We start from the raw sequence: 55212 nt of genomic DNA, 5'->3' as shown, positions 1-55212 counted from the left end.
GGGTCAGTGCGTCCATGCCGGTGGCGGCGGTCAGGCCCTTGGGCATGCCGACCATCAGCGCCGGGTCGTTGACCGACAACAGCGGCGTCACATTGCGGTCGACGATGGCCATTTTCACGTGGCGCGCTTCGTCGGTGATGATGCAGAAGCGGGTCATCTCGCTGGCGGTGCCGGCGGTGGTGTTGATGGCGATCAACGGCAGTTGCGGCTTGGCCGAACGGTCGACGCCCTCGTAATCGCGGATGTGCCCGCCGTTGGTGGCGCACAGCGCGATGCCCTTGGCGCAGTCGTGGGGCGAGCCGCCGCCCAGTGACACCACGCAATCACAGCGCTCGCGCTGCAACAGGGCCAGGCCCGCCTCGACGTTGGCGATGCTGGGGTTGGGCTTGGCGCCGTCGAAGATCGCCGAGTCGATGTCACGCTCGGCCAGCAGGCCGGCGATGCGCGAGGCCACGCCGGCCTTGGCCAGCCCCGCGTCGGTGACGATCAATGCCTTGCGCAGGCCGTAGCCGGCGATGGCGGTCATGGCCTCGTCCAGGCAATCCAGGCCCATGATGTTCACCGCAGGAATGAAAAAAGTGCTGCTCACGGGCGAGATCCTCTCAGGTTGTTGTCTGTCTGCTGGCGAGCATCACGCCCTTTGCCAGGGCGGATGTTGATCCAGAGCAACGCGCTGTGACTGCCGGGTCGATACGGGACCCAGCGGCGATGAACGGCCTGGTTCAACCGAGGAACAGGCGGTAGGCCGGGTTGTCCGTTTCATCCCAGTAGTCGTAGCCCATCGCCTGGAGCGCCTCGGGCAGGCCGTCGTGTTCGTCCTGCGGCACTTGCAGCCCTACCAACACGCGGGCCTGAGCGGCGCCATGGTTGCGGTAATGGAACAGGCTGATGTTCCAGCGCCGGCCCAGGCGTTCGAGAAAGCCCAGCAAGGCGCCGGGGCGCTCGGGAAACTCGAAGCGCAGCACGCGCTCGTCGGCCAGGGGCGCGGCGTGACCGCCCACCGTGTGGCGCACGTGCAGCTTGGCCAGCTCGTTGTCGGTGAGGTCGACGACCTCGTAGCCCTGCCCGACCAGGCTGTCGAGCAGCGCCGAGCGCGACGCGTGCTGCGGATGGGTCTGCACGCCGACGAACAGTCGCGCCGGCTTGTCGGGCTGATAGCGGTAGTTGAATTCGGTGACCTGGCGCCGACCCAGCGCCTGACAGAACGCGCGAAAACTCCCGGGACGCTCAGGCACGGTGACGGCGATCACCGCCTCGCGCTGCTCGCCCAGCTCGGCGCGCTCGGCCACATGGCGCAGCCGGTCGAAATTGATGTTGGCGCCGGAATCGATCGCCACCAGGGTCTGCCCCTGCACGCCTTCGCGCCTCACGTACTGCTTGATCCCCGCCACGGCCAGGGCGCCGGCAGGCTCGGTGATCGAACGGGTGTCGTCGTAGATGTCCTTGATCGCGGCGCACAGTTCGTCGCTGCTCACGCTGATCACCTCGTCGACGAAATGCCGGCACAGCTCGAAGCAGTGGGCGCCCACCTGAGCCACCGCGACGCCATCGGCGAAACTGCCGACCTGCGGCAGCACCACGCGCTCGCCGGCCGCCAGGGCCGCTTGCAGGCAGTTGGCATCGTGGGGTTCGACACCGATCACCTTGACCTGCGGTCGCAGGTACTTCACGTAGGCGGCGATGCCGGCGATCAGGCCGCCGCCGCCGACCGGCACGAAGATCGCGTCCAGCGCTCCGGGCTGCTGGCGCAGGATTTCCATGGCCACGGTGCCCTGGCCCGCGATCACGTCCGGATCGTCGAACGGCGGCACGAAGGTCTGACAGTGCTGCTCGGCCAGGTGCAGCGCATGGGCCAGGGCGTGCGGGAAGCTGTCGCCGTGCAGCACCACCTCGCCACCCCGCGCACGGACCCCGGCGATCTTCAGTTCCGGCGTGGTGGTGGGCATGACGATGGTCGCCAGCATGCCCAGGTGCGCGGCGGCCAGGGCGACGCCCTGGGCATGATTGCCGGCCGAGGCGGTGATCACGCCTCGCTCGCGCTGGGCCTGGGACAGGCGCGACAGCCGCGTGTAGGCGCCACGGATCTTGAAGGAGAACGTCGGCTGCAGGTCCTCGCGCTTGAGCAGCACCTGGTTGCCCAGCCGGGCGGACAAGGCTGGGGCCAGTTGCAGCGGGGTTTCGATGGCCAGGTCGTATACCGGGGCCGCGAGGATGCGCCGCACCTGCTCGCCGAGCAACTGCTGGGGCGTGAGTGCACGACGGGGAAAGACGTTCAGTTGGCTCATCGAAGACTCCGTGGGTCATGGGGTGTACCCGGAGTCGAGAAGAAAAAACCCGCCTCCAGGGCGGGTTTGGTGCCAGTGCGCGCTAGCCCGCCAATCCGATGATGGCGGTAATAATGATCAGGCCGAAGGTGCGCGCTGGCAGGGAGGTATTCATGGGTTGGAAACTTAGCTCGGTCGCTGCCACGAAGTCAACAGCGCGCTGCGGGTTGCTGGGCCGAAAGCGGCACATCGAACACTTTGTCGAAAGCCCACTGGAACACGAAGGCGTAGACGAAGAAGAACACGAACAACGCCAGGTTGGTGAGCAACGCGCTCCACAGGCTGATTTCCAGCCAGTAGGCGACCAGCGGCAACAGCAACAGCACCAGCCCGCCTTCGAAACCCAGGGCATGCAGCAAGCGCCGCAGCCAGGTCCGCTCGCGTCGCGCCTGGCGCGATTCCCAACGTTCGAACGCCCAGTTGTAGCCCATGTTCCAGCTAAGCGCGATGCCGGACATCAGTACCGACAGCAGCGTCGAGTGGGCCATGCCGGCATCGAACATCAGGGCCAGCGCAGGCGCCACGCAGGCGACCGCGAAGATTTCGTAGAGAATGGCCTGAACGACCTTGCGAGCCTTGCCTTGCACGGGGCGCTCCTTGGCGAACCTGGGCAAGGACGGTACCCCGCTTCAGGCCTGCGTTCAAGGGGCTGGGCGCCCTACTGCTCGGTGTCCTGCACCGCCGCCGAGCGTTCGGCAGGCTCCGGCGCGCCCAGGGCCTGGCTGAAAAAGGCGGCGGTTTCGTTGTGCAGGCTGCGGTGCACTTCGCGGCGGTCGACGCCCTCGCCGTCCTTGCACAGCGGCCCCAGCCGTTGGCGCTGCTCCTCATCGCACGGCGCCATGAAGACGAAATGACCAGCGCCGGCGAGCAGGCGATAATCGGGAGTGACCGGCAGCTTGCGCGCCAGCGCGCTGGCATTGCGCTCCACCGCCAGCAACTGGTCCTGATCACCGCTGTAGATCAGTGCGGGGACCTGCACCCCGGCCAAGGCATGGCGACCGAACAGCAGGCCCAGCGGCGCCATGAGCATCACCGCACCCACCCGCTCATCAGCCTGGGGCGCCAGTTCGCTGCGGTCGGCGATCAGCACGCCGTGGGTCTTGCAGGCATCGGCGTCCATGGGCCGTTCCACGCAATAATTACGCAACCGGTCCAGATCCGGTCGAGCACCGGAGAGGATCAAGGCGGTCTCCCCACCGGCCGAATAGCCGATCACGCCGACCTTGCCCGGATTGAGATAGGGGCTCAGCAGCCTGTCGGCCCGCGCCGCGCTGATCGCCGCGCTGACCTGCAGGGGACGCCCGTAGAGGTTGCTGAGGGTGCCCAGGCGGCTATGGTCACGCAGGTTGTCGCCCGGATGGGTGACCGCCACCACGACGAACCCCTGGCGCGCCAGCGAGGTGGCCAGGTCGTGCAGCGCCACGGGCGTGCCGGTATTGCCATGGGACATTACCAGCAAGGGGAACTGCCCCATGGCCACCGGCGCCTCGTCGGCGACGCGCAGGGTGTAGCCATCGAGACGGGTCGATCGGGCTGCCGCGCTGCTGGGATAGAACACCAGCGCCTGCATGGGCTGGGCATCGACCGGATCGGTGAGCGCCAGGCGGTGCAAACCGGCCTGCCACGGGGCAGCCTCGGCGCGGGTCAACAGGCCGCCGAGCAGAATGAGGGTCAGCAGGGCTCGCGTTTTCATGACCCGCAACGCTCCCTTCGCATGGACGAGTCACCCAAGCATAGAAGCCGCTGGGCGCGGGCAGATGAAAACTGCATGAAAAAGCCGGCTGTCGTGGGAAACGACAGCCGGCGAGTCACATCGGCCTGGATCAGGCCGCGAACTGCGCCTGAGCGATCTGCGCCTGAGCGGCGGCGATGGCCGAACTGCGTTGCTCGGGGCCATAGGCCAGGCCCTCGGCACGCACGATCTGCAGGTCGGTGATGCCGATGAAGCCAAGGAACACCTTGAGGAATTCTTCATGACCCACGCCGGTCGGCTGACCCTGGTGCACGCCGCCAGCAGTGGACACCAGCACCACTTTCTTGCCGCCGCACAGGCCTTCGGGACCGGCTTCGGTGTAACGGAAGGTCTTGCCGGCGACGCAGACACGGTCGATCCAGGCCTTGAGCTGAGTCGGAACGCTGAAGTTGTACATCGGCGCGCCGATCACCACGGCGTCGGCTGCCAGGAACTCGGCCAGGGTTTCGGCGCTCAGGCGTGCTTCATGGGCCTGGGCGGCATCACGCGCCTGCTCGGCGGTGCCAGCGGCGAGCAAGGTGGCGGCGGAGAAATGGCTGAAGGCATCGGCGGCGAGGTCGCGGTAGGTCACTTCCACGCTCGGGTCAGCGGCCTTCCAGGCTTCGACCACTTCGCGGCTCAACTGACGGGAGGCAGAGTTGTCGCCCAGGATGCTCGAGTCGATGTGCAGCAGTTTCATGCAATTCTCCTGTGAATGACGACCGCGCGTGAGCGATCAATGCAGAGGATGCTACACAACGCGTCAACAGGTGAATAGGCGATGAAAGCGCGCTGGTTCGTCCTACTGGTGAGACAATCCACACCCCCGGACGCCGTCGATCCTGCACCTCCCATCGTTTTGCTCGGTGTCTGCCGCTGCCGAGGGCTTCACGCGGTGTCGGCTGCCGCCCGCGCGGCGATCAGGCTGCCTGGCGGGGGCAGACGACGGAAGTAGTCATCCACCCCGGCGAAGATCGCCTCGGCGATCCGGCGCTGATGGCGCGTGTCGTGCAGGCGCCGACAATCCCCAACATTGGAGATGAACCCGGTTTCCACCAGGATCGACGGTACCGCTGCGGACTTGAGCACCGCAAAACCCGCCTGCTCCACCTTCGCCTGGTGCAGGCTGGCCACGTCACCCAGTTGCGCCAGTACCGAATGGCCGAGGTCCAGGCTGGTGGAAATGGTCGCATTCATCGACATGTCCAGCAGCACACCGGCGACCATCGCGTCGCTCTGCTCGAGCCCGACGGGCAGGCCGCCCCCCAGCGCATCGGCGCCATTCTCCCGGTCGGCCAGCCAGCGTGCCATCGACGAGCTGGCGCCGGCCTGGGACAAGGCGAAGACCGAGGCGCCGGAAGCGGTCAGCCTGGGCGCAGCATCGGCGTGCACCGACACGAACAGGTCGGCGTTCAGGCGTTGCGCCACTTGTGCGCGCTTGCGCAACGGAATGAACACATCGGAGGTGCGTACCAGCTTGGCTTTGTAGCCCTTCTGCGCGTTCACTCGCCGGGCCAGCAAGGTGGCGATCTGCAACGCGACGATTTTCTCCTGCTCGCCCTTGGCACCCACCGCGCCGGGATCCTTGCCGCCATGCCCGGCGTCGATCACCACCAGCAGGTCTCGCCCCGCCCCGCCGCTGGCACGCGCTGGCGGCACACGCACCACGCCGGCAGCCGCGACCGCCGGCAAAGCGTCGGCCAGTTGCACTTCGAGCCGGGTGCCGCCCGGTGGGGTCGGGCGCAGCACGGCGCGAACGCCCGGCCTGTCCAGGTCCATGACGATCCTCAGATCACCCGTGGGGGTGATGCCGCTGCGTATCCCGGTGACCGGCGTGCCGTCCAGCACCACCCCGCTCAACGAGGTCTGCAGCACGGCTCGAGGCAGGTCCAGCACCACCCTGGGCGGGCGCTCCAGGCTGAAGCTGTTGGCCAGCACCGGGCCTGTGAAGTCGAACACCAAGGTGGTGACGCCCCCCGCCCTGTCCACGCTCACCCGCCGCACGGCCTGGGCGGCATGGACCGTCATCGAAGCCGGCAACGCCAGACCGGCCACGATGAATTTCAGCACACTGCGTCTTTGCACGTTGTTCCCTCCAACGCGGGACCGCTGATCAGTGATCGAAGGCCTGGGCCAGCAACCGGGTGTTGTAGTCCATCATTTTCAGGTAGGTCGGCACCGGTCCGTTTTCATCGGAAAGCGATTCGGGGTACAGCGCCCCGCCGGCCACCGCGCCGGTGGCCCGGGCGATCTGCTGCACGAGCCGCGCATCGTTGGAGTTCTCGATGAAATACACCTTGATGTGCTCCTGGCGAATCTGTTCGATGAGCGAGGCTACCTGTGCGGCGCTGGCTTCGGTCTCGGTGGACAGGCCCAGTGGCGACAGGAAGGTCACGCCATACTCCGCGGCGTAGTAGCCGAACGCATCGTGGCTGGTGAGCACCTTGCGTCGTGCCGGCGGCACCTGGGCGAATTGGCGGTGAATACGTTGGTTGAGGGCGTCGAGCTGCGCCAGGTAACGCTGAGCGTTGGCGTGGAAGGTCGGCGCCTGGGCCGGATCCGCCGCGCTCAAGGCCGTTTCGATGCGCATCACCCAGTGCTTGACGTTCGACGCGCTGTTCCACACATGAGGATCGGTGACGGTCTTGCCCGCTTCGCTCAGGGTGTGGGTGTCGAGGCCGTCGGACACCACCACCGCAGCCGTGCCGGCGCCCGCTGCACGCACCAGCTTCTCGAACCAGCTTTCCAGGCCCAGGCCGCTGACGAAGGTCACGTCCGCGTTCTTCAACGCCTGCGCATCCTTGGGCGAAGGTTCGAAATCATGGGGATCGCCATTGGCCGGCACGAGACTGGTGACGTTCACCTGCTCGCCGCCGACGTTCTTCACCACGTCGGCCAGCACGGTGAAGCTGGCGACCACCTGCAAGGGCCGCGCGGACGCAGGCAAGGCGAAACACAGCCAACCGAGGGCACCGATCAGGACGGGCAAGAACCGAGCATGTCGCATACTGTCTCCTTATTGTCGTCGAACGGGCAGAACCGGGCGCACCCCTCGCCACGCCACGCCCTGCGGTCCGAACAGCAGGGCGAGCACGTAGAGCGAACTGTTGACCAGGATGATGGTGGGGCCGGAGGCGACGCTCAGGTGGTAGGACACCAGCAAGCCCACATAACCGGAGAGGGCGGCGCTGGCGGCTGCGATCAGCAGCATCACCGGCAGTCGCCGGGACAGCAATTGAGCCACGGCCGCCGGCAGCATCATCATGCCCACGGCCATGAGCGTGCCCAGGGTCTGGAAGCCGGCCACCAGGTTCAGCACCACCAACAGCAGGAACACCAGGTGATACAGCGTCCCTCGCCCGCCCACGGCGCGCAGGAACCCCGGGTCGATGCACTCCACGATCAGCGGCCGGTAGATGAGCGCGAGCGCCAGCAGGGTGACCGTAGTGATCCCTCCCACCAGCCACAGCGCCGCGTGATCGATCGCCAGAATGGTGCCGAACAGCACGTGCAGCAAGTCGATGTTCGAGCCGCGCAGCGACACGATCATCACCCCCAACGCCAGGGACGTGAGATAGAAACTGGCGAAGCTGGCGTCCTCCTTGAGCGAAGTGACGCGACTGACCACGCCCGACAGCAGCGCCACGCTCAAGCCGGCGACCAGGCCACCCAGCCCCATGGCCGGCAACGACAAGCCCCCCGCGATGACGAAACCGATCGCGGCCCCCGGCAGCACCGCGTGGCTCATGGCATCGCCCACCAGGCTCATGCGCCTGAGCATCAGCAACACCCCGACCGGGCCGGCGCTCGCCCCGACCGCCAGCGTGGCGACCAGCGCGCGGCGCATGAAGCCGAAGTCCACGAACGGCGCGACGAGCACTGCCCAGAGGCTCATGACGCCTGGCACTCGCCGACGGTGCAGGCGCTCCAGTCCTGTGCCAGCGCACGGGCTTCGTTCAGGTTCTGCGCGGTCAGCACCTGCCGGGTCGGCCCCCAGGCCACCACCCGGTGGGCGAGCAACAGGGTCTGGGGAAACAGCGCGTGGATCTGCTCCAGGTCGTGCAGCACCGCGATGACCGTACGACCTGCACGGTGCCACGTCTCGATGACCTGGGTCAGATCGTCCACCGTGCGCGAGTCGAGCGCCGTGAACGGTTCGTCGAGCACGATGACCTGGGCATTCTGGACCAGCAGCCGGGCGAACAGTACCCGCTGGAACTGGCCCACGGACAAGGCCCCGATCGGACGGCCCTGCATCCCGGCCAGGCCGACCTCGTGCAGGGCATGGTGCACGGCCTCGATCATCGCCGCGGACAGCCCGCCCAGCACGCCCATGCGTTTCCAGGCGCCCAGGCACACCACGTCGGCGACGCTGATGGGAAAGCTGCGGTCGATCGCCGAGGCCTGGGGCAGGTAGCCGATGTCGGCCCTGCGCACACTGCCCAGCTCGACCCGACCCGAAGCGCCGACCTCGCCCATCAACGCCTTGAGCAGCGTCGACTTGCCTGCGCCGTTGGGCCCGGCGATCGCGGTCAGGCTGCCAGGCTCGAACCTGCCCGTCACCCCGACCAGCGCGGGTGAGTCGCCATAGTGGACCGACAGATCGTGCAGGGAAATCGCCGCACCCTTCATGGCAGGGATACCGCCCATCCGATCGCCACCCACAGCGGAACGAGCAGCAGCGCCACGCCCACCAGGCGCAGCCACGCCGACGTGGCCAGGAGCGAATTGAACGAGTTTTCAGACATGGACAACATCACTTCGAAAGTCGTAATTGATACAATATAACGTAATGTAAAATTGAAAGCGTGAACATGACCGATTTTTCATCTGCCCCTCGCCTGTCGACGCACAGGCAGCAACACAGCGCCTGAGGCGACCCGGTCCGGCGCGACGAACGTGGGATTCCTACACAAGCTTTTGTACAGTGCAGGTGTAAGCGAGCCGCTGACGCCCCGCTAACAGCCCATTGCGTCAGTCGTATCCAGTATCCAGCCAGGAAAGATCGACCCGCGCAGATGCAAGACCTCAACGACCTGTTCTATTTCGCCCGCGTGGTCGAAGCCGGCGGATTCGCCGCTGCCGGCCGGCAGCTGGGCATTCCCAAATCGCGCCTGTCGCGGCGCATCGCCGAGCTCGAGGCGCGCCTGGGCACACGCCTGTTGCAGCGCACCACCCGGCAACTGAAGCTGACCGCCGTCGGCGAGCGCTACCTGCATCATTGCCAGGCGATGCTGCTCGAAGCCGAGATGGCCGACGAGGCCGTGGCCAGCATGAGCAGCGAGCCGCGCGGGCGCTTGCGGGTGTCCTCGCCGGTGGCGCTGGCCCACGCTTTCCTGCCGCCGGTGATCAACCGCTTCCTCACCCAGTACCCGCAGGTGCAACTGGACATGGTGCTGGTCAATCGCCGCGTCGACCTGATCGCCGAAGGCATCGACGTGGCCTTGCGCGTACGCGATCTGGGCGACGAGGACCCTGCCCTGGCCACCCGCCGCTTGCGTCAGGCACGCATGCACCTGGTGGCCGCCCCCGGTTTCGCCGAGGGCCTGGAGCACCCGTCGCAGTTGCAGGGTCTACCGGTGCTGGGAGCGGCCGAAGCGGACCGGCTGGTGCATTTTCGTCTGCTCGGCCCCGGCGGCCAGGTACAGGAGATCGCCCTGGAGCCGCGCCTGGCGATCGACGACTTCATCGTGCGCAAGGCCTCGGCCTGCGCCGGACTGGGTTTCACCGCGCTGCCGAGCATGTACTGCGAGGACGAACTGGCGCGCAGCGAACTGGTGCCGCTATTACCGCAATGGTCGCTGCCTGGGGGCTATCTGCAGGCGGTCTACCCACATCGACGCGGCGTCCTGCCCGCCGTGCGGGTATGGATCGATCATCTGGCGGCCTCGTTCGAGGCCTGTGGAGAGCGTTATGTCTGAGCGTGCGATGAGCGCCGAACAGGCGGCAGCCTTCTGCCTGAGCCTGCCGGGGGCGCAGGAGGACTACAAATGGGGCGGTATCCGGGTGTTCTCGGTGGCGGGCAGCAAGATGTTCGCCGTGCAGGACCTGGCCGGCGCCGGGCTCTCGTTCAAGGTCGATGACCTACTGTTTCTGGGCTACTGCGACCGTCCCGGCGTGCGGCCGGCACCCTACCTGGCTCGGGCCAGGTGGATCAGCGTGCAGCCGCCCTACGCCCTGGCCGCGGATGAGCTGCGCGAACTGCTGCGGCGCTCGCACCAGCTGGTGGTGCGACGCCTGCCCAAGCGGCTCCAGGTGGGGCTGCTGCTCGACTGACGCGAACACGCCAGGGCGGGCTCAGTGCCAGGCGCCAGCCGAGCCGCTGAACCACAGGGAGTAGATCCAGAATGCCTGGTGCAGCACGACGATGAGCCAGAACACCACCTGGTAGGCGACCTTCCGGGTCTTGTGGCGAAACAGTTGCTGGGCCAGCAGCGCGCCGGGCCAGCCGCCGACCAGCTCGGCGACATGCAGCACCTTTTCCGGCGTGCGCCAGGCCTGTGCGCGAGCCTGGCGCTTGTCCTGCCAGTACAACAGCAGGCACCCCAGGCTGGCCAGCGGATACAACGCCAGCGGCAGCCAGGAACGACCGGTCCAGGCCATGGACGCCGCCCCCATGCCCGGAATCAGGCACAGCCCCAGCAGCACCAGCAACTTCTGGCGCAGGTAGCGCACCCCGCCGCTGGCCTGGCCTGGACTGCCCACGGCCTTGTCCCGCGTCATCCGGCGTGCGCCGTCGCCCAGTCGACCCAGCCGAACTGCCAGGTGGCCAGGATCAACAGGCCGAAGGCGATGCGGTACCAGGCGAACACGGCATAGCTGTGATTGGCGATGAACTTGAGCAGCGCGCGCACCGCGATCATGGCGAAGATGAACGACACCACGAAACCGATGGCGAACACCGGCAGGTCGGCCGGCTGGAACAGGTCGCGGTACTTGTAGCCCGAATACACCGCTGCACCGACCATGGTGGGCATGGCCAGAAAGAACGAGAACTCGGTGGCCGCCTTGCGCGACAGGCCGAACAGCAGGCCGCCGATGATGGTCGAGCCCGACCGCGAGGTGCCTGGAATCATTGCCAGACACTGCACCAGGCCGACCTTCAGGGCGTGGCTCCAGTGCATGTCGTCGACGTGATCGACGCTCACACGGTGATCGCGCTTCTCGGCCCAGAGCATGATGACGCCACCGACCACCAGCGCGACCGCCACGGTGATGGGGTTGAACAGGTATTCGTGAATCAGGTCGGCGAACAGCACCCCCAGCACCACGGCCGGCATGAAGGCGATCAGCAGGTTGGCGGTGAAGCGCCGGGCCCTGGGCTGCGTCGGCAGGCCGTGCACCACCTGGAAGATCTTGCTGCGAAACTCCCACACCACCGCCAGGATCGCACCCAGCTGAATGATGATGTTGAAGGCCATGGCCCGCTCGCCACCGAAATCGATCAGGTCGGCCACGATGATCTGGTGACCGGTGCTGGAGATCGGCAGGAACTCGGTCAGCCCCTCGACGATACCCAGAATGATTGCCTGAAAGGCACTCCAAAAATCCATCAACGCCCCCAAAAATGGACACCGCTCATGGTCGGCATCCTAGTTTTTTTCCATTACAGATCGGCGCCGCCCGCGCGGCGTCGCTGTTTTACAGCGTCCGTTGGTCTCGACGCCAGCGAAAAAGTTCGCGCAGGCTAAAGGTTTCATCTTGCGCGGCCGAGATCCTATCAGAGACCTGCGCGCAGGCGCGCGCGGGATGCAACAAGGATGTCGAAATCGGTCTCTAGTGTGGTGTATCACAAGTAAACGCTATAAATGCCGGCGCTTTTCACGCTCATGCGGCGTTGCCGCTCCTCGCCGTAGCTGGGCTACGACTCGTCGCGGCGCCTTGCCTGAGCATGAAAATCACTCGGCCTTTATCAGCGTTACTTGTGAAACACCACACTAGCCGTTGGTCGACTGGGTTGCTGGGCATCCACCGTGGTTGGATGTCCCTCGTATAAGAAGAACAAGGCAAAGGAGTGAGCAGTTGATGAACGCATTGAGAGCGATGTCGATCGGCCGGCGTCTGTGGCTGATCCTGTGGGTGGCGGTGATCATGCTGGTGCTGCTGGGGCTGCTGATGCTGCGCCAGATCCATGGCGAGCTGTACCAGGCCAAGGCGGAAAAGACCCGGCATGTGGTGCAGACCGCCGTGGGGGTGCTGGCCTATTACCAGGGGCTAGAAACCGCCGGCACCCTGGACCGCAACACGGCCCAGCAGCAGGCGTTGCAGGTGGTCCGCGGGCTGCGCTACGACAAGGACGACTACTTCTGGATCAACGACCTGCAGCCGAAGATGATCATGCACCCGGTCAATGCCAAGCTCGATGGCCAGGACCTTTCGGCAATCCGCGATCCCGACGGCTTCGCCGTATTCAACGAGATGGTGAGCCTGGCCAAGGCCCAGGGCGCCGGGCCGGTCAACTACCGCTGGCCCAAGCCCGGGGCCAGCGAGCCGGTGGCCAAGACCTCGTACATCGAGCTGTTCAAGCCCTGGGGCTGGATCATCGGTTCCGGGGTGTACGTGGACGATGTGCAGGCCGAGTTCACCCGCCGGGTGCGTGATGCCTCGCTGCTGGGGGTGGCGATCGCCCTGCTGATGGGCCTGCTGGTATGGATGATCGCCCGCAGCATCGCCCAGCCCTTGCGCGAGGCGGTGCACGCCATGGGCCAGATCGCCAGTGGCGAGAGCGACCTGACCCGGCGCCTGGACACCCACGGGCATGACGAGATCACCCAGCTGGGTGAATATTTCAACCGTTTCAACGGCAAGTTGCAGGGTGTGGTGGGCCAGCTCCAGGGCACGGCTCATGCCTTGGGCCAGACCGCCGGTCAGGTCGGCGACAATGCCGGCAGCGCCCAGCAGCACAGCGCCAGCCAGTCCCTGCAGATGGACCAGGTGGCCACGGCGGTGAACGAGGTCACCTACGCGGTGCAGGACGTGGCCAAGAATGCCGAGCAGGCGGCCGGCGAAATGCGAGCGGCCCAGGCCCAGGTCGACCAGGGCCAGCAGGCGATCCAGGGCAGTTTGCAGCAGATCGATCGGCTGTCGGCGACCATCGACCAGGCCCAGGGCGTGATCCGCGACCTGGCCGGGCACAGCACGCGGATCGGCGGTGTGCTGGAGGTGATCCGCTCGATCGCCGAGCAGACCAACCTGCTGGCCCTGAATGCCGCCATCGAGGCCGCGCGGGCGGGCGAGCAGGGCCGGGGCTTTGCCGTGGTCGCCGACGAAGTGCGCCTGCTGGCCCAGCGCACTGCCCAGTCGACCGCCGAGATCCAGACCATGATCGAACACCTGCAAGGCCAATCGGACGCGGCAGTGAAGGCCATCGACACCTCCAGCGAGGCGTCGCGCCAGACCGTCACCCAGGCCCGTGAAGCCGGCAGCCGACTGACCGCCATCGAGCAGGCCCTGCACACGCTGGCGACGCTGAACACCTCGATCGCCAGCGCGACCTTGCAGCAGACCCATGTGGTGGAGGAAATCAACCGCAACGTGCTCGATACCGCGGGGCTCTCGCAGCAGACCGCCGAAGCGGCGCGCCAGTCCAGCGACGCCGGCATGGCGCTGGCACGGCTGAGCGAGGAACTGGAGCAGCTGTTGCGTCAGTTCCGCGTGTGAAGGCGCAGGGCGCGGCCAGGGCAGCAGCCACCGCCACCTGACAAGTCTGTCAGTAGACGCTGCCAGCGTGCCTGGCCGAACGTTGACCTTCCAACTGGAACGGGAGGTCGACATGTACACCCACAGCCTGGCGGCAGCCCTGGTGCTGGGCCTGCCCACCGCACTCGGCGCCGCGCCGATCGCCGTGGACACGCCGCAGAACACGGTCCGGCGTATCAACGACAACTACAACCGTCTCGACAATGCCTGCAAGCAGCCTGACGGCGCGCCGCGCGGCCATTACTATTGCAGCGGAGTCACGCTGCGGATGGTCGACGATGGTCCCTTCAACCCCTGGGACTACAGCCCCTACGCGCTGAAGACCGGCGCCACCTCGTTCAGCTGGATCCGCAAGGACCTCAGCACCAGCCGACTGATCCGACCGGCCGGCTTCATCCTGCGCACCCCGCAGGACGCTCGCGCGCTGCAGGCACCGGTGATGGAAACCGGCTTCATGTGCATCTACAGCTTCGACGGCTTCACCGGCCCGGATCGACAGGCCTGGGGCTGTGGCGCCTTCAAGCAGGCCGCTGCCGCCGGACGCTGGTCCGAAACCCGCCCCGAGGGTTATCAGCAACGGTCGGCAACCACGCCGGCCAATGCCAATGCGGCACTGGCCTGGGGCTCGTGCGACCTGCGCAAGATCGACACGCCGACACAATGGCGTGCCCAGTACAGCCACCTCAGGCCCCCTGCTCTGGCCCCCACCAGCCTCAACCGCATCCAGGTCCAGCAATGCTCGTGGAATGCAGAGCAGGCTGCGGACTGGGACGCCATGATCCAGGTGCATGAGGCCCCGGGCACCCGGCACCGGGATGCCTTCGCGCGCAAGGAACTGCTCAACGAGTTCCTGCTGCGCAACGACACCCACGGCGCGTCGGCCGAGGACGGCAGCGCACGCCTGCCGTTCATCGATGCGTTCGTCTGGGACGTGCACAGCACCTATGTCGCCAGTACCCGTGGCGATACCCGCAAGGCCCGCCCCACGGTGGGCCTGAAGCCTGCCCAGGCGTTCCAGCGCAAGCTGTATGCCGAAGGCTATGCCGTGCCCATCCTGCGCCTGGACTTCACCAAACCCGCCAGCCAGCGGTTCAGCTACGAGCCCAAGGATCAGGTGATAGCGCTCGACGACGCAGCACTGGAACCGGCCCCGAAGCCGGACCCGCAAACGCCGCAGCAACAGCAGCAGCCCGGCGACCTGGTCGCATCGGCCGACTGGGTCGAGCGCAAGCCAGGCGAGCTGGGCATGGGCCGTGCCGAGAAATCCCTGCTGCTCAAGCTGGCGCCTGGCGTCAAGCTCAGCCCCGCCAACGTCGACGCCATTTACGAGGCCCTCGAAGCCCGCTATGGCGACAGCCCGCAATGGCTGCATGACGAAATCCATGCAGGCAGCATGCGCGCACAATTGCAATGCCTGGCCGTGCGGCATCCAAACGCCAGCCAGTGGCAACTGGAACCCTGGCGTCCCGTGCTGTCGCCGGCGCAGATGCAGAGCGCCAACTGCAACCCGGTGCGCAGGCTGATCGAATCGACGCGCTGGTCGGTGCTGGAGCGCGATGGCCAGCCGTTGAAGGCCCAGGGCAGCGAAGAACCACTGTTCGGATTGCGGGTCGTCCCCACTTCGCTGGGTCGCCAGGCGAGCACCAAGCAGCTCTACGCTGAATTGTTCCGCCAGGAAGGCCTCGACCCACGCTGGCAGGAGGGGGCCGAAGCGAGTATGGAGTTGCAATTGGGTTGCCTGCTCAAGCTCTACAACCGCAAGGCCGACTGGAATTTGGAGCCTTTCCGGATGGCCACCTCGGTGGCGCAGACCGAAGCGGCCAAGTGCAACCCCTGAATGTGACTCACGCCATTAGCCCAGGGGCGCTGCCAGGCAACGCGCCTGGGCGAAGCGCCCAGGTCTAGACCGGATTGCAGCCGACTTTCTCGGCCTGCTCCTCGGTCACGAACGGCCGTGCAGGCTCGAGGTTGTAGGTGGACTTGTAGCGGATCGGATTGCCGACCTTGTCCTTGCCGAACACGTGGCAGGCCAACTGCGTGTGCATCGAATTGCTGCGCGAGCCTTTGTCGTAGGACTTCCAGCGCTCGTCGTTGCCGTAGCGGCTCTTGAGTTCGGCGTACATCGCGTCGATCCCGGCGCGGTCGACGTTACGCCCGCAGCGGGTCGGTTTCACCGACAGCGTCCAGATATTCTTGCGGTAGCCCGGATCGTAGCGGCGCACCCATTCGGCGCTGTCGACGTAGCGGCTGCAGGTATCGTTGGCCCGCTTGCCATCGGCGCTGAGGTACTGCGCGTTGGATTCGCACGAGAAGCGCGTCTTGCTCGAGGCATTCCTGGGGAAGTCCATGCGCATCACGGGCACCCAGTTGCCGGTCTTGGCGTAGTAGTCCTGCTGGTTGCGCTGGGCAGCGCCCAAGCCTTTGGACTCGCTGTAGAAGAAAGCGGCGATCGGCACCGGCTCGTCCGCTTTCCAGCTCACCAGCCTCAGCTCGGTTTGCACCTCGCGTCCGGTACGGGTGTCGGCGATCGACTGTCGCGCCTTGATGAAGGCCGAAAAGGCATCGCGCCGCTCGCTGGCCTCCAGCCGGCCGTTCATGTCGAAGGCGCACTGGCGCTGGCGGCGGTGGCGACCGCCCTTGTTTTCCTCGAGGGCATCGTAGTACTTGCGCCAGTCGCTGGCATTCATCAGCTTGGCCGACTGGCAGCTGGCCTCGGTGCGCTGGGTGGTGCGGTTGTCGCCGCAGCCGCGGCTGTCACGGTCATCGGTCCAGGCATCGACCGGGAACGCGCAGTACACGTCGAGTTTCTTCTGGCCTTTGGCGACATAGTCCCGCGGGGTGAAGATCATCCCGTCGGTGTAGCCCAGACCTGGGTCCTCGTAGCCGATCTTGTCGGCACGCATCCACGACACGGAAACCCCGCCGGATTTCTCCGAAGCCGGGCTGGGATTCCACACATCGTAGCGTTCGCCCTTCTGAGGGTCGGCACGCTTGGTGCCGCGAATCATCACGCCGGAGCAGTCGACGGCCGGGTTGCGTCCGCAGTCGTTCACCGTCTTCTCATACCAGCCGGTCACCTCTTTGGCGACGGTCTCGCATTGGTCGGCCCACGACACACCGGCGTACAAGTACACCGGCAGGCTCAGGGCCAGGAGGAAAGGCGCAGTGGAGCGTTTCATGAATGACAACCCTCGTTGGATCAGGTGTCAATCGATGGTATGGCCGCCCCTGCCACCCCTCTACTAGCAGAAATGCCAGGACCGACGAGCGCGACCAGGCCGTTACCCGCCGGCCGTTTGCAGGGTACAATCGGCGCCTTTCCCCTTCGAAGGATCGCCGATGTCCGGCCTCGAACTCTTCGCCGCCGCCCTGGGCGTCATCGCCGTCTGGCTCACGGTGCGCCAGAACATCTGGTGCTGGCCGATCGGCCTGGTGATGGTGGTGCTGTACAGCTGGATCTTCTACGACGTGAAGCTGTATTCGGACATGCTCCTGCAACTGGTGTACGCGGTGCTCAACCTGTATGGCTGGTGGCAGTGGACCCGTCCCGACCGGGTCGAGGATGCCCGCCAGGTCACGCGGCTGGACACGCCGACGGTGCTGTGCGGGCTGGGTGCCGGCCTGCTGACCAGCCTCGTGCTGGGCGCGGCCATGGCGCACTGGACCGATGCCGCCCAGCCCTGGCTGGATGCAGGCCTGACCGGCTTCAGTCTGGTGGCCCAGGTATGGATGGCGCAAAAGCGCCTGCAATGCTGGGCGCTGTGGTTCGTGGTCGACGTGATCTTCGTCGGACTGTTCCTCTACAAAGGCCTGTATCTCACCGCCGCGCTGTATGGTCTGTTCACCCTGATCGCCGTGCGCGGCTGGGTGCAATGGCGGCGCGATCCGGCGCTGGTCGGCGCATGAAGGTCCTGGTGCTGTGCGGTCCGGAGTCCAGCGGCAAGAGCTGGCTGAGCGGCGAGATCCAGGCGCGTTTCGGCGGCCTGACGGTGGGCGAATACGTGCGCCACTTCATCGACGTGCAGCAACGTGACACCGTTTACGCCGACATCCCGGCCATCGCCCTGGGGCAACTGGCCTGGGAGGACCAGGCACGGGATCAGGCGCCGTCCCTGCTGGTGCTCGATACCCATCTGCTGAGCAACATCCTCTGGAGCCGCACGCTGTTCGGCGACTGCCCGGCCTGGCTCGAACCCGCCCTGCTGCAACGCCACTACGACCTGCACCTGCTGCTCAGCCCCCAGGGCGTGGACTGGATCGCCGACGGCCAGCGCTGCCAGCCCGACCTGCGCCAGCGCCAGGCCTTCTTCGACGACAGCCAGGCCTGGCTGCAGGCGCACCGCCAGCCCATGCAGGTGATCGGCGGCAACTGGGCCGGGCGCCGCGACCAGGCGCTGGCGGCGGTGGCGCAACTGCTGGCCCACTGAGCGGCGAATCCGTCGCAAAGGGCCATGGGTCGCGGGTGCACTGTCACAGGTAACCCCAGGGATCCATCGATCTCGCTGATGATCACTATCGAACGTCCTGCTTATGGGAGCCGCGACCCCCAACCCTATACTCGCCTTCCAATTTCCCGCCCCCTCGCCTGCTCCAGGCGACTGTCTTTTCGGAATCTGCACCATGCCAAGTCCAAGCCCGGCCCATCGGGGCCATCCTGAACATGCGCAGCAAAGCCTCGTCCAGCAGTGGCTGGCGATCCTCTCGGTGGCCGTGGGTGCCTTCGCCCTGGTGACCAGCGAATTCCTGCCGGTGGGCGTGCTCAACGACGTGGCCGCCGACCTGGGCATCAGCGCCGGCCACGCCGGCCTGATGGTCACCCTGCCCGGCATCATGGCCGCGCTGGCGGCGCCGTTGCTGTCGGTCAGCATCGGCGCGCTCGATCGGCGCTACCTGCTCGTTGGCCTGACGTTGAACATGATCGTCGCCAACGCCGTGGTGGCCTACGCCAGCGACTTCAACCTGCTGCTGCTCGGCCGCGTGTTGCTGGGCATCAGCATCGGTGGTTTCTGGGCCACCGCCATCGCCCTGAGCAGTCGCCTGGCGCCACGCGGCGTCGGGGTGGCGCAGGCGACCTCGATCATCATGGTCGGGGTGACCCTGGCGACCGTGCTCGGGGTGCCGGTCGGCACCTGGCTCAGCGGCCTGATGGGCTGGCGCATGACCTTCCTGGCCACCGCCGTGGTGGGTGTGCCAGTGCTGCTGGCGCAGGTCCTGCTGCTGCCGCGACTCACACCCGACAAGGCCATTCGGGTCAGTGACCTGCCGGCGCTGTTCCTCAACCCTCTGGCGCGCGTGGGACTGATCGCGGTGCTGCTGATCGGCCTGGCCCACTTCGCCGCCTATACCTACGTGGCGCCGTTCTTCAAGGAGCGTGCCGGCTTCGACGGGCCGACCATCGGCACCCTGCTGCTGCTCTATGGCGTGGCCGGAGTCGTCGGCAATCTGTTCGCCGGCTTCGCCGCCAACCGCAGCGTGCGCCATACCCTGCTGCTGGTGGCGCTGCTGATCGGCACCAGCACCGCGCTGTTCCCCACCTTCGCCACCAGCCTGCACGGGGCGCTGATGCTGATCGCGCTGTGGGGCTTCGCCTTCGGCGCCTTCCCGGCCTGCGCCAGCATCTGGATGTTCGTGGTCGCGCCCAAGGACGTGGAGCGAGGCATGCCGCTGTTCGTGGCGATGTTCCAGGTCATCATCGCCTTGGGCTCGTTCTTCGGGGGGCGCATCGTCGACCAGTTGGGCAGTTCGGTGTTGCTGAGCCTGGCCACCGCGCTGGTCGGCTGCGGGTTCGTCGCCGTCCTGGTGCTGGGACGCAACGTCAGCAACAGCGTAGCGAGCCAAACGGCGTGATAACGCGGTTGAAACGCAAGTAATTCCTCTGGAACGTGCCGTGGAGGGCACATTCCGCCAGTTTCCGCCAAAAGTACGCCATTCTTGGCACGCCGCAAGCAGCGTCTCACGGTATTATTGGATCCAATAATAGGAGCGCTGAGCATGCACGCACTGGAGATGGATTGCAGAGCAGGCGAACACATCGCCAGCCACTGCCATACCGAGGATCAACTGCTGTACGCCGCCGATGGCGTGATACGCGTAAGCACCGAGCGCGGCGACTGGGTGGTGCCCGCAGGCCACGCGCTATGGGTACCGTCGGGCGTCAGCCATGCCCTGCACCTGCATGGGGCCGTGTGCCTGCGAACGCTGCTGCTGGCGCGCCAGGCCGAGCGCTGTCAACTGCTGGTGGTGTCCGGCCTGCTGCGCGAACTGATCCTCGCCGCCTCCAGCATGCTGGGCCTGCATGAAGGCGAACACGCCCGTGCCCTGATCCGCCATGAACTGGGTACCGCGCGGCGTATCGACGGCTTCGTGGCGATGCCACGGCATCGCAGGTTGCAGGCCTGGTGCGAGCGTTTTCTCGACGACCCCTCCCAGGACCTCAGCCTGCAGGCCTGCGGCGAACAGCTGAACATGAGCGCGCGCAACGTGGCGCGGTTGTTCCAGCGCGAGCTGGGCATGTCTTACGGCGAATGGCGCGCCAGGGCGCGGGTGATGCTCAGCCAGCCGCACCTGGCCGCCGGCCGCCCAGTGCTTGCCGTGGCCCTTGAGCACGGCTATCAGAGCGCCAGTGCCTTCACTGCCATGTTCAAGCGCATCCTTGGCCACGCCCCCAGCCAATGGCTGCTGGGTCTGGCGAGCCACTCACCGTCCGAGCCCTGCTGAGCCCGGCAGCTGGTCCGCTCCACGCGCGCGGTTGTCCCACCTGCGACAGCCACGCCGGGGCCCGCTGGATAAGCTGGCATCATTCCTTGTCGAGTGACCTGAGTGATGCCCCCGACCTTCGCCCCCGTCCACCCTGCCCGCCTTGGCCTGGCCCCGGCCTTGTTCGCCCTGCTCACGGCCTGCGCCGGGCAACCGGCCCCTACCCCAGCGGCGTTGGCCGCGCTGGCGGACGACCCGCTGGACACCCTGCCGGCCGGCGTGGACCGCGCGCCGTTGCCCGAGCGCTGGTGGGTTCTATTCGACGACCCCGAGCTCGAGCGCCGGGTCGAGCAGGCCCTGGCCCACAACCAGACCCTCGCCGAGGCCGAAGCGAACGTGCAGGCCCTGCTCGCAGGCATCGGCGAGGTCGATGCGCAGCGCTGGCCATCGACCGAATCCAGCGTGGCCGCCACCTATGGCAAGCGTAGCGACGACCAGACCCTGGCCGAAGCCCTTGACCGCCACGCGCCCGCCCAGTGGCAGATCAGCCCGGGGATCGAGCTGGCCTACCAGGTGGACCTGTGGGGGCAACTCAGCGCTGCCATCGAGCGCGCGCGCAGCCAGGCCCAGGCCGGGGAATCGGCCCTGCAGAAGGTTCGCCTCGAGGTGGCCAGCCAGACCACCCGTGCCTATCTCGACCACTGCGTGGCCAGCACCAGCCTGGTCGAGACCCGTCGCTCGCTCGACAGCCTGGCGCACAGCCTGAGCCTGGCGCAACGCCAGCAACAGGCCGGCGTTGCCACCGCCCTGGACACCGAGCGCCTGCTTGGCCTGCGCGAGCAGGTGCGCGCGCGCCTGCCGATGCTCGAAGCCAGGCAGCAAATCGCCGGCCTCGAGCTGCGGTTGCTCAGCGGTGAGGCCGGCGCTGGCCAACCGCTGGACTGCCAGCAGATCCCCAGGCTGAGCGCGCCGTTGCCCGTTGGCGATGGCTGGCATCTGCTGCAGCGGCGCCCTGAGGTGCGACAGGCCGAACGTGAATTGCGCGCCGCCACTTTGCAGATCGACATCGCCCGTGCCGACCTCTACCCCAAAGTCAGCTTCGGCGCCTCGTTCACCGCGGCCGATCAACGACTCGAACGCCTGGGCAGCAGCCGCGCCATGACCTTCGCCATCGGGCCGCTGATCAGTTGGCAGTTCCCTAACTTGAAGGCCAACCGCGCCCGCGTAGGCAAGGCGCAGGCCCTGGCCGACGGCCAGCTCGCGCACTACCGCAGCGTGGCCCTGGCGGCGCTGAAAGACGTGCGCCAGGCACTGGCCCGCTACGATGGCGAGCGGCGCCACCTGCACGCCCTGGACGCAGCCCGCGAGCACAGCCAGCGCGCCTATGCACTGGCCGACGGCAGTTACCGCGCTGGCGCCCTGGACGGCCTGGCCTTGCTCGACAGCGAACGCGAGGTGATTGCCCTGAGCGCAGAGCAAGTGCTGGCGCGCGGCCGCGTGGCCCAGGCCCAGGTCAACCTGTTCCGCGCCCTGGGCGGGCGCTGGCAACCCACCCATACCGACACGGAAAAGCGACCATGAACAGCGCCACCGAACCCGGCGACAACCTCGCCGCCGTCACCCCCGCACGTCCGACCCGGCGGCGCCTGCTGGGGGCCGGCGGCGCTGCTGTCGGCGCCCTCGCCGCCCTGGCGTTCGCCGGCCACTGGTGGAGCACGGGACGCTTCCTGGAGACCACCGATGACGCCTACGTGCGCGCCGACTGGGTGGCCCTGAGCCCACGGGTGGCCGGCTACGTCGCCGAGGTCGCGGTACAGGACGACCAGCCGGTGCGGGCGGGCGAGGTGCTGTTGCGCCTGCGCTCGGAAGACTACCAGGCCCGCCTTGCCCAGGCCCGTGCCGGCGTCGACCAGGCCCAGGCCGCGCTGCACGTGGCCCAGGCGCGGCAACGCATGGCCGCAGAACGTATCGGCCAGCGCCGCGAAGCCATCGTCAGGGCCGAAGCCGCCCGCCAGGGCGCCGCCGCCGAGCAGCGCCGCAGCGAGCTGGACCTGCAGCGCTATCGCGGCCTGGTACGCGACCAGGCCGCCACGGCCCAGCGCCTGGAAAGCGCCAGCGCCGGCGCCGCGCAAGCGACCGCCCAGTTGCGCGGCGCCGAAGCGGCCTGCCGCGAAGCCCGCGCGGCACTGGCGATGGCCCAGGCCCGCGCGGCCGAGGTAGACGCTACCCTCGAACAGCAGCAGGCGGCCCTGGCGCAGGCGCGCGCCCGGCAGGCCCTGGCCGAGCAGGACGAGCAGGATACGGTGATTCGCGCACCCCTGGCGGGCGTGGTCGGTCAGCGCCGCGTGCGCGCCGGTCAGTACGTGGTACCCGGCCAGCCGCTGCTGGCCGTGGTGCCGGTGCAGCAGGCTTACGTAGTGGCCAACTACAAGGAAACCCAGTTGACCCACATGCGTGCCGGCCAGCCGGTGGACATCCGTGTCGACAGTTTCGCCGATGTCCACCTGCACGGCCGCATCGCCAGTTTTTCGCCGGCCTCGGGCAACGTCTTCGCCCTGCTGCCTTCGGACAACGCCACCGGCAATTTCACCAAGATCGTCCAGCGGTTCCCGGTGCGCATACTGCTCGATGAACCGACCGAGCGTGCCAGGCTGCTGCCGGGCATGTCGGTTGTGACCACGGTGGACACCCGGGCGGAGCCTGCCGATGGACGCTGAGCAGCGCGTTTCGCCGCGAGCCTGGGTCGCGGTGCTCGGCGGGCTGCTCGGCTGTTTCATGGCGGGTATGAACGTGCATGTCACCAGCGCCGCCCTGCCGGAAATCCGCGGTTCGCTGGGGGCCAGCTTCGAGGAAGGCTCGTGGATTTCCACGGCCTACCTGGTGGCCGAGATCGTGATGATCCCGCTCACCGCCTGGCTGGTGGAGGTGTTTTCCCTGCGCAGGGTGATGTGGACCGGCTCGTCGATCTTCCTGCTGACCTCGGTGGCCTGCTCCTGGGCACCCAACCTGGAAACCATGATCGTCATCCGGGTGATCCAGGGCGCTGCCGGTGCGGTGCTCATCCCCTTGTCGTTCCAGCTGATCATCACCGAGCTGCCGGCCAGTCGCATGCCCATGGGCATGGCATTGTTCAGCCTGGCCAACAGCGTCGCCCAGGCCGCTGGACCCTCGCTGGGCGGCTGGCTGACGGACCTGTATTCGTGGCGCTGGATCTTCTACCTGCAACTCATACCGGGCATCGCGCTGCTGGCGGCCATCGCCTGGTCGATCCCGGCGCGCCCTCTGCGCCTGGAACTGCTGCGCAAAGGCGACTGGCTGGGTATTTCGGCGATGGTGGTGGGCCTGGGCGGCTTGCAGATCGTGCTGGAGGAAGGCGGACGCCTGGATTGGTTCGGCTCGTCCTACATCACCGGCATGAGCCTGGTCGCCGCTGTCGCGCTGGCGGTGTTCGTGCACACCCAGTTGTTCGGCAGGCGCGCGTTCATCAACCTGCGCCTGCTGGGGCACTACAACTTCGGCGTGGCCAGCGTGGCGATGTTCATCTTTGGCGCTGCCACGTTCGGGCTGGTGTTCCTGGTGCCCAACTACCTGTCGCAGTTGCAGGGCTTCAGCGCCCGCGACGTGGGCGTGGCACTGATCGCCTACGGCATGGTGCAGTTGCTGCTGGCACCACTGATGCCGCGGCTGATGGCCTGGACCAGCGCCAAGTTCATGGTCGCCAGCGGATTTCTGATCATGGCCCTGGGCTGCTGGCTGGGCGCCAGCCTGAGCGCCGACAGCGCCGACAACGTGATCATCCCCTCCACGGTGGTGCGTGGCATCGGCCAGCCCTTCATCATGGTCGCGCTATCGGTGCTGGCGGTGGCCGGCCTGGACAAGCGTGAAGCCGGCTCGGCCTCGGCGGTATTCTCGATGCTGCGCAATCTCGGTGGCGCCATCGGCACCGCAGTGCTGACGCAGATCGTCGCGATCCGCGAGCGGGTGCACAGCGCGCGCATCCATGAGCAGGTGACGCCGTTCAGTGCGGGCGTGCAGGAGCGGATCGGCCAGGCCATACCGACCTGGCTGGAACATTCTCAGCAGATGCTCGATACGCTGGCCGCCACGGTGCGCCGCGAAGCCTACCTGATGGCCTACAGCGACGCCTTCTTCCTCGCCTGCCTGGCGCTGAGCGCCTGCGCCCTCGCCTCCCTGCTGCTGCGCACCCGACGCACCGGCTGAGCGCGGCCGGGCACGCACGCCTTCAACGTTGCATGCAGCGCTGATAGCGGCCGTCGACCCGCTCGGCGAACCAGGCGGTGGTCAGGGTACGGGTGATCTTCGGGCTGTGCAGCACGATGCCGGGCAGCACCGCACGTGGCAGCGGCTTGCCGGCTTTGGCCTCGGCCAGGGCGAATACCCCGCGGTACAGCGCGCTGTCTTCGAAGTCCAGGCTGTTTTCCTCGGCCAACTGGCTGCGAATCTGCGGATTGCGCAGGCCCAGCTTCACCCCAAGGCTGCGCGCCGCCCGCTCGGTGGTGCCGGGCAGCAAGGCACCAGGAGCGATCAGGTCGCCATCGAGCGCCAGGGACGCACCGGTGGCCAGGCTCAATGCGGCTTGGAACGCGGCGTTGCGGCTGGCGTACCAACCGGCGTTGTAGTCGGCGAAGCGGTACAGCGGCTGGTCGTAATGGGTGGGGTAGCCCAGCAGGTGGGCGATGCCGAAGTACAGGCCGCCGCGACGGGTGAACACCTCCTGACGCAGGCTGCCAGCAGGGTTGTAGGGGTACTGCTGCGCATGCCGCTGGGCGAAATCGACGCTGACCTGCATCGGCCCACCGGTGCGCACCGGGTTGAACCCACCGAGCAGCGCCTGGCCCAGCGGCAGGCCGGCCAGAAAATCGTCGAACAGTGCGCTCAGCTGCCCCTCGCTGCGCACCGCTAGCAACCGCTGCTGATAGGTCTTGCCATTGGCCGAGCGGGTTGCGAGTGCGCCATCGACCAGCAAGCGGGGGATGTGCGCACGCGCGGCGCGGCGGTCGATTTCCTCGCGGGCGATACGGCCCAGGCCGGGCACCTGCGGGTCGGCACTGAAGGTCGACTCCTGCTCGGTCACCGCCAGCACCGCGCAGAGGTTGCTGCGCGAAGGCTCCAGGCCCTGGACCGTGAAGGCCACCTGGATGTCTTCGGCCCAGCCCTGGCGATCGGCGAGGCTGGACGGCAGCAGACGCAGCAGCTCGCTGCGCACCTGTGCCGGGTCGGCGGCTGGCGCCTGCTGGCGATGGCCGGCGCAGCCCTGGAGCAGTGCCAGCAGCGCGCCGCCGGCCAGCAGCGCGCGGTTCAGGAGCGCTCCCCTACCAGGAACGTCTTGCTGATGTGACGGAAGGCCGGATGGCTGGCGCTGCCCAGCAGTTCGAACAGCACCATCTCGCCATTGACGATCTGCGCCCCGGCGTCGCGCATGCGTGCCAGGCCAGCCGCCTTGCTGGCCGGCGAGCGGCTGTCGCAGACATCCTCGACCACGAACACTTGCTTGCCGAGCCCGAGCAGCCCCAGCACGGTCTGCAACACACAGACGTGGGTTTCCATGCCGCACACGATCACCTGCTCGCGGGCCAGCAGGCTGGCCGGCAGGCAATCGGCCGCCACGCAGGAGAAATGCAGCTTTTCCACCACCTGGGCTTCGGGAGCCACGGCCCTGAGCTCGGCCAGGGTCGGCCCCAGGCCCTTGGGGTACTGCTCGGAGATCACCGTCGGCAGGGCCAGTTCGGCACTGGCGGCCAGCAGCCAGCGCGCACGCTCACGGGTGCCGCGCGGATCGCTCATGGCGCCGATCAGGCGTTCCTGGATATCGACCACGAGCAGCGTGGCCTGTTGGGGATCGATCAGCATGGGGACGGCCCTTGTCCTTGGGAAAGCGCTCAGCCTCCCGCAGGACAACGGCCACGTCAATCATGCCGTCAGCCGATGCGGCTGCAGCGCAGCCGTGAGCACCGCCAGTACCCGATCCTCATGCTCATGGATGAAGAAATGCCCACCCGGGAAGCGCTCGATGGAGAAGCCGCCCAGGCTTTCGCCCTGCCAGGCCAGCAACTGCTCATCGGTGGCGCGATCCTCCACCCCGCCGAGCACATGCAACGGGCACTGCAAGGGCGCACGCTGCCGATAGACATAGCGGCCGCACAACAGAAAATCGGCGCGTAGTACCGGCAGGGTCAGGCTCATCAGCTCTTCGTTGGCCAGCACGTCCTCGGGCGTGCCCTGCAATTCGCGCAGTTCGTCGATCAACTCGGCGTCGCTGCGCGGTTCGCGCCAGTGCGGTCCATCGTAGGCCTCGCGGCGAGTGGGCGCGGCGGTGCCACAGGCGAACAGCGCGACCGGCGGCGGACAACCCAGCGCCCGCAGCTCATGGGCCAGTTCGAAGGCCAGCAGCGCCCCCATACTGTGACCCAGCAGCGCATAGGGCGCATTGGCGGTCAGCCGCTGCTCGTTGGCCAATTGCCGGGACAGGGCCTGCATGTCGGTGAGCAAGGGCTCGGCCAGGCGTGCGCCGCGCCCGGGCAATTCCACCGGGCGTACCTGCAGCCAGGCCGGAAGCTTGCGCCGCCAGCGGCTGTAGACCATGGCGCTGGCGCCCGAATAAGGCAGGCACAGCAGGTTGAGTGCAGCCACCGCTTACTGCGCCGCGGCTTCGGCCATCTTCTGGCGCAGGCTCAACGGGCGCATGTCGGTCCACACCTCGTCGATGTAGGCCAGGCAGTCCTTCTTCAGGCCGCTCTTGCCGACCGCACGCCAGCCATTGGGAATCGCCTTGTAGTCCGGCCAGATCGAATACTGCTCCTCATGGTTGATCACAACCTGGAACTCGATGTCGTCGCGGTCGAATACGGAAGTCATTGCCTGTCTCCTTGGGATGATGGTGGCCCGGTCCGGTTGGACGCAGGGCAGCTCTCAGGGAAACGAAGGCAGGCGGTGGAAAATTACGCGAGCGTTCACCGGACGGGTTCACGCCAGGGAACGTGTGGCCTCCATGCTCAGCCATCCGACTTCTTCCACGCCGCAGAACAGCACTTCGAACTGCGGTCCGTAGCCGATCTGTCGCGGGTGGGCCCGGTTGGCCGCGACCCAGGCGAAAACCAGCACGCAGGCGCGCGCCGTGTCGTCGTCCATCGACCACAGGTCGCTGAGGGCGAAGCCTCCGTGCAGGTCCGGATCCCACCAGGCCAGCAGGAAATCACTGGCGCGGCGGGCCTGGGCGTCCGTGCCCAGGGCGATGTCGAGCAGGCGTTCCAATGCCATTCGCGTGGTGGTTCCCATTTCCACCGGCGTGGTGCAGGCCCCTCCAGCGGGGGCTCGGCAGCCCAATGGCTGCACGGATGGCGACAGGCCCATCGATAGATCCTCTGACAACCCGGGCCATGTCGAAAAGAGGCCCGGTGCGGCTAGGAGTGTCGAAGGGCGCAAAAAGTGGCATCGTGGCGCGAATTTAATTTGCCGCAGGCCTGGGCGAGCGCACGGGCGTAAAACTTCGCGGCCGATGGTCGGATGTTCGACACTCTGTTGCCCTGCCCTGCCTGCCCTGGAGACTGCCTTGGCCATCCAAGACCATCCCGACGACTACAACGACCTCAAGCGCGCCGTCGCGCTGCTCGAATCGCCCTCGCTCACCGCGAAACTGTCCGCACTGGTCGGCTCTCCCCTGGAGGGCGCCGTGAAAGTCCTGCCAGGGCCGCTGGCCAAGCGCATCAACGGCGCGGTCAAGGCCGCCTTGCACACCTCGGCCGAAGCGGCGCTGTGGAGCCTGGACAACCGGCCGAAAACGGCGGCCTCGACGCGACTGCATACCTTCTACGCCGCCGCCAGCGGTGCCCTGGGCGGCGCTTTCGGCGCGCCTGCGCTGTTCGTCGAGCTGCCTGTATCCACCACCTTGATGATGCGCGCGGTGGCCGACATCGCCCGCAGCGAGGGCTTCGACCTCACCGACATGGCCACCAAGCAGGCCTGCATCGAAGTATTCGCGCTGGGCGGCCCCAACGACAGCGACGATGCTGCCGAAACCGGCTACTACCTGACCCGCACCTTCACCAGCCGCACCTTGCAGCACCTGTCGCGCGAACTGGTGGTACGCCAGGGCGCGTCGGTGGTGAAGAACCTCAACCCGGCCCAGGCTGGCAAATGGTTGGCATTGCTCATCGAGAAAGTCGCGACCCGCTTCGGCGTGACCATTTCCAGCAAGTTCGCGGCCCAGGCCGTGCCGGTGATCGGCGCGCTCAGCGGCGCTACCATCAACACCCTGTTCACCCGCTTCTACCAGGATATGGCGCGAGGGCATTTCATCGTCAAGCGCCTGGAAGCACGCTACGGCTTCGATGAGGTCAAGCAGGCCTACACCGAGCTGTGCCAGATGCCTGTGCGATGACCACGAATGTGCGTTCAGGGTGTCGGCACCTCTGCCGCCAAGGCGGCTACCCGGTCGATGAACGCCCGTTCCAGCCGGGAAAGCGCGGCATCCTCGCGCACGACGGCGGTCAGGCTCAGGGCTAGCCTGGGCTTGAGCGGTCGCGCATGCTCGCCGGGCCTGAGCAAGGCATCGGCGGTGTAGGCATCGATCAAGGCAATCCCCGCGCCTGCCTGCGCCATCGCGCAGGCCACATAGTAGGTCTGCACCTGGACACCGCTGTGTGCGCTACCGAGCCACGGTCGCACCCGTTCGCCGAGCGTGTCCGCCGCCGGCAGCCCGATTATGCGGGACCCATCGAGGTCTTGCAGGGTCACCGGTGACGGGTCGCCGCTGCCATCGACACACACCAGTTCGGTCTCGTGCAGGGTCATCACCTTCAGCCCGGGCCGTGGCACGGCGTCGAACATGAAGGCGATGGCGATCTCCCGCGCCAACAGCGCCTCGGCCAGCTGCCCGCTGTGGGCGGTGATCAGTTCCAGCTTCACATCGTGGTCGTCGCGCTGGCTTTCGGCCAGGGTGCGCGGTAGCACCTTCAGCCCCAAGGTAGGAATGCATCCGACCCGCAACGTACCGGTCATCTGGCCACGCAGGCTTTGGGAAAGGCGGCGCACGTCGTCCAGGTCGCGGTAGAGCTTGTCGACCGCAGGCATCAGCACCTGCGCCTCATGGGTGAGCTGCAGGCGACCCTTGACCCGCTCGAACAGGCTGAAGCCCAGGCTCGCCTCGGCGTGGCCCAGCAACTTGCTGGCCGCCGGCTGGGTGATGTGCAAGGCCTGCGCCGCCCGTGTCAGGCTGCCGGTGCGCACGATAGCCTGGAACAGTTCAATGTGACGCAGGCGCATGGTCATAGCCTCAGGTTATGGACACCGCCGTTATAGGCCTTGGCGGGCATGATCCGCAACTGCCCATACTGCCGGCCACAGCGATCATCGAGGAGCACGGGTCATGCATGTGGTGGTGATAGGTGCAGGCGTCATCGGCCTGTCGAGCGCGTTCTACCTGGCCCGCAGCGGGGTGCAGGTGACCCTGGTCGAGCGACACTGCGACGTGGCTCGGGAAACCAGCTTCGCCAACGGCGGTCAGCTGAGCTACAACAATGTCGCGCCGTTGGCCGACCCTTCGGTGCTGGGCCACTTGCCGCGCTGGCTGCTCAGTGGCGAGGCGCCCTTGCGCGTGCGGCCGCGGCTGGACCCTCGCCAGTGGCGCTGGTGCCTGGCGTTCCTGCGTGCCTGCTCCGGGGCCAGGGTGCAACGCACCTTCGGCGAAATGCTTGGCTTGTCGATGCGCAGCCAGTCCCTGCTGACCGAACTGCTGCAGTGCACCCCTCTGGACTTCGACCTGCGCCGCAGCGGCAAGCTGATCATCCATCGCAGCGCGGCATCCCTGGAGGCTGGCGCCAGGGCGCTGGAACGCCAGCAGCACCTCGGTGCCCGCTTCGAGCGGCTGACCGCGGACCAGTGCGTGGCCAGGGAGCCGGCACTGGTCCACGTGGCCGAACGATTGGCCGGGGGCCTCTTCACGCCTGGGGATGCGGTCGGCAACTGCCGGCTGTTCTGCGAAGGGCTCGCCCGGCACTTGCAGGCCATGGACAACGTGCAGTTCAGACTGGGCGAGACGGTCACCGGCTTCGACCGGCGCGGCCGCCGGCTGACCGCCTTGCGCCTGGGCCAGCAACGCCTGGAGGCTGACGGCTTCGTGGTGGCCTCGGGCATCGCCAGCGTCGAGCTGCTGGCGCCCCTGGGCATCGACCTGCCGCTCTATCCCCTGCGCGGGTACACCCTGAGCGTTTCCCCAGGCGCCGACGTGACCCTGCCACGCATCAGCATCACCGACGCCAGCCGGAAGATCCTCTATGCGCGGCTGGGCGACAGCCTGCGCATCGCCGCGATGGTCGACCTGGGCGCACGCACCGCGCAGGCACCGCAGGGCCGCATCGCGCTGCTCAAGCGTCAGGTCGGCGAGGTCTTTCCCGCGCTGGACCTGGCGCCGGTGCAGGCCTGGGCGGGCCTGCGCCCGGCCACGGCGCAGGGCAAGCCGATCATCGACCGAGCACCGGGGCTGGACAACCTGTGGCTGAATGTCGGCCACGGCCCCCTGGGTTTCACCCTGGCCTGTGCCAGCGGCGAAGGCCTGGCTCGGCTAGTGACCGAGGATCGAGTGCCCGAGCACCTGGCGCCCTTCTCCCTCGCTGCGCATCGCAACGTGTAGCGCCGAAAGGCCTGGCAGCGCAAGATATGCCAGCGCAGCGTGCAACGTCGCTCAGGCATGCACCCAGCGCCGATGCAGCGCGCGGGCCAGGGCGTCGAGGAGAAAACCCAGCACGCCGATCAACAGCACCATGGCCATCAGTTCCGAATACGCCAGGCGGTCGCGGGTGTCGAGAATGAAGTAGCCAAGGCCCGCGCTGACCCCAAGCATCTCGCACGGCACCAGCACGATCCACAGGATCCCGATCGCCAGGCGCACCCCGGTCAGCACGTGGCCGATGACCCCAGGCACGATCACCTTGCACAGGGTTTCCCAGCGCGTGGCGCTGAGGCTGCGCGAAAGCTGCAGCCAGCGCGGGTCGAGCTGACGAACCCCGGCGGCGGTGTTGAGCAGAATCGGCCACAGCGCGGCGAAGGCCAGCAGGAAGTAGATCGGCTGATCCCCTACCCCCATGAGCATCACCACCACGGGCATCCACGACAACGGCGAAATCATGCGCAGGAACTGGAACGCCGGTGTGGTCGCCGCCTCCAGGTGCCGGTAGCTGCCCACCAGCAGGCCCAGCGGCACGCCGATCAGCAGCGCCAGCAGCAGGCCGACGAGAATGCGCTTGAGGCTCACCGCAATGTGCCCATAGACCTCGCCGTGAGCCAGCAGCTCGACCAGGCTGGCCAGCGTGGCCTGAGGCGAGAAACGCGCCGACAGCCCGTCTGTCTCGCCGAACAGCTGCACCCCGGCCCACCACAGCAACAGCAACACCGCCAACCCGGCAAGGCCCAGGGCGGCATGGATGACATGCCCGCGCATCAGACCGCGAACTCCTCGCTGCGCTCGAAGCTGTCGGCGATACCGAACACCGAGGGGCCACCGACCGCCGCGATGGCCTGGCGCACGAAGCGGTCATCGACCAGGTCGCGTGCGGTGTGCGCAGGATCCAGCCCGGCGAGGAACCCGCTGTCACCTTCGATCAAGGTGTTCTTCAGGCGCCTGACCAGTTCCTCGGTATAGCTGGGGAATGGATACGGCTGAAAATCGATGCGCTTCTCGTCCCACTGCCGATGGGTGATCGCGCCGCTGGCGAGGTAGGCCGCACGCTCCTCCTCTGGAGGCGCCAGCACCTTGGTCAGCACCGCCGGCTCGTGCGGGGTGTACTTGTTGGGGCCGGCCTTGGACAGCAGCGCAGCCGCCTCGGCGCGGTGCTCGCGGGTCCACTGCTGGGCCTTGACGATGGCGTTGACCACTTTCTGCGACCACTCGGGGCGGTTCTCCAGGTCGTGCTCGTGCATGAACACCACGCAGCACGCGTGGTTGCGCCAGACATCGCCGGTGAAGCGCTGCACGCGTCCCACCTTGAGGTTCTCGGCCAGGGCATTGAAGGGTTCGGCGACGATGTAGCCGGCGATGCGCTTGCTCGCCAGGGCCGGCGGCATGTCCGAGGGCGGCAGTACCAGCAGGTTGACTTCGTTGGCCGCCAAGGGCGCGGAGGCCGGCTTGGACACCGCGCTCAGGCCACTGCCGGCGAGCATCTGCTGCAGCACCACGTTGTGGATCGAATACCAGAACGGAATGGCCACGGTCTTGCCAGCGAGCTGCTTGAGGTCGGTGATGTCCGGCGCCACGGTCAGCCCGGAGCCGCCGACATGGTTCCAGGCCACCACCTTGGCCGGCACCTTGCTGCCATAGCGCGCCCACACCGTCATCGGCGACAGCAGGTGGATCACGTTGACCTGGCCGGAGATGAACGCCTCGATCACCTGCGCCCAGCTGCGCAGCAGCACCGGCCGTTCGGCCTTGATGCCCTCGGCCTCGAACAGGCCATTGTTGTGCGCCACCAGCAGCGGCGTGGCGTCGGTGATCGGCAGGTAGCCGATACGCACCGGGGCGTCCGGCTCGGCGGCGGCGCGCGCCTTGAGGCTCGCCAGCATCGGCAAGGCGCCGGCGGCGGTGAGCATGGCGCTGAGTTTGATGAAATCGCGACGCGAAGTGGAAGAGCAGCAGTCATCCATGCACATGAACGGACTCCGACGACAGGGGGAATGGGGAGGATGCAGCGGGGCGGCTCGCCTGCCGTAGGGTTTTCAGGATGTCGATGCGCAACGCGCCAAGCGCCTCGACCCGCTGCGCCCGTGGCTGGGGCAGATCGATCGACCACTGGCCCAGCACCCGTGCTGGACGATCGCCCAGCAGCAGCACGCGGTCGGACAGCAGCAGCGCCTCGTCGATATCGTGGGTGATGAGCACCGCCGCCGTGTTGTGGGTGGCGATCAGTTGCAGCAGCAGCTGCTGCATGTCGGCACGGGTCACTTCATCGAGCGCGCCAAACGGCTCGTCGAGCAGCAACACCTGCGGCTGCCGCGCCAGGCAACGGGCCAGCGCCGTGCGCTGCGCCATGCCGCCGGACAGCTGCGCGGGATACTGCTGACGCGCATGGCCCAGGCCTACCGCGTCGATGGCATGGTCGATGCGGGCGCGGCGTTCGGCGGCGCCGAGCGTGGGCTGACGGGTGAAATCCAGGCCGAAGGCGACGTTCTTCTCCAGGCTCAGCCAGGGCAGCAGGCTGGGGTCCTGGAAAGCCACTGCCAGGCGCGGGTGGGGCCCCTGCAGCGCCTGGCCATGCAGCGACACGCTGCCGCTGGCGGGTGCCTGCAACCCGGCCAGGACCCGCAGCAGGCTGGACTTGCCCACGCCACTGGGGCCGAGCACGGTCACCACCTCGCCGGGTTGCAGGTCCAGGTCGAACTGCGCCAGCACTGCCTGCCAACCGCCCTCGCGTGGGTAGCCCAGGCTGATGGCACGCGCCTGAAGCAGGGCCTGGGTCATACGTTGGCCGCCTGGCGCTGCAATTCGGCGCGCAGTTGCACCAGGCTCGGGGTGACGATGGGCACGAAGGCCGATTCGCGCCAGCGCCGCGCGAAGCCTTCACCGTAAGCGGTCAGGTAGGCCTTGCCGCCGCTGGCCTGCAATTCCATCTGCACCGCGTCGGCCGCACTCTCGGCCAAGGTGATGCGCAGCTTGAACAGTGCGGCCGGTTGTTGCAGGAAACGCCCGTCGAGCAAGCCTTGCTTGAGCTCGCCGACGGTATTTTCCAAGCGCTGGCGCAGCACCTGCTCGGCTTCGTCCAGGAACGAACCACGTCCCAGCAGGTGCTCGCGCACCTCGTCCAAGGCGCGGCGGGCCAAACCGATGGACATGCCGCATTGCAGCGCCAGGAAGGCCGGGCGTACCTGTGGCAGGAACTGGCGGGCGTTGTCGTGCAGCAGCCAGCCACGGTCCAGCGCCACCTGGTGGAAGGCCAAGGCCGCCGTGCTGCTCGATTGCAGGCCCATCAAGCGCAGGTCCTCGGAGCGCTCCAGCCCTTCACTGGTAGAAGGAATGGCCATGACGAACGGCGTCTGGCCCGCCTCGGCCTCGATCGCCGCCGCCACCACGAAACCACTCTGGCGCAGGTTGGTGACCCAGTGCAGGCGGCCCTCGAGGACCCAGCCGTCAGCCTGGGCGCGCGCCTGAACCTGAAGGGCCTCGATACCGGAGAGAAACTTCATGGCATTGGAAAGCCCGGTGGCCCCGGCCAGCTCGCCGCTCAGCAGCTCGGCCAGCAGCCGCTCGCGTAGCGCCTGGTTAGGACTGTGCAACAGGTATTCGATGAACGCGCGCTGGCCCCAGCAGACGAAAGCCGAAGCCAGTGAACGGCTGGCGATCGCCGCGATGGCCTCGACCGCGTCGGTGAGATCGCCGCCCGAGCCACCGAGCCCTGGCTCGATGCCGATGCGCAGCAAACGCGATTCGGCGATCTGGGCCAGGACCCGGTGAGGATCGCACTGACCCTGGTCGATGGCTTCGGCATTGGCATCCAGCCAGTGACGAAATGCACTCTCAAGCATGTTCCTACTCCTTAGATGACGCCGGCCCAGCGGCGCCGGTGCTGATCACGCCGATGGCTGCCAGCGGTACTGGCTCAGCTCGTCGTTGAGCGGCGTCTGGGCGAACACATTAGCAAAGTTGCACAGCGTCGCCAGGCTGATGCCGAGAATCACCTCCAGCGCATTGCCTTCGCTGAAGCCTGCGTCGCGCAGCGCCTGGTAGGTCGCGTCGCTGACGTTGCCGCGCGTGGCGATGACCTCGCGGGCGAACGCGGCCAAGGCCTCGTAACGCGCGTCGGGCAGCTCGCCACGGGCGCGCAGCGCATCGACCACTTCCTGCGGCAAGCGGGCCTTGTTCAAGGCCACCGCGGTATGGCCGGCGACGCAGAAGTCGCAGCCGTGCTGGGTGGCCGCGATCAACTGCACCACTTCCCGCTCGGCCAGGGTCAGCTCGGACTTGCCATTGAGCGCCGAGACGGTCACATAGGTTTCCAGCGCAGCGGGCGCATTGGCCAGGATCCCCAGCAGGTTGGGAATGAAGCCGGAATTCTTCTGGGCGTTTTCCAGGAACGGCCTGGCGGCTTCCGGAGCGCTCTGCAGAGTGTGTAGAGTGATGCGCGATGACATGAAGGTCTCTCCGTTGACGGTGTGCCTACAGTCTCTTGGTTATAAGAAGCATCATCCATATTCATCAGTCGCTTTTCCTTGCTCCAGAGTCCTTGCATTAGATGATTTCTTCCTGCCATCTCGTCGATCGGTTATTAGAAGGGCTGGAATTCGACGCCAGCCTGTTCCATGTGGGCCGCTATTGCGGTGGCTGGCATGCCAGCACCCAGGGCATGGGTCGCGCCAGCTTCCACCTGGTGGTCCAGGGCCACTGTTGGCTGCACCTGGACTCACAGCCCGAGCCTGTGCGCCTGGACAGCGGCGATGCCGTGTTCCTGCTGCGCGATGTCCCCTATCGCCTGTCCGGCGCTGCAGATGCGGCTGAAGCCTGTGTACAGCCTCGACGCGAGATGCAGGCTCTGGACCCCGATGCGCACGATGGCGTGGGCCTGGTGTGCGGCTTCTTCCAGTTCCAGTCAGGGTTGTCGTCGTTGATCGTCGAAGGGCTGGCCGACTGCATGCTGCTGCGTGCCGAGGATCCGGCCGGCAGCGCTGCACGGGCATTGTTCGAGCTGATCCTGCAGGAATGCCGGCGCTTGCCCGCGCCCTCCCAGACCCTGCTAGAGCGGTTGTCGCACCTGCTGTTCCTGTACGCGCTGCGCCAGCATGGCCAGGACGACGCATCGCTGGGCGGCCTCATCGCCCTGGCCCGTCAGGCCAACTTCGCCGAGCTGCTGGAACGCCTGATCGAAGACCCTGGCCAGGCCTGGACCCTGGAGCGAATGGCCGCCTGCACCGGGCTTTCCCGCTCGGCGTTCTTCAAACGCTTCAACGAGCTGGCGGGCCAGTCACCGGGCCACGTGCTGCTGGCGCTGCGAATGCGCCATGCCTGCCGCTTATTGCGCGGCGGCGAAACCGTGGAGCAGGTGGGCGCGCAGGCGGGTTATCAGTCGGTGGCGGCCTTCACCAGAGCTTTCGCCAAGACGGTGGGGGTGCAGCCGGGCGCCTACCGCAAGCAACATGAGATAAAGGGCGCTGATCGCCCGGCCCACCTGTGACGCTCGACTTTGGTCGTAGGCAGTGAATAAAACAGATATCGACAGCTTAGCCATGTTTTCGCCGCTGTTACCCTTGTTAATGCTGAAAAACGACTGAAGACAACCTGCGACAATCTGTCTCGAAGTAAAATGTACTAACTTGTTAATTAGCTTGCTAAGGGCTTAAACTTCGCCTATTCCCTCTGCGAGATCCCTGGCATGACTGACACACCCCGCGCCCGTGGCGCCTCAACCTTCATCGTGATCGGACTGGGCGTGGTCATCGCCCTGCTCGGCCTGCTCCTGGCCGCCGGCGGCATCAAGCTGGTCGGTCTGGGCGGTTCCTGGTACTTCCTGGTCGGTGGTGCCCTCATGGCACTCGCCGGCCTGCTGATCGCGCGGCGCAAACCCAGTGGCGCCTGGCTGTACGCCGCGTTCCTGATCGGCACCGCCGTCTGGGCACTGGCCGACGTCGGCCTGGTGTTCTGGCCACTGTTCTCGCGGCTGTTCATGTTCGCGGTGATCGGTCTGGTGGTGGCGCTCATCTACCCCTGGCTGGTCAGCGCCAGCGGCGCTCGCCCAGGGCGCGGAGCCTTCGGCGTGGCGGCCGTGCTGGGCGTGGCGGTGGTGATCGCCGCGGGCAACATGTTCGTCGCCCACCCCAGCGTCGCCCCGACCGGCACGGGACCGGGACTCACGGCGGTCAAGCCGGGCACCGAGCAGAAGGACTGGGCCCACTACGGCAACACCGAAGGCGGCAGCCGTTTCGCAGCCCTCGATCAGATCAACCGCAACAACGTCGACCAGCTCAAGGTGGCCTGGACCTACCACACTGGTGACGTGGCCTACAGCGACGGTAACGGCGCCGAAGACCAGCTCACCCCCCTGCAGGTCGGCGACAAGGTGTTCATCTGCACCCCGCACAACAACCTGATCGCACTGGATGCCGACACCGGCAAGCAGCTGTGGAAGAACGAGATCAACGCCCAGTCCAAGGTCTGGCAGCGTTGCCGCGGTATGGCTTACTTCGATGCCAGCGCACCGGTCGCTCAGCCGACCCAGCCTGACAGCACGCCGGTCACCGTCGCCAGCGTGCCGGCCGGCGCCAACTGCCAGCGTCGCCTGCTGACCAACACCATCGACGCCCGCCTGATCGCGGTGGACGCCGACACCGGTGCGTTCTGCGAGGGCTTCGGCGATCACGGCCAGGTCGACCTCAAGGCCGGCCTGGGCGATGTGCCGGACTCCTACTACCAACTGTCCTCGGCCCCGTTGATGGCCGGCACCACCGTGGTGGTGGGTGGTCGCGTGGCCGACAACGTCCAGACCGACATGCCCGGCGGCGTACTGCGCGGCTTCGACGTGATCACCGGCCAGATGCGCTGGGCGTTCGACCCCGGCAATCCACAGGACCGCGTGGCCCCGGCAGACGGCAGCACCTACGTGCGCAGCACCCCGAACAGCTGGGCGCCGATGTCCTACGATCCGGCGATGAACACGGTGTTCCTGCCCATGGGCTCGTCCTCCACCGACATCTACGGCGTGGAGCGCAGCAAGCTCGACCACACCTACGGCGCCTCGGTGCTGGCCCTGGACGCCACCACCGGCAACCAGAAATGGGTCTACCAGACCGTGCACAACGACCTCTGGGACTTCGATCTGCCCATGCAGCCAAGCCTGATCGACTTCACCAAGGACGACGGCAGCACCGTGCCCGCCGTGGTGATCGGCACCAAGGCCGGGCAGATCTACGTGCTGGACCGCGCCACCGGCAAGCCGCTGACCCAGGTCGACGACGTCCCGGTCAAGCCGAGCAACATCCCCAACGAGCCTTACTCCCCGACCCAGCCCAGGTCGGTCGGCATGCCGCAGATCGGCGCCCAGACCTTGACCGAAGCGGACATGTGGGGCGCCACCCCCTATGACCAGCTGCTGTGCCGCATCGACTTCAAGAAGATGCGCTACGACGGCCTCTACACGGCGCCGGGCACCGACCTGTCGCTGAGCTTCCCCGGCTCGCTGGGCGGCATGAACTGGGGCAGCCTGTCCACCGATCCGGTGCATGGCTTCATCTTCGTCAACGACATGCGACTGGGCCTGTGGATCCAGATGATTCCCTCGCAGAACAAAGGCCAGGCGGCCTCCGGCGGTGAATCGCTGAACACTGGCATGGGCGCGGTACCGCTCAAGGGCACACCCTATGCCGTGAACAAGAACCGCTTCCTGTCGGTGGCCGGCATTCCGTGCCAGGCCCCGCCCTATGGCACGCTGACCGCCATCGACATGAAAACTCGCCAGATCGCCTGGCAGGTGCCGGTCGGCACGGTGGAAGACACTGGCCCTCTGGGCATCCGCATGCACCTGCCGATCAAGATCGGTCTGCCGACCCTCGGCGGCACGCTGTCGACCCAGGGCGGGCTGGTGTTCATCGCAGGTACGCAGGATTTCTACCTGCGCGCCTACGACAGCAGCAATGGCAACGAAATCTGGAAAGCACGGCTGCCGGTGGGTAGCCAGGGTGGGCCAATGACCTACGTGTCGCCCAAGACCGGCAAACAGTACGTGGTGATCACCGCCGGCGGCGCTCGCCAATCCACTGACCGTGGTGACTACGTCATCTCCTACGCGTTGCCGTAGGTCGCGTCGCCCCTTGGCGGAGGCATCGCAGCCCCGAACCGTTGCTGCGATGCCTCCGCCAAAGGCCCCTCCAGACTACCCGAGAAACCGCAATGCAACCCGCACTTCGCCTCACCCCCAGCCTGCTGCTGGCCCTGGCCAGCACCTCGGCGCTGGCTGCCGACGACCTGCTCACCCGCCCCACCCTCACTGGCGACTGGGGTGGCCTGCGCAGCCAGCTCGAAGCCCAGGGCATCCGCTTCACCGGCGACTACAGCGGCGAGACCGCCTACAACGCCCATGGCGGCCTGCATCGCTCGGCACGCTATTCGCAGAACCTCAAGTTCGGCGCGCAGTTCGACCTGTCCAGGCTCTACGGCCTGGACAACGGCGGCAAGGTTCAGCTGACCATCAACGACCGGCGCGGCAACAGCGCCTCGGCGGACCTGGTGGGCAACCGCCTGCCGATCCAGGAAAACTACGGCGGCCTGTACACTCGCCTGACCGAACTGAGCTACGAGCGCAGCCTGTTCACACCGGCCCTGAACCTGAAGCTCGGCTACATGGCCATGGGCAACGACCTGGGCGGGCTGGACAGCGGCATCCTGTGCAATTTCATGAACGCCGGCTTCTGCGGTCACCCGCTGAACATGTCAGGCGGCAGCGGCTGGACCAACTACCCGAACGCGCACCTGGGCGCGCGGATCAAGTACGACTTCTCGCCGGCCTGGCAACTGCGCGTGGCGGCGTTCAACGTCGATCCGCAGAGCAACGGCAACCCCAGTCGCGCCTGGCACCTGGGCCCCAAGCACACCACCGGTACGGTGCTGCCGGTCGAGCTGGTGTACAGGCTGCATGCCGAGCTGCCGGGTGAATACAAGGTGGGCTATTACTACGACAGCTCCAACGTCAAGCGCATCGGCAGCGACCGTGAAGTGGCCGGACGCGGCGGCCACTACCTGTTGATCGACCAGGCCCTGTGGAACGATCCCAGCTCGGCGGGGCGCAGCCTGCACGCCTTCGGCCAGTACTCGGCCTCGAGCAAGGCCGCCTCGCCGTTCACCCGCTGGTACGGTGCCGGGGTGGTGCTGTACAAGCCGTTCGAAGGCCGCCCGCGAGACACCCTGGCGCTGGGCTACGGCCGCGCCGTGCCCAACCCGCGCAGCCGCGACGTGCTGCAAGCCTCGGCCCTCGAGGCGGGCGCCGACTTCCCCGACCTGGACAGCGCCGAGCAGTTGATCGAGCTGAGCTATGGCTACCAGGCCACGCCCTGGCTGAGCTTGCGCCCGGATGTGCAGTACATCGTCGAGCCCGGCGCATTTTCCGGCAAGGCGATCGACGATGCGCTGATCGTCGGTCTGCAGGTCAGGGCCAGCTTCTGAGGCCTCACCCAGGTCGCGGTCAGCCGTCACCGAGCAGGTCGTGGGCGTCGAGCAGGCGGAACGCGACCTGCGGGTTGCGCTCCAGACCTCGGCGAATGGCGGCCGGAATCGCCTGCCGGGTCCTGCGGCAAAGGCCCGGCTGAACCTCCAGCTCGATGACGAAGCCGCGCATGGTGCGCACCTCGTTGGCGCCTGGCGCCACACTCACGCGGATGCCCAACTGATCGTACAGCCGCGCTTGCAGGCGCTGCAGGTCCTCCAGGCTTTCCAGATTCTCCAAGCGCTCGATCAGACGCTTCTCCTCATGCCGAGTCAGCAGCAAAATGCGCTGGGCCTGAGGTGGATGCGCGTGCAAGTGCTCGCGCCCGCAATCGCAGGCGCCGGGCGGACAGGGTTGACGCAAGGGTGGGAGGCTGGACATGGCCACAAGCATAGCGCGTCCAGCGCCAGCGTCATCCCCTGCCGGTCCGTTCAGAGGCTGACGCCCAATGCCTGGCGCACACCCTCGCCGCGTGTGTCGTCGGCATCGCTGACCAGCGCGAAGTTGTACGCCCCCCGGGACCAATAGCGCGCCTCGAGTGCACCGTCTACCCGCTGACCGCTGGGCATCGTACGGTAGTGAGCCCCCGGCGAGCGCATGAATAGGCTGATGCGCTCACCCCGCTCATCCTGGAACACCAGCAGCGCCGCCGGACCGTCCTCGTTGGCCAGTAGGCGCGCGCCCACCGGTTCGAAGCCGTAGCGGCTCAGGTCCGGTAGTTGGCCCACGCGCGCGAAGTGGCTGCCCAGCCAGCGCTGCAGTTGCGTGGCATCACTGGCCTGGATATCCAGGCCGTTGGCCTCGGCGAACAGCTTGTGCGCCTGCACGGCATCGGCCATCGGCAGCGTCCCGGCGTACAGCGTCGACTCGCGCGCCTGCCAGCCGCCCACCCCGCCCATGCCCAGGGCAAGCAGGAGCACCGCAGCCGAGGCGAGTCGGCGCCGGCGCCGCTGAGCGAGGCGACGGCGCAGCGGTAGCAGGTCCAGCTGCGGGTCATGGGGCCGCTCCCCTAGCCCCGCCAGCGCCGCGCGCAACCGTCGAGCGTCCAGGCGCCAGGCTTCGAGCCGCATGGCCTGTTCTGGATTGGCCGCCAGCCAGGCCTGCACCTCGGTCCGCCGCTGCGCCGGCAGGCGCTCGTCGACGTAGGCGTGCAGCTCATGCTCGGTCGGAATCAGGCGCGTCATTTGAGTCTCCGCAAGGTTGGGGCAGCGGGCTTGCCCTCGGTCAGTTCGCGCAAGGCGGTGCGCGCGCGCGACAAGCGCGACATCACCGTGCCGATGGGAATGTTCAGCGTCTGGGCGACGTCCTTGTAGCTCAGGCCCTCCACGCTGACCAGCAACAGCAGCGCACGCTGCTCGCTCGGCAACCGGGCGAAGGCCTGCAGGTCGGCCTGGGCCATCACGATGTGCGCGGTGTCGCAGCCCAGCGGTTCTTCCGCTTCGCCACTGCGACCGAACCAGCCGAGCCAACGCGCGTGCAGGCGCTCGCGGCGCTTGCCGTCGAGGAACAGCCGATACAGGATGGTGAACAGCCAGGCCCGTCGATCCTCACTTTCGCGCCGCTGGCCGCCGCGGGCCAAGGCACGCTCGGCGGTGGCCTGGACCAGGTCGTCGGCAGCCGCGCTGTCGCGGGTCAGCGACAAGGCGAAGCGGCGCAGCCGTTGCAGCAGCTCGCGCCATTGTCGTTCATCCAGGTCGTGCATGTCGGGTCCGCCGCAGGGGCCATGTGTACTCATCAGACGGCCCATGCAGCGATCTATTCCCGGTGCGGGAATAAAAATACGCCCGCTACGTCATACCGGCTCATTCAACGACCCGGAACGTCACCATGAACACTCCCCTGCAAGGCCCGGCCAAGGCCATGCGTCTGGCCGCCATCGGTGTGGCGGTGGTCGCGCTGGGCGCAGGTTTTGCCTACGCCGCCGGCTGGATCGGCCGTCCTGGCCTGACGCCGCAGCGCATCATCGACACCTTCGAAGCCCAGGCGGGCCATCATCCGGGCTACCGCAAGAACCACGCCAAGGGCCTGTGCGTGAGCGGCTGGTTCGAAAGCAGTGGTCAGGCGCAAGCGCTGTCCACCGCGCGTGCATTCAGCCAGGCTCGCGTGCCGGTGATCGGCCGCTTCGCCATCGGTGGCGCCAACCCCCACAGCCCCGACGCCGGCGTGCCCACCCGCAGCCTCGCGGTGCAATTGGCGACCGACGATGGTCAACTGTGGCGTACCGGCATGAACAACCCTCCAGTACTGGCAGTGAGCGATCCGCAGGGTTTCTACGACATGGTGGTGGCCAGCACGCCGGTGCCGGGCACCGGCAAACCCGACCCCGCCAGGCTTCAGGCCTTCTTCGCCGCCCACCCCGAGAGCGCCGCCTTCCGCCAGTGGTCGGCCAGCGCCAAGCCCAGCGACAGCTTCGCCAACACCGACTACAACAGCATCAACGCCTTCTATCTGGTGGACAGCCAAGGCAAGCGCCAGCCGGTGCGCTGGCGGATGGTCGCGCAGACGCCCTTCGCCGCCCTGCCCGCCCAGGTCGAGGACAACCTCTACCTGCAACACGACCTGCAACGCCGCCTGAGCCAGGGACCGCTGCGCTGGACGCTGCGCCTGACCCTGGCCGAAGCCGGCGATGCCGTGGACGACCCCGCCAGCCAGTGGCCAGACACACGTCGCAGCGTGGACGCCGGCACTCTGGTCATCGACAGGGTCGAAGCGCCTGAACAGGGCGCCTGCCGCGATCTGAACTTCGACCCGCTGATCCTGCCTGCTGGCATCGAAGCCTCCGCCGATCCGATCCTGGCCGCGCGCTCGGCCGCTTATTCGGAATCCTTCAACCGCCGCAGCCGGGAAAGCCTCGGCGCAGGAGCGCAACCATGAAACCCAGCGCCTTCCACCCCCTGGCCCGCACCCTGCACTGGCTGATGGCCCTGCTGATCCTGGCCATGCTGTTCATCGGCGTAACGATGGTCACCGACCTCTCGCCCCGCCACCCGCTGTTGATCGAGCTGCACAAGGCCACGGGCCTGGCCCTGCTGGTCCTGGTGGTGCTGCGCATCATCCTGCGCCTGAGCCTGCCGCACCCGCCATTGCCGCGGGACTTGCCGCCCTTGCAGCGCTTCGCGGCGGCAGCGTCGCACCTGGCGCTGTACGGCCTGATGCTGGCCATGCCATTGCTGGGCTGGGCCATGCTGTCGGCCGGCGGCTACCCGCGCCCGCTGCAACTGCCGGCCATCGCACCCCACGACCTGCAACTGTACGCGGTACTGCGTCAGGCCCACGGCTGGGCCGGCTACCTGCTGTTCGCCACGATCCTGGTGCACATCGGTGCGGCGCTGATGCATACACTGGTAAGACGGGACGGCGTGATGCGCAGCATGTGGCCAGGGCCCCTGCGACGTCACCCGTGAAGACCCCAGGGTCGACAGATGTTAGTAATTATTACTAACATCGCCGTCCCCTCTTCACCCATGGATCCTCGGGATGACCGTCATCACGGACGCTGCCGCCACACCACCAGACCCCACACACCCCACACTGGACCTGCGCCCGCTGCTGCTGGCGAACATGGGCTGCACCATGGCGATGATGGCCTTCGTCGTCCTCATCGGCCCCATCGCACGCCTGCTGGGCATGGCCACCTGGCAGGCAGGTGCTGCCGTCACCGTCTCCGGGGTGGTCTGGGTGCTGCTGGCCCGGCCCTGGGGGTTGGCGGGCGGGGCCCGCCCCGCGGGCGGCGGGGGGGCGGGGGGGGGGGCCGGGGGCGGCCGGGGGGGGGGGGGCCCCGGCCCGGGGGGGGGGGCCGCCGACCGGCTGGGTCGGCGGCGAGTGCTGCTGCTGGGCAGCGCAGGCTTCACCGTCGCGTACTGGGTACTGTGCCTGTTCGTCGAGGGCGCGCTGCGCCTGCTGCCCAGCGCCACCCTGGCGTTCGTCGGCCTGATGTTCGCGCGCGGCCTCATAGGCGCTTTCTATGCCGCGCTGCCGGTGGCCGGCAATGCCCTGATCGCCGACCATGTCGCGCCCGAACGGCGTGCGCAATCCATGGCCTTGCTGGGGGCTGCCAACGCGGTGGGCCTGGTGCTCGGGCCGGCGCTGGCAGCACTGCTGGCGCGCCACAGCCTCAGCCTGCCGTTCTTCGTGCTGTCAGTGCTGCCAGCCAGTGCCTTCGTGGTGCTGCTGCTCAAGCTCAAGCCCGCAGCGCTGCCTCAGCATCACGCCCCCAGCGCGGTGCGCCTGGGCGACCGGCGCCTGCGTCGCCCGCTGCTGGTGGCATTCAGTGCCATGCTCAGCGTAACCGTGTCGCAGATAACCGTAGGGTTCTTCGCCCTGGATCGCCTGAACTTGAACAGCACCGATGCCGCCCAGGCCGCCGGCATCGCACTGACGGCCGTGGGCGTGGCACTGATCGGCTCTCAACTGGCACTGCGCCGCTTGCAGTGGCCACCCCTGAGGATGATTCGCGTGGGTGCCAGCCTCAGCGCGCTGGGCTTCGCCTGTGCAGCACTGGCCACTACCGCTCCCGTGCTATGGCTGTGTTTCTTCATTGCCGCCGCCGGCATGGGCTTGGTCTTCCCCGCCTTCTCGGCACTGGCCGCCAACGCCATGCAGGCCAGCGAACAGGGCGCCACCGCCGGCTCGATCAGCGCAGCGCAGGGCATGGGCGCGGTGGTCGGGCCACTGGCCGGCACCCTGGTCTATGCAGTCGATCCACGCCTGCCGTTCCTGGCGGTGGCGGTGCTACTGCTGGCGGTCGGCCTGTGGCCGGCGCCCCCGGCTACAGCGGACTGACGAGCACAGCGCGCTGCCGATCAGAGTGTGTTCTAATGCGCTGCCCATTATTTCTGACACCTCCGATCACTCACTTCACAAGGCGGCTATGGACACGGGGACACGACTCAAACTGGTGCGTGAACGCAACAACCTCTCCCAGCGCGAGCTGGCCCGGCGCAGCGGCCTGACCAACTCGACCATCTCGCAGATCGAGCAGAATCGCGTCAGTCCTTCGGTCAGTTCCTTGAAGAAGCTTCTCGAAGGCATCCCCATGAGCCTGGCGGAGTTCTTCAGCTTCGATGAGCCGGCACGCGAGGAGCGCTACGTGTTCCGCGGCAGCGAGCAGCCGGACCTGGGTCGAAACGGCCTGCGCATGCTACTGGTGGGCGCCAGCGTCGAAGGTCGGCAAATGCGCATGTTGCGTGAGCTGTACGCGCCAGGCGCAGACTCGGGCGAGCCGATCGTCCACGCCGAAGGCGAGGAATGCGGGCTGGTGACACGCGGCACCGTGGAGCTGTGGGTCGATGGTCAGGTCAGCGTACTCAGCGCCGGCGACGGCTACTACATTCCCACCACCCTTCCCCACAGTTTCAAGAATGTCGGCCCCGACGAAGCCGAGATCATCAGCGCCAACACGCCGGCCAATTTCTGACCGACGTCGGTTCGAACAACGCTCGCCGGGCCTCGATACCCTTGATACAAGGCCCGGCGGCGACGGTCACAGGTGGGTGAAGACGGTCTCGGCGGGCAAGCGCGACTTGGTCAGGCCTGCGTTGAAGTCCTCTTCACTACGATAACCCAGGGCCAGCAGCACCACGCTGGTGAAACCTCGTTCGCGCAGGCCCAGTTCGGCGTCCAGCGCCTTGCTGTCGAAGCCTTCGATGGGCGTGGCATCCAGGCCATGGGCGGCCGCACCCAGCAGCGCGGTGCCCAGGGCCAAGTAGGTCTGCTTCTCCATCCAGTGCTGCACATCCTTGAGATCGTAACGGTGCAGGTCCACGTAGCCACGGCGGGTCTGGTCCTGGCCGACACGAGCCTGGTCGTCGCGGAAGCGCCCGTCAGCCGCTTCCTGGTCGAGCACCGCATGCAGGTGAGCTTCGGTCATCTCGGTACGGGTGGCGAACACGATCACGTGGGACGCGTTGAGGATCTTGCCGGTGTTGTAGCTGAAGGCCTCGGTCGCCTTGGCCAGGCGCGCCTTGCCCTCGGCAGTGCCGGCGACCACGAAGTGCCAGGGCTGGGAATTGACCGAGGACGGGCTGTGGCGCAGTTGCTCGAGCAAGGCATCGATCGTGGCCTGGGGGATGACGCGGCTGGCGTCGTAGGCCTTGGTGGTGTAGCGGCGCTTGGCCAGGGTGACGGTATCCATCGGTACTGCTCCAGTCTGGGAAAGGGATGGCAGCTATCTTATCTTTTCTGACAGATAGGAAAACCGGCAGAATGCAGCAACACTTTGCTCACTGGAGTGAAAATGCTGCGCCTCGATGATCTTCACCTGTTCATCCGCTCCAGTGCGCTGGGCAGCTTCACGGCCGCCGCCCTGGAATCCGGTGTCCTGCCCGGCCAGGTCGCCGCGGCGATCAAACGCCTGGAGCGTGAGCTGGACGTGCGCCTGTTCGCTCGCACCACCCGCAGCCTGCGCCTCACCGCCGAAGGCGAGCGCTACCTGCCCACGGCCCACAGCGTGCTGGAAACCCTGCGCCAGGGCCGCGAAAGCCTGCATGGCGATTCCCACGACTTGCGCGGCGTACTCCAGGTTTCTGCGCCCTCGGACGTCGGACGCAACCTGCTGCTGCCATGGCTGGGGGATTTCCGTCGCGAACACCCGGACCTCACCCTGCGCTTTTTCCTTTCCGACGCACTGGCCGACCTCAACCGCGACCCGGTGGACGTCGGCATCCGCTACGGCATCGAAGAGGACGCCAATTACATCGCCCTGCCCCTGGTGCCCTGGAATCGCCGAGTGCTGGTGGCCGCGCCTGCCTATCTGGCACGGCGCGGGCGCCCCCATACCCCCGAGGACCTCAAGCAGCACGACTGCCTGTTGTACCTGCAACAGTCGCGCGTGTTCGATCGCTGGCAACTGGGCGAGCAGACGGTGCAGGTCAAGGGACCGCTGTTCTGCGACGATGCCGACGTGGTGCGGCGTTGGGCCGTGGCCGGCGAAGGCATAGCCTTCAAGTCCTGGCTGGATGTCAGCGCCAATGTCGCGGCCGGGGAGCTGGAAGTATTGATGCCGGACTACCCAGGCGACGTGCGGCCGCTGGTGATGGTCTGTCCGCACCGCAAGCAACTGTCGGCTGCGGTGGCCCGACTGCATCGGTGGTTGCAGGCCCGCTTCGCCGAGCAGTGGCCCTGCGAGGCGGATCACTGCAAGGGCGGATAGACCCACACGTCGTCCACATCGAACGCCGTTTGCGCGACGGACGGGTCGCCTCGGTCCAGACCCGAGGCAAGGGTAATTCAGGTGCAGGCGCACCGGCTGGAGACTGAAGTATTCGACAGGCGACAACGCCTTCACGAATTGCCTGGATCGCCTTCGTCGGTCCGATCGGCCACAAGAGTGCACAGACGTTCTAAGCACGCCCCGTGCGACTGCGCTACGCTTGAGCTCTTTTTCCCAGGCCGGCCCCATGAGCAACTGGATCGATCTCAGACAGGACGCCGATACCGGTATCGAATCGGTCCGGGCCCACTTCGTCGGCCACGCCTACGACCCGCACTGGCACGACAGCTTCCTGGTGGGTGTCACCGAACAAGGCGTGCAACAGTTCAACTGCAGACGGGTCCGCCATAGCAGCACCCCTGGGCAGGTCTTCCTGCTCGAACCGGGCGACCTGCACGACGGCCACGCACCGACACAGGACGGATTCACCTACTGCACCCTGTACCTGGACAGCCAATGGCTGGAGAATCAGCTGCACGCACTGTTCGAGCGCGCCCCGTCCGGCTGCCTGCCAGCCTTCGCCGACACCCTGTGCAGCGACCCGCGACTGGCCACTGCCACGGCCCACGCATTCCAGGCCATGCATGGCGGCGAACTGCGCATCGTCCGGCAGACGGCCATGGACGACCTGCTGGCTTGCCTCACCGGTCACCTGCACTGGCGCAGGAGGCTGAACCCCGACCCCCGGCTGCCGATCACCGCCCAGCGGGCGCGGGACTACCTGCACGCGCACCTGGACCAGGACATCGGCCTGAGCGACCTCGCCCAGGCGTGTGCCGTCGATCGCTACCGCCTGACCCGCGCCTTCAAGGCCGCTTTCGGCCTGGCACCCCATGCCTACCTGATCCAGTTGCGCCTGACCCGCGCGCGGCACCTGCTGGCTCGCGGCCGCACGCCCAGCGAAGTGGCCATGGCCCTGGGTTTCGCCGACCAGAGCCATCTGGGTCGCTGGTTCCGTCGGGCCTATCGGCTGACGCCCGCCGATTACCGGCGACGCTGCTCAAACCTTCCAGACTGAAGTCGGCCGGGCAGCACAGCATGGGGCCTGTCAATCAAGGAACCCTCCCATGTCGTCGTCATTGTTGCCCTTCGCCCTCTTCGCCCTGGTGGCCAGTATCAGTCCCGGACCGACCAACCTGCTGATTCTCGCCCACGGTGCGCACAACGGCTTGCGCGCCAGCGTGCTGCAGATCCTGGCGGCCTGTTCGGCGGCTGCCGGAATCGTCTGGCTGGTAGGGCTGGGGCTGGGCGACCTGCTGTTGCGCCACCCCCTGGCGCAGCAAGCGATGGGCTGGGCCGGGGCGTTGTGGCTGAGCCTGCTGGCCTGGCGACTGTTCAAGGCCGCCGGCGAGCCGGTGAGCGCTTCGGCGCAGCGACACCTGAGCGCCGCGAGTGCCGCAGCGCTGCAACTGGTCAACCCCAAGGTGTGGTTGATGGCGGTGGCCGTGATCGGGGTGTTCGCCACGCCACGAACACCGGTCTGGCAACTGGCGCTGGTGTTCCTGCTCATCGCCCTGCCCTGCCTTGGCGCCTGGGCCCTGCTGGGCGTGGGCAGTACACGCTGGCTCGGCACTGGCTCGGCCTCGCGGCGCTTCAATCAGCTGCTGGCTGCGCTGCTGATGGTCTCGACCTGGTGGGCAGTGCTCGGCTGAGGCTCACGGCACAGTGGAGGTCGCTGCCTGACGGAAACGCCCGGTGCTGGCCAGGGCGATCACCAGGCCGCCCACCGCCACCGCACCGCCCACCAGGCCGATGTACGCCACACCCAGCTGGCTGCTGACGATACTGCCGAGCAAGGCACCGCCGCCGATGCCGATGTTGTAGATACCGGAAAACAGCGCCATGGCCACATCGGTGGCGTCGGACGCCAGCTTCAAGGTCTTGGACTGCAGCGCCAGGCTGAAACTCAGGATCGCCACCCCCCAGAACAGGCTGAGCACGGCGAACGCGGTGAAGCTGCCCGACACGGGCAGGAGCAGCAACAGGCACAGGGCCAGGCAGCCGATGGAGCCGAGCAGGAAGCCCTGGGGGAAGCGCTCGCTGTAGCGACTGAACAGCACGGAGCCGAACAGCCCGGCGCCGCCGAACAGCAACAGCACCAGGGTCGTGCGCTCACCGCTGATCTGCGCCACGTGCAGCGCGAATGGCTCGATGTAGCTGTAGGCGGTGAACTGCGCGGTGATCACCAGGGTGACCAGCAGGTAGGTGATGACCAATGCCGGACGGCGGAACAGGATCGGCAGGCTGCGCAGCGAGCCCGAGTTCTGGCTGGGCAGCAAGGGCAGCGACTTCATCAGGCACAGCATGGTCGCCAGGGCGACGGCCGCGATGCTCAGGAAGGTCACCCGCCAGCCCAACGCCTCGCCGACCACACGCCCCAGCGGAATGCCCAGCACCATCGCCAGGGTCGTGCCGGTGGCCAACAACCCCAGCGCCTTGGCCTGCTTGCCCGCCGGCGCCACCCGTACCGCCAGCGAGGCGGTGATGGCCCAGAACACGGCATGTGACAGCGCGATACCGATGCGACTGACCAGCAACATGGCGAAGCTCTGCGCCAGCCAGGACATCAGGTGGCTGACGATGAACACCGCGAACACCAGCAACAGCAGGCGTCGTCGCTCGACGTTACGGGTGACCAGCATCAACGGCAGCGATGCCAGGGCTACCACCCAGGCATAGATGGTCAGCATCAGGCCGACCTGCGCAGTGGTCATGTCGAAACTGCGACCGATGTCGCTGAGCAATGCCACCGGCACGAACTCGGTGGTATTGAAGATGAAGGCCGCCAAGGCCAGCGCGATCACGCTCAGCCAGCTGCCGCCGCCCGCCGGAGGTGGCAGGGATTCAGGTAGGGGTGCATTCATCGAGGCCACTGCATTCTCCGCAGGCAAAGCGATAGGACGCGCGCAGGCGGCCTGGGTTCAGGCCGCCTGTGCACGGTTTTTCTTGTTAGGGGAATGAGGCACATGGTACGCGCGGTCGGCGAGTGTCACAACCGCGCGGCACGGCAAGTGGCCATCGGCCGCCCTTGGCGTCAGGGACCAGCCAGCGATGGCGGCTGGATCAGGCCTTCAGCGTGGCCATGTCGATGACGAAGCGGTACTTCACGTCACCCTTGTGCATGCGCTCGAACGCTTCGTTGATGTGACGGATGTCGAGCATCTCGATGTCGCAGGTGATGCCGTGCTCGGCGCAGAAATCCAGCACTTCCTGGGTTTCGGCGATGCCACCGATCAACGAACCGGCCACTACCCGACGCTTGAGCACCAGGTTGGCCGCATGCACGGGAGGCTCGATCGGCTCGATCAGGCCGACCAGGATGTGCACGCCGTCGAACTTGAGGGTTTCCAGGTAGGGGTTCAGGTCGTGCTGCACCGGAATGGTGTCGAGCAGGAAATCGAACCGCCCGGCCGCCTCGCGCATCTGCGCAGGGTCGGTGGACACGATCACCTGGTCGGCGCCCTGGCGGCGCGCTTCGTCGGCCTTGGCCTGGGAGCGGGTGAACACCGTGACCTCGGCGCCCAGCGCCTTGGCGAACTTGATGCCCATGTGGCCCAGGCCACCCATGCCCAGCACGCCGACCTTGTGGCCAGGCCCGACGCCGTGGTGCTTGAGCGGCGAGTAGGTGGTGATGCCGGCGCAGAGAATCGGCGCAGCGCTGGGCAGATCGAGCCCTTCAGGCATGCGCAGGACGAAGGCCTCGCTGACCACGATGCTGCTGGAGTAGCCGCCCATGGTGTTGCTGCCATCGACGCGGTCAGGCGTGGCGTAGGTCATGGTCGGACCTTCCAGGCAGTACTGCTCCAGGTCCTTGTGGCAGGCTTCGCACTGGCGGCACGAGTCGACCATGCAGCCCACCCCGACCAGGTCGCCGACTGTGTACTTGCCAGCCTTTTCGCCCACTGCGGTGACGCGACCGACGATCTCATGCCCTGGCATCAGCGGGTAGACGGCGATGCCCCATTCATTGCGGGCCTGGTGCAGGTCCGAGTGGCACACGCCGCAGTAGAGAATCTCGATGGCGACGTCGTCGGGGCGCAGCGCGCGACGCTGGAAGGTCATGGGCGCCAGCGGCGCGGTGGAAGACTGGGCGGCATAGCCGATGGCCGTATACATGCTCTGGACCTCGCGAATTGAAACGATTCAGGCGAACCATTGTGCGCACCTCGGCGCGCCAGGACCATCGTGAATTCTCCGGCATCGATGCCCGATTCTCCGAACGTTGCCCCAGCCACCTGGCGCCAGCCTGTCAATCTGCGATCATTGCACTGTCTGATTCTCTGCCTGCGAACCGCCATGCACCTCACCCAACATGTTGATGCCAATGCCCGCCTGTGCACCCTGATCCGTGCGCTGGCCTCGCGCCCCGGCTTCGTCGCCACGCACCTGCCCCAGGTGCGCGTGCTGTCGTGGGACCACTACGTGGCCAGCAGCCCGCAGATCTACGAGCCCAGCCTGATCGTCCTGGCCCAGGGCAGCAAACTGGCGCGCCTGGGTCCGCGCACCCTGGAATATGGCGCCGGACACTACCTGATCCAGGCCCTCTCGGTGCCGTTCATGTGCGAAACCTTCGCCACCTCCCAGGCGCCGATGCTCGGGGTGGCGGTGGACATCGACCGGACCGTGCTGGGCGAGCTGGTGCAGCAGATGGCCCTGCCACCCGATCCGGGCGTGCAGGTGCAGACGCCCCAGTCGATGAGTTCCGCCGCCCTGGATGCGGCCATGCGTGCCAGCGTCGAGCAACTGCTCGAATGCCTGCAGGACCCGCTCGATGCCAAGGTCCTGGGCCCCAGCCGGGTTCGCGAAGTGCTCTACACCGCCCTGCGCGGGCCGCAGGCCGGAGTATTGCGGGCGCTGGTCGAGCAGCAGGGACACTTCGCCCGCATCGGCGCCGCCCTGGCCTACCTGCGCGAGCATTATGCCGAGCCGCTGAGCGTGGAAGCCTTGGCGGGCCTGGCCAACATGAGCGTGTCGACCTTTCACGAGCATTTCAAGCGCAGTACCGACCTGGCGCCGATGCAGTACCTCAAGCGCCTGCGCCTGCTCAAGGCCCAGCAGATGCTCGTTGGCGAGCGCCTGGGTGTCGCCCAGGTGGCTCACCGGGTGGGTTATCAAAGCACCTCGCAGTTCAGCCGCGAGTACAAGCGCCAGTTCGCGCGCAGCCCAGGCGAGGAACTGCCTTACGTCAGCCTGCCCGTCTAGCGAGGGCGAGCAGCTTCAGCGCTGATCCCACGACCACTGCGCCACCGGCGAGTATTGCCCCTTGCGCGACTCGTACAGGCCGAAGCCGCGGGCGATCAGCTGCAAGTGCGGCGGCTCGCTCGCCTCCGGCACCTGGCCGGAGAAATCCCGCGACAGCGTCAGGTGGGCGCGGTAGTCACGGGCAGGCTCGGCGATGCCCAGCGGCAGCAACGCCTGATGCAGGGCGTAGACCAGTCGGCGCAGGTCGGCAGGCGTGTCGGTCGGCTCCAGCACCAGCGCACCGGCACGGCGCCAGACCTGCAAGCGGTCGAGCAGCAGGCGTATGGGCGCCTGGGGATGCACGAGGCCGTCCACTGCGGCGCACAGAGACGGCACTCGAGTGGCATCCACGTCACCGAGGAACAGCAAGGTCACATGGAAGTTGTCCGCGGGCACTGGCTTGCCCGCGCGCAGCTCGAGGTGGCGACGCCACTGGACGAGTGCGCGACGCTGCTGCGGCGCAAGGGCGAGCGCGAAGAACAGTCGTTTGAACGGAGCACCGGTGAGGCGGGCGTCCTGAGCCATGGGAGTCTCCTGGAAACGGGCATGGGGCGGGTATGACGGGGATTCACGGGCATCGAAAGAGCGCCGGAGGCGTTCAGGCAGCGCGTCAGCCATCAGTGAAGTCTGAACAATGCGTGCACATCCCGCTTACGATTGTTTATGCTGGCGGGCTTAGCCATGGCGCATGGCCATTTTATTCGACAAGTAATCGTCCATGAAAATTGCACTCGTACTGATCTTCGTTCTCTCGATCGCCTACGTCCACCTGCGTGGTCGCGTGCGGCACAAGCTCACCCGTCAGCTGGGCGACCACTCCAGCTTCCTGGCCCCGGTCAACAGCTTCCTCTATCTGTTTTCCAAGCACCCGGCCAAGCCTTACCTGCCGGTGGAGGCCTTCCCCGAGCTCGAGCCGTTGAAGGTCCACTGGCGGGAGATCCGTGAGGAAGCCGTGCAGCTGTTGCAAGCCGGCGAGATCAAGAAGTCCGACAACTACGACGACGTCGGCTTCAATTCGTTCTTCAAGACCGGCTGGAAGCGCTTCTATCTCAAGTGGTACGGCGAGAGCCACCCGTCGGCGATGAGCCTCTGCCCGCGCACCACCGCGCTGCTGCAAGGCATCGGCACGGTCAAGGCAGCCATGTTCGCCACCCTGCCCCCAGGCGCCAAGCTGGTGCGCCACCGCGACCCCTATGCCGGATCCTATCGTTACCACCTCGGGCTCGAGACCCCCAACGACGACGGCTGCTACATCGATGTCGATGGCGAAAAGTACTCCTGGCGCGACGGCGAAGCCGTGGTGTTCGATGAAACCTTCATCCACTACGCCGCCAACACCACCGAGCACAACCGGATCATCCTGTTCTGCGACGTCGAACGGCCTTTGAAGTATCGCTGGGCCAGCGCCTTCAATCGCTGGTTCAGCCGCAACGTCATGGCCGCTGCCGCGGCCCCCAACGATGCCAACGACAAGACCGGTGGGATCAATCGCCTGTTCACGCGGATCTACAAGATCCGCGAACGCGGCAAGGCGATGAAGAAGCGCAACCGCACGCGCTACTACCTGGAGAAATGGGCGGTGGTGGCGGCCCTGGTGCTGGTGTTCATCTACATCTGAGCCTCTCAGAGGCTGAAGGGGCGGCGGTGCCCGTTCACCCCGTGCGCTCGCGAGGCGCCCGCACCCTGAAGCGTCGCACCACCAGGTTCCGGTCCTGCAAGGGAAACGCCGGCACAGGGCCGACACGATCAAACCAGGAGCCGAGATTGGCCACCAATATCATCACCCGCGCAGGCCACATCGCCCTCAAGGCCGAGCTCGACCATCTCTGGCACACCTACCGTCCGGAGATCACGCAGAAGGTCACCTGGGCCGCATCCCTTGGCGATCGTAGCGAGAACGCGGATTACCAGTACAACAAGAAGCTGCTGCGCGAAATCGATCGGCGCATTCGCTACCTGCGCAAACGGCTGGAAGACATTCGAGTCGTCGACTATTCCCCCCAGCAGGAAGGTCGCGTGTTCTTCGGCGCATGGGTGGAGATCGTCAACGACGACGATGAGCGCAAGCGATTTCGAATCGTGGGTCACGACGAGATCTACGGCCGCAACGACTACATATCC

At 66.9% G+C, this 55212-nt stretch carries 56 protein-coding genes and 1 pseudogene (2 of these 57 only partly in view); 27 read left to right on the top strand and 30 right to left on the bottom strand.

Annotation, left to right across the window (positions count from 1 at the left end; all coding sequences use genetic code 11):
• The 9 genes from yiaY to IAE34_RS13520 form a co-directional block, all read right to left on the bottom strand.
• Positions 1-589 carry the 5' portion of an L-threonine dehydrogenase gene (yiaY, locus tag IAE34_RS13560; RefSeq protein WP_200139467.1) on the bottom strand. 560 nt of this gene lie to the left of the window's left edge, so the window shows 589 of its 1149 coding nt (coding positions 1-589); the start codon lies at positions 587-589; the stop codon falls past the left edge of the window.
• Between the two features lie 133 nt (positions 590-722).
• Positions 723-2285 (bottom strand): threonine ammonia-lyase, biosynthetic, encoded by a 1563-nt coding sequence (gene ilvA / locus IAE34_RS13555; protein WP_200139466.1) that lies wholly within the window; start codon positions 2283-2285, stop codon positions 723-725.
• 188 nt (positions 2286-2473) lie between these two features.
• Positions 2474-2911, bottom strand: a complete 438-nt coding sequence (locus tag IAE34_RS13550; protein ID WP_200139465.1) for a PACE efflux transporter — start codon at positions 2909-2911, stop codon at positions 2474-2476.
• A 71-nt stretch (positions 2912-2982) separates the two neighbouring features.
• The gene (locus tag IAE34_RS13545; RefSeq protein ID WP_200139464.1) at positions 2983-4017 is read right to left on the bottom strand and encodes an alpha/beta hydrolase family protein; all 1035 of its coding nucleotides are present in this window, start codon (positions 4015-4017) and stop codon (positions 2983-2985) included.
• Between the two features lie 130 nt (positions 4018-4147).
• Complete coding sequence (locus IAE34_RS13540) at positions 4148-4756, bottom strand: FMN-dependent NADH-azoreductase (RefSeq protein ID WP_200139463.1); 609 nt, start codon at positions 4754-4756, stop codon at positions 4148-4150.
• Positions 4757-4944: 188 nt separating this feature from the next.
• Positions 4945-6141 (bottom strand): N-acetylmuramoyl-L-alanine amidase, encoded by a 1197-nt coding sequence (locus IAE34_RS13535; RefSeq protein ID WP_325100994.1) that lies wholly within the window; start codon positions 6139-6141, stop codon positions 4945-4947.
• 28 nt (positions 6142-6169) lie between these two features.
• Complete coding sequence (locus tag IAE34_RS13530) at positions 6170-7063, bottom strand: metal ABC transporter substrate-binding protein (RefSeq protein WP_200139462.1); 894 nt, start codon at positions 7061-7063, stop codon at positions 6170-6172.
• Between the two features lie 9 nt (positions 7064-7072).
• The gene (locus IAE34_RS13525; protein ID WP_200139461.1) at positions 7073-7951 is read right to left on the bottom strand and encodes a metal ABC transporter permease; all 879 of its coding nucleotides are present in this window, start codon (positions 7949-7951) and stop codon (positions 7073-7075) included.
• Positions 7948-8706: a metal ABC transporter ATP-binding protein gene (locus tag IAE34_RS13520; protein WP_200139460.1), complete on the bottom strand. Its 759-nt coding sequence runs from the start codon at positions 8704-8706 to the stop codon at positions 7948-7950. Before IAE34_RS13520 ends, IAE34_RS13525 begins: the two co-directional genes overlap by 4 nt.
• A 368-nt stretch (positions 8707-9074) precedes the next feature.
• On the opposite strand from IAE34_RS13520, the gene IAE34_RS13515 reads away from it, so the two are divergent.
• Positions 9075-9977, top strand: a complete 903-nt coding sequence (locus tag IAE34_RS13515) for a LysR substrate-binding domain-containing protein (RefSeq protein ID WP_200139459.1) — start codon at positions 9075-9077, stop codon at positions 9975-9977.
• Positions 9970-10332, top strand: coding sequence for an MmcQ/YjbR family DNA-binding protein (locus IAE34_RS13510; protein WP_200139458.1), 363 nt, complete (start codon positions 9970-9972; stop codon positions 10330-10332). The genes IAE34_RS13515 and IAE34_RS13510 overlap by 8 nt, the downstream gene beginning before the upstream one ends.
• A 21-nt stretch (positions 10333-10353) precedes the next feature.
• On the opposite strand, the gene IAE34_RS13505 is transcribed toward IAE34_RS13510, so the two are convergent.
• Positions 10354-10779, bottom strand: a complete 426-nt coding sequence (locus IAE34_RS13505; RefSeq protein WP_200139457.1) for a DUF1294 domain-containing protein — start codon at positions 10777-10779, stop codon at positions 10354-10356.
• Positions 10776-11609 carry an undecaprenyl-diphosphate phosphatase gene (locus tag IAE34_RS13500; protein ID WP_200139456.1) on the bottom strand — a complete coding sequence of 278 codons (834 nt, stop codon included), beginning with the start codon at positions 11607-11609 and terminating at the stop codon, positions 10776-10778. Before IAE34_RS13500 ends, IAE34_RS13505 begins: the two co-directional genes overlap by 4 nt.
• Before the next feature lie 472 nt (positions 11610-12081).
• Between IAE34_RS13500 and IAE34_RS24760 the strand changes: the two are divergent.
• From IAE34_RS24760 to IAE34_RS13490, 3 genes and pseudogenes are all read left to right on the top strand, one after another.
• Positions 12082-12843: pseudogene (locus IAE34_RS24760) on the top strand (cache domain-containing protein); the annotation flags it as partial.
• A gap of 138 nt (positions 12844-12981) precedes the next feature.
• On the top strand, positions 12982-13716 hold the full coding sequence (locus tag IAE34_RS24755) for a methyl-accepting chemotaxis protein (RefSeq protein WP_442793235.1): 735 nt from the start codon (positions 12982-12984) through the stop codon (positions 13714-13716).
• Positions 13717-13828: 112 nt separating this feature from the next.
• Entirely contained in the window at positions 13829-15592 is a 1764-nt protein-coding gene (locus tag IAE34_RS13490; protein WP_200139454.1) for a DUF2599 domain-containing protein, read from the top strand.
• Between the two features lie 64 nt (positions 15593-15656).
• On the opposite strand, the gene IAE34_RS13485 is transcribed toward IAE34_RS13490, so the two are convergent.
• Complete coding sequence (locus IAE34_RS13485; RefSeq protein ID WP_200139453.1) at positions 15657-16934, bottom strand: DUF2599 domain-containing protein; 1278 nt, start codon at positions 16932-16934, stop codon at positions 15657-15659.
• A gap of 160 nt (positions 16935-17094) precedes the next feature.
• Here IAE34_RS13485 and pnuC point away from each other — a divergent pair, with 160 nt between their 5' ends.
• The 7 genes from pnuC (at position 17095) to IAE34_RS13450 (ending at position 24672) form a co-directional block, all read left to right on the top strand.
• Complete coding sequence (pnuC, locus tag IAE34_RS13480; protein WP_200139452.1) at positions 17095-17661, top strand: nicotinamide riboside transporter PnuC; 567 nt, start codon at positions 17095-17097, stop codon at positions 17659-17661.
• Positions 17658-18182 carry an AAA family ATPase gene (locus IAE34_RS13475; protein ID WP_200139451.1) on the top strand — a complete coding sequence of 175 codons (525 nt, stop codon included), beginning with the start codon at positions 17658-17660 and terminating at the stop codon, positions 18180-18182. The genes pnuC and IAE34_RS13475 overlap by 4 nt, the downstream gene beginning before the upstream one ends.
• 193 nt (positions 18183-18375) lie before the next feature.
• Positions 18376-19602 (top strand): MFS transporter, encoded by a 1227-nt coding sequence (locus IAE34_RS13470; RefSeq protein WP_200139450.1) that lies wholly within the window; start codon positions 18376-18378, stop codon positions 19600-19602.
• Positions 19603-19746: 144 nt separating this feature from the next.
• A complete protein-coding gene (locus tag IAE34_RS13465) occupies positions 19747-20472 on the top strand; it encodes an AraC family transcriptional regulator (protein WP_200139449.1) in 726 nt (241 codons plus the stop codon).
• 105 nt (positions 20473-20577) lie between these two features.
• On the top strand, positions 20578-22032 hold the full coding sequence (locus IAE34_RS13460; protein ID WP_200139448.1) for a TolC family protein: 1455 nt from the start codon (positions 20578-20580) through the stop codon (positions 22030-22032).
• Positions 22029-23168, top strand: coding sequence for an HlyD family secretion protein (locus IAE34_RS13455; RefSeq protein ID WP_200139447.1), 1140 nt, complete (start codon positions 22029-22031; stop codon positions 23166-23168). Before IAE34_RS13460 ends, IAE34_RS13455 begins: the two co-directional genes overlap by 4 nt.
• Positions 23158-24672, top strand: a complete 1515-nt coding sequence (locus IAE34_RS13450) for an MDR family MFS transporter (RefSeq protein WP_200139446.1) — start codon at positions 23158-23160, stop codon at positions 24670-24672. Before IAE34_RS13455 ends, IAE34_RS13450 begins: the two co-directional genes overlap by 11 nt.
• A 22-nt stretch (positions 24673-24694) precedes the next feature.
• Here the strand turns inward: IAE34_RS13450 and IAE34_RS13445 are convergent, their stop codons facing one another.
• From IAE34_RS13445 to IAE34_RS13425, 5 genes are all read right to left on the bottom strand, one after another.
• Positions 24695-25774 (bottom strand): DUF1615 domain-containing protein, encoded by a 1080-nt coding sequence (locus IAE34_RS13445; RefSeq protein ID WP_200139498.1) that lies wholly within the window; start codon positions 25772-25774, stop codon positions 24695-24697.
• Entirely contained in the window at positions 25771-26322 is a 552-nt protein-coding gene (locus IAE34_RS13440; protein WP_200139445.1) for a hydrolase, read from the bottom strand. The genes IAE34_RS13445 and IAE34_RS13440 overlap by 4 nt, the downstream gene beginning before the upstream one ends.
• 60 nt (positions 26323-26382) lie before the next feature.
• Positions 26383-27102, bottom strand: coding sequence for a thioesterase II family protein (locus IAE34_RS13435; protein ID WP_200139444.1), 720 nt, complete (start codon positions 27100-27102; stop codon positions 26383-26385).
• Positions 27103-27105: 3 nt separating this feature from the next.
• A complete protein-coding gene (locus IAE34_RS13430; RefSeq protein ID WP_200139443.1) occupies positions 27106-27327 on the bottom strand; it encodes an MbtH family protein in 222 nt (73 codons plus the stop codon).
• A 108-nt stretch (positions 27328-27435) separates the two neighbouring features.
• Entirely contained in the window at positions 27436-27822 is a 387-nt protein-coding gene (locus tag IAE34_RS13425; protein WP_200139442.1) for a DUF7673 family protein, read from the bottom strand.
• Positions 27823-28009: 187 nt separating this feature from the next.
• Between IAE34_RS13425 and IAE34_RS13420 the strand changes: the two genes are divergently transcribed.
• Complete coding sequence (locus tag IAE34_RS13420; RefSeq protein ID WP_200139497.1) at positions 28010-28849, top strand: EcsC family protein; 840 nt, start codon at positions 28010-28012, stop codon at positions 28847-28849.
• A 14-nt stretch (positions 28850-28863) separates the two neighbouring features.
• On the opposite strand, the gene IAE34_RS13415 is transcribed toward IAE34_RS13420, so the two are convergent.
• Positions 28864-29733, bottom strand: a complete 870-nt coding sequence (locus IAE34_RS13415; protein ID WP_200139441.1) for a LysR family transcriptional regulator — start codon at positions 29731-29733, stop codon at positions 28864-28866.
• A 103-nt stretch (positions 29734-29836) separates the two neighbouring features.
• On the opposite strand from IAE34_RS13415, the gene IAE34_RS13410 reads away from it, so the two are divergent.
• A complete protein-coding gene (locus IAE34_RS13410; RefSeq protein WP_200139440.1) occupies positions 29837-31099 on the top strand; it encodes a D-amino acid dehydrogenase in 1263 nt (420 codons plus the stop codon).
• A gap of 51 nt (positions 31100-31150) precedes the next feature.
• Here IAE34_RS13410 and IAE34_RS13405 read toward each other — a convergent pair whose 3' ends face one another.
• The 5 genes from IAE34_RS13405 to IAE34_RS13385 are packed head-to-tail and all read right to left on the bottom strand — an operon-like array spanning position 31151 to position 35586.
• Entirely contained in the window at positions 31151-31906 is a 756-nt protein-coding gene (locus tag IAE34_RS13405; protein WP_200139439.1) for an ABC transporter permease, read from the bottom strand.
• A complete protein-coding gene (locus IAE34_RS13400) occupies positions 31906-33111 on the bottom strand; it encodes an ABC transporter substrate-binding protein (protein WP_200139438.1) in 1206 nt (401 codons plus the stop codon). The genes IAE34_RS13405 and IAE34_RS13400 overlap by 1 nt, the downstream gene beginning before the upstream one ends.
• Positions 33098-33919: an ABC transporter ATP-binding protein gene (locus tag IAE34_RS13395; protein WP_200139437.1), complete on the bottom strand. Its 822-nt coding sequence runs from the start codon at positions 33917-33919 to the stop codon at positions 33098-33100. The genes IAE34_RS13400 and IAE34_RS13395 overlap by 14 nt, the downstream gene beginning before the upstream one ends.
• The gene (locus tag IAE34_RS13390; protein WP_200139436.1) at positions 33916-34980 is read right to left on the bottom strand and encodes an acyl-CoA dehydrogenase family protein; all 1065 of its coding nucleotides are present in this window, start codon (positions 34978-34980) and stop codon (positions 33916-33918) included. Before IAE34_RS13390 ends, IAE34_RS13395 begins: the two co-directional genes overlap by 4 nt.
• Before the next feature lie 45 nt (positions 34981-35025).
• Positions 35026-35586 (bottom strand): carboxymuconolactone decarboxylase family protein, encoded by a 561-nt coding sequence (locus IAE34_RS13385; RefSeq protein ID WP_200139435.1) that lies wholly within the window; start codon positions 35584-35586, stop codon positions 35026-35028.
• A gap of 101 nt (positions 35587-35687) precedes the next feature.
• Here IAE34_RS13385 and IAE34_RS13380 point away from each other — a divergent pair, with 101 nt between their 5' ends.
• The 3 genes from IAE34_RS13380 to IAE34_RS13370 all read left to right on the top strand — a co-directional run bounded on the left by IAE34_RS13380 (position 35688) and on the right by IAE34_RS13370 (position 40600).
• Entirely contained in the window at positions 35688-36623 is a 936-nt protein-coding gene (locus IAE34_RS13380) for an AraC family transcriptional regulator (RefSeq protein ID WP_200139434.1), read from the top strand.
• Between the two features lie 198 nt (positions 36624-36821).
• A complete protein-coding gene (locus tag IAE34_RS13375; RefSeq protein ID WP_200139433.1) occupies positions 36822-39239 on the top strand; it encodes a glucose/quinate/shikimate family membrane-bound PQQ-dependent dehydrogenase in 2418 nt (805 codons plus the stop codon).
• Between the two features lie 92 nt (positions 39240-39331).
• Entirely contained in the window at positions 39332-40600 is a 1269-nt protein-coding gene (locus IAE34_RS13370) for a carbohydrate porin (RefSeq protein WP_200139432.1), read from the top strand.
• Positions 40601-40619: 19 nt separating this feature from the next.
• Here IAE34_RS13370 and IAE34_RS13365 read toward each other — a convergent pair whose 3' ends face one another.
• From IAE34_RS13365 to IAE34_RS13355, 3 genes are read right to left on the bottom strand one after another with little or no spacing between them, the layout of a single operon-like run.
• Positions 40620-41021, bottom strand: a complete 402-nt coding sequence (locus tag IAE34_RS13365; RefSeq protein ID WP_200139431.1) for a hypothetical protein — start codon at positions 41019-41021, stop codon at positions 40620-40622.
• A 50-nt stretch (positions 41022-41071) separates the two neighbouring features.
• A complete protein-coding gene (locus tag IAE34_RS13360) occupies positions 41072-41824 on the bottom strand; it encodes an anti-sigma factor family protein (RefSeq protein WP_200139430.1) in 753 nt (250 codons plus the stop codon).
• Positions 41821-42342 carry a sigma-70 family RNA polymerase sigma factor gene (locus tag IAE34_RS13355; RefSeq protein ID WP_200139429.1) on the bottom strand — a complete coding sequence of 174 codons (522 nt, stop codon included), beginning with the start codon at positions 42340-42342 and terminating at the stop codon, positions 41821-41823. The genes IAE34_RS13360 and IAE34_RS13355 overlap by 4 nt, the downstream gene beginning before the upstream one ends.
• Positions 42343-42467: 125 nt before the next feature.
• Between IAE34_RS13355 and IAE34_RS13350 the strand changes: the two genes are divergently transcribed.
• The 4 genes from IAE34_RS13350 to IAE34_RS13335 all read left to right on the top strand — a co-directional run bounded on the left by IAE34_RS13350 (position 42468) and on the right by IAE34_RS13335 (position 46056).
• Complete coding sequence (locus tag IAE34_RS13350) at positions 42468-43514, top strand: catalase family peroxidase (protein ID WP_200139428.1); 1047 nt, start codon at positions 42468-42470, stop codon at positions 43512-43514.
• Entirely contained in the window at positions 43511-44044 is a 534-nt protein-coding gene (locus IAE34_RS13345; protein ID WP_200139427.1) for a cytochrome b, read from the top strand. Before IAE34_RS13350 ends, IAE34_RS13345 begins: the two co-directional genes overlap by 4 nt.
• Positions 44045-44117: 73 nt before the next feature.
• Entirely contained in the window at positions 44118-45422 is a 1305-nt protein-coding gene (locus tag IAE34_RS13340; protein ID WP_200139426.1) for an MFS transporter, read from the top strand.
• Between the two features lie 88 nt (positions 45423-45510).
• Positions 45511-46056: a cupin domain-containing protein gene (locus IAE34_RS13335; RefSeq protein ID WP_200139425.1), complete on the top strand. Its 546-nt coding sequence runs from the start codon at positions 45511-45513 to the stop codon at positions 46054-46056.
• A gap of 66 nt (positions 46057-46122) precedes the next feature.
• Here the strand turns inward: IAE34_RS13335 and nfsB are convergent, their stop codons facing one another.
• A complete protein-coding gene (gene nfsB, locus IAE34_RS13330; protein WP_200139424.1) occupies positions 46123-46773 on the bottom strand; it encodes an oxygen-insensitive NAD(P)H nitroreductase in 651 nt (216 codons plus the stop codon).
• 102 nt (positions 46774-46875) lie between these two features.
• Between nfsB and IAE34_RS13325 the strand changes: the two genes are divergently transcribed.
• The 3 genes from IAE34_RS13325 to IAE34_RS13315 all read left to right on the top strand — a co-directional run bounded on the left by IAE34_RS13325 (position 46876) and on the right by IAE34_RS13315 (position 49502).
• Positions 46876-47790: a LysR family transcriptional regulator gene (locus IAE34_RS13325; protein ID WP_200139423.1), complete on the top strand. Its 915-nt coding sequence runs from the start codon at positions 46876-46878 to the stop codon at positions 47788-47790.
• A 247-nt stretch (positions 47791-48037) separates the two neighbouring features.
• Positions 48038-48868 (top strand): AraC family transcriptional regulator, encoded by an 831-nt coding sequence (locus IAE34_RS13320; RefSeq protein ID WP_200139422.1) that lies wholly within the window; start codon positions 48038-48040, stop codon positions 48866-48868.
• 49 nt (positions 48869-48917) lie between these two features.
• Positions 48918-49502, top strand: coding sequence for a LysE family translocator (locus tag IAE34_RS13315; RefSeq protein WP_200139421.1), 585 nt, complete (start codon positions 48918-48920; stop codon positions 49500-49502).
• Positions 49503-49505: 3 nt separating this feature from the next.
• On the opposite strand, the gene IAE34_RS13310 is transcribed toward IAE34_RS13315, so the two are convergent.
• Both IAE34_RS13310 and IAE34_RS13305 read right to left on the bottom strand, forming a co-directional pair.
• On the bottom strand, positions 49506-50714 hold the full coding sequence (locus IAE34_RS13310; RefSeq protein WP_200139420.1) for a sugar transporter: 1209 nt from the start codon (positions 50712-50714) through the stop codon (positions 49506-49508).
• Between the two features lie 199 nt (positions 50715-50913).
• Positions 50914-51966: an NAD(P)-dependent alcohol dehydrogenase gene (locus tag IAE34_RS13305; RefSeq protein ID WP_200139419.1), complete on the bottom strand. Its 1053-nt coding sequence runs from the start codon at positions 51964-51966 to the stop codon at positions 50914-50916.
• Positions 51967-52146: 180 nt separating this feature from the next.
• Between IAE34_RS13305 and IAE34_RS13300 the strand changes: the two genes are divergently transcribed.
• Entirely contained in the window at positions 52147-53052 is a 906-nt protein-coding gene (locus IAE34_RS13300; protein ID WP_200139418.1) for an AraC family transcriptional regulator, read from the top strand.
• A 15-nt stretch (positions 53053-53067) separates the two neighbouring features.
• Here the strand turns inward: IAE34_RS13300 and thpR are convergent, their stop codons facing one another.
• Positions 53068-53616 (bottom strand): RNA 2',3'-cyclic phosphodiesterase, encoded by a 549-nt coding sequence (gene thpR / locus IAE34_RS13295; RefSeq protein WP_200139417.1) that lies wholly within the window; start codon positions 53614-53616, stop codon positions 53068-53070.
• Positions 53617-53809: 193 nt separating this feature from the next.
• Between thpR and lpxO the strand changes: the two genes are divergently transcribed.
• Together lpxO and greB are read left to right on the top strand one after the other, a co-directional pair.
• A complete protein-coding gene (gene lpxO, locus IAE34_RS13290) occupies positions 53810-54709 on the top strand; it encodes a lipid A hydroxylase LpxO (protein WP_200139416.1) in 900 nt (299 codons plus the stop codon).
• Positions 54710-54855: 146 nt separating this feature from the next.
• A protein-coding gene (greB, locus tag IAE34_RS13285; protein ID WP_200139415.1) for a transcription elongation factor GreB crosses the window boundary here: on the top strand, positions 54856-55212 show its 5' portion. 129 nt of this gene lie beyond the right edge of the window; the window shows 357 of its 486 coding nt (coding positions 1-357); it begins with the start codon at positions 54856-54858; its stop codon lies beyond the right edge, outside the window.

Source organism: Pseudomonas sp. S30 (genome assembly GCF_016518545.1).
Taxonomy (GTDB): domain Bacteria; phylum Pseudomonadota; class Gammaproteobacteria; order Pseudomonadales; family Pseudomonadaceae; genus Aquipseudomonas.
This window is presented reverse-complemented; position numbering and strand designations above follow the sequence as displayed.

Coding starts and splice junctions, on each gene's coding strand:
- ilvA (WP_200139466.1), bottom strand. CDS start 2,285: ATGAGCCAACTGAACGTCTTTCCCCGTCGTGCACTCACGCCCCAGCAG.
- IAE34_RS13545 (WP_200139464.1), bottom strand. CDS start 4,017: ATGAAAACGCGAGCCCTGCTGACCCTCATTCTGCTCGGCGGCCTGTTG.
- IAE34_RS13540 (WP_200139463.1), bottom strand. CDS start 4,756: ATGAAACTGCTGCACATCGACTCGAGCATCCTGGGCGACAACTCTGCC.
- IAE34_RS13530 (WP_200139462.1), bottom strand. CDS start 7,063: ATGCGACATGCTCGGTTCTTGCCCGTCCTGATCGGTGCCCTCGGTTGG.
- IAE34_RS13525 (WP_200139461.1), bottom strand. CDS start 7,951: ATGAGCCTCTGGGCAGTGCTCGTCGCGCCGTTCGTGGACTTCGGCTTC.
- IAE34_RS13520 (WP_200139460.1), bottom strand. CDS start 8,706: ATGGGCGGTATCCCTGCCATGAAGGGTGCGGCGATTTCCCTGCACGAT.
- IAE34_RS13515 (WP_200139459.1), top strand. CDS start 9,075: ATGCAAGACCTCAACGACCTGTTCTATTTCGCCCGCGTGGTCGAAGCC.
- IAE34_RS13510 (WP_200139458.1), top strand. CDS start 9,970: ATGTCTGAGCGTGCGATGAGCGCCGAACAGGCGGCAGCCTTCTGCCTG.
- IAE34_RS13505 (WP_200139457.1), bottom strand. CDS start 10,779: ATGACGCGGGACAAGGCCGTGGGCAGTCCAGGCCAGGCCAGCGGCGGG.
- IAE34_RS13500 (WP_200139456.1), bottom strand. CDS start 11,609: ATGGATTTTTGGAGTGCCTTTCAGGCAATCATTCTGGGTATCGTCGAG.
- IAE34_RS24755 (WP_442793235.1), top strand. CDS start 12,982: ATGGACCAGGTGGCCACGGCGGTGAACGAGGTCACCTACGCGGTGCAG.
- IAE34_RS13490 (WP_200139454.1), top strand. CDS start 13,829: ATGTACACCCACAGCCTGGCGGCAGCCCTGGTGCTGGGCCTGCCCACC.
- IAE34_RS13485 (WP_200139453.1), bottom strand. CDS start 16,934: ATGAAACGCTCCACTGCGCCTTTCCTCCTGGCCCTGAGCCTGCCGGTG.
- pnuC (WP_200139452.1), top strand. CDS start 17,095: ATGTCCGGCCTCGAACTCTTCGCCGCCGCCCTGGGCGTCATCGCCGTC.
- IAE34_RS13475 (WP_200139451.1), top strand. CDS start 17,658: ATGAAGGTCCTGGTGCTGTGCGGTCCGGAGTCCAGCGGCAAGAGCTGG.
- IAE34_RS13470 (WP_200139450.1), top strand. CDS start 18,376: ATGCCAAGTCCAAGCCCGGCCCATCGGGGCCATCCTGAACATGCGCAG.
- IAE34_RS13465 (WP_200139449.1), top strand. CDS start 19,747: ATGCACGCACTGGAGATGGATTGCAGAGCAGGCGAACACATCGCCAGC.
- IAE34_RS13460 (WP_200139448.1), top strand. CDS start 20,578: ATGCCCCCGACCTTCGCCCCCGTCCACCCTGCCCGCCTTGGCCTGGCC.
- IAE34_RS13455 (WP_200139447.1), top strand. CDS start 22,029: ATGAACAGCGCCACCGAACCCGGCGACAACCTCGCCGCCGTCACCCCC.
- IAE34_RS13450 (WP_200139446.1), top strand. CDS start 23,158: ATGGACGCTGAGCAGCGCGTTTCGCCGCGAGCCTGGGTCGCGGTGCTC.
- IAE34_RS13440 (WP_200139445.1), bottom strand. CDS start 26,322: ATGCTGATCGATCCCCAACAGGCCACGCTGCTCGTGGTCGATATCCAG.
- IAE34_RS13430 (WP_200139443.1), bottom strand. CDS start 27,327: ATGACTTCCGTATTCGACCGCGACGACATCGAGTTCCAGGTTGTGATC.
- IAE34_RS13425 (WP_200139442.1), bottom strand. CDS start 27,822: ATGGGCCTGTCGCCATCCGTGCAGCCATTGGGCTGCCGAGCCCCCGCT.
- IAE34_RS13415 (WP_200139441.1), bottom strand. CDS start 29,733: ATGCGCCTGCGTCACATTGAACTGTTCCAGGCTATCGTGCGCACCGGC.
- IAE34_RS13410 (WP_200139440.1), top strand. CDS start 29,837: ATGCATGTGGTGGTGATAGGTGCAGGCGTCATCGGCCTGTCGAGCGCG.
- IAE34_RS13405 (WP_200139439.1), bottom strand. CDS start 31,906: ATGCGCGGGCATGTCATCCATGCCGCCCTGGGCCTTGCCGGGTTGGCG.
- IAE34_RS13400 (WP_200139438.1), bottom strand. CDS start 33,111: ATGTGCATGGATGACTGCTGCTCTTCCACTTCGCGTCGCGATTTCATC.
- IAE34_RS13395 (WP_200139437.1), bottom strand. CDS start 33,919: ATGACCCAGGCCCTGCTTCAGGCGCGTGCCATCAGCCTGGGCTACCCA.
- IAE34_RS13390 (WP_200139436.1), bottom strand. CDS start 34,980: ATGCTTGAGAGTGCATTTCGTCACTGGCTGGATGCCAATGCCGAAGCC.
- IAE34_RS13385 (WP_200139435.1), bottom strand. CDS start 35,586: ATGTCATCGCGCATCACTCTACACACTCTGCAGAGCGCTCCGGAAGCC.
- IAE34_RS13380 (WP_200139434.1), top strand. CDS start 35,688: ATGATTTCTTCCTGCCATCTCGTCGATCGGTTATTAGAAGGGCTGGAA.
- IAE34_RS13375 (WP_200139433.1), top strand. CDS start 36,822: ATGACTGACACACCCCGCGCCCGTGGCGCCTCAACCTTCATCGTGATC.
- IAE34_RS13370 (WP_200139432.1), top strand. CDS start 39,332: ATGCAACCCGCACTTCGCCTCACCCCCAGCCTGCTGCTGGCCCTGGCC.
- IAE34_RS13365 (WP_200139431.1), bottom strand. CDS start 41,021: ATGTCCAGCCTCCCACCCTTGCGTCAACCCTGTCCGCCCGGCGCCTGC.
- IAE34_RS13360 (WP_200139430.1), bottom strand. CDS start 41,824: ATGACGCGCCTGATTCCGACCGAGCATGAGCTGCACGCCTACGTCGAC.
- IAE34_RS13355 (WP_200139429.1), bottom strand. CDS start 42,342: ATGCACGACCTGGATGAACGACAATGGCGCGAGCTGCTGCAACGGCTG.
- IAE34_RS13350 (WP_200139428.1), top strand. CDS start 42,468: ATGAACACTCCCCTGCAAGGCCCGGCCAAGGCCATGCGTCTGGCCGCC.
- IAE34_RS13345 (WP_200139427.1), top strand. CDS start 43,511: ATGAAACCCAGCGCCTTCCACCCCCTGGCCCGCACCCTGCACTGGCTG.
- IAE34_RS13340 (WP_200139426.1), top strand. CDS start 44,118: ATGACCGTCATCACGGACGCTGCCGCCACACCACCAGACCCCACACAC.
- IAE34_RS13335 (WP_200139425.1), top strand. CDS start 45,511: ATGGACACGGGGACACGACTCAAACTGGTGCGTGAACGCAACAACCTC.
- nfsB (WP_200139424.1), bottom strand. CDS start 46,773: ATGGATACCGTCACCCTGGCCAAGCGCCGCTACACCACCAAGGCCTAC.
- IAE34_RS13325 (WP_200139423.1), top strand. CDS start 46,876: ATGCTGCGCCTCGATGATCTTCACCTGTTCATCCGCTCCAGTGCGCTG.
- IAE34_RS13320 (WP_200139422.1), top strand. CDS start 48,038: ATGAGCAACTGGATCGATCTCAGACAGGACGCCGATACCGGTATCGAA.
- IAE34_RS13315 (WP_200139421.1), top strand. CDS start 48,918: ATGTCGTCGTCATTGTTGCCCTTCGCCCTCTTCGCCCTGGTGGCCAGT.
- IAE34_RS13310 (WP_200139420.1), bottom strand. CDS start 50,714: ATGAATGCACCCCTACCTGAATCCCTGCCACCTCCGGCGGGCGGCGGC.
- IAE34_RS13305 (WP_200139419.1), bottom strand. CDS start 51,966: ATGTATACGGCCATCGGCTATGCCGCCCAGTCTTCCACCGCGCCGCTG.
- IAE34_RS13300 (WP_200139418.1), top strand. CDS start 52,147: ATGCACCTCACCCAACATGTTGATGCCAATGCCCGCCTGTGCACCCTG.
- thpR (WP_200139417.1), bottom strand. CDS start 53,616: ATGGCTCAGGACGCCCGCCTCACCGGTGCTCCGTTCAAACGACTGTTC.
- lpxO (WP_200139416.1), top strand. CDS start 53,810: ATGAAAATTGCACTCGTACTGATCTTCGTTCTCTCGATCGCCTACGTC.